43 protein-coding genes and 2 tRNA genes (1 of these 45 cut by a window edge) are annotated in these 41,564 nt (G+C 71.7%); 31 read left to right on the top strand and 14 right to left on the bottom strand.

What is annotated here, in order from left to right; all coding sequences use genetic code 11:
* Positions 1 to 200 (top strand): HNH endonuclease signature motif containing protein (locus tag LVO85_RS11980; RefSeq protein WP_232747701.1); only part of this gene is annotated, 200 nt, incomplete at its 5' end.
* A gap of 109 nt (positions 201 to 309) precedes the next feature.
* Here the strand turns inward: LVO85_RS11980 and LVO85_RS11975 are convergent.
* From LVO85_RS11975 to LVO85_RS11965, 3 genes are all read right to left on the bottom strand, one after another.
* On the bottom strand, positions 310 to 2,163 hold the full coding sequence (locus LVO85_RS11975) for an acyl-CoA dehydrogenase (RefSeq protein ID WP_232747700.1): 1,854 nt from the start codon (positions 2,161 to 2,163) through the stop codon (positions 310 to 312).
* A 110-nt stretch (positions 2,164 to 2,273) separates the two neighbouring features.
* Positions 2,274 to 2,942 (bottom strand): response regulator transcription factor, encoded by a 669-nt coding sequence (locus tag LVO85_RS11970; RefSeq protein WP_232747699.1) that lies wholly within the window; start codon positions 2,940 to 2,942, stop codon positions 2,274 to 2,276.
* Between the two features lie 47 nt (positions 2,943 to 2,989).
* The gene (locus tag LVO85_RS11965) at positions 2,990 to 4,174 is read right to left on the bottom strand and encodes a sensor histidine kinase (RefSeq protein ID WP_232747698.1); all 1,185 of its coding nucleotides are present in this window, start codon (positions 4,172 to 4,174) and stop codon (positions 2,990 to 2,992) included.
* Between the two features lie 140 nt (positions 4,175 to 4,314).
* On the opposite strand from LVO85_RS11965, the gene LVO85_RS11960 reads away from it, so the two are divergent.
* Together LVO85_RS11960 and LVO85_RS11955 are read left to right on the top strand one after the other, a co-directional pair.
* Positions 4,315 to 5,214 (top strand): ABC transporter ATP-binding protein, encoded by a 900-nt coding sequence (locus tag LVO85_RS11960; RefSeq protein ID WP_232747697.1) that lies wholly within the window; start codon positions 4,315 to 4,317, stop codon positions 5,212 to 5,214.
* On the top strand, positions 5,211 to 6,026 hold the full coding sequence (locus tag LVO85_RS11955) for an ABC transporter permease (RefSeq protein WP_232747696.1): 816 nt from the start codon (positions 5,211 to 5,213) through the stop codon (positions 6,024 to 6,026). The genes LVO85_RS11960 and LVO85_RS11955 overlap by 4 nt, the downstream gene beginning before the upstream one ends.
* A 150-nt stretch (positions 6,027 to 6,176) precedes the next feature.
* Here the strand turns inward: LVO85_RS11955 and LVO85_RS11950 are convergent, their stop codons facing one another.
* Positions 6,177 to 7,208, bottom strand: a complete 1,032-nt coding sequence (locus tag LVO85_RS11950) for a glycerate kinase family protein (protein ID WP_232747695.1) — start codon at positions 7,206 to 7,208, stop codon at positions 6,177 to 6,179.
* A gap of 187 nt (positions 7,209 to 7,395) precedes the next feature.
* Here LVO85_RS11950 and LVO85_RS11945 point away from each other — a divergent pair, with 187 nt between their 5' ends.
* The 6 genes from LVO85_RS11945 (at position 7,396) to LVO85_RS11920 (ending at position 13,793) form a co-directional block, all read left to right on the top strand.
* Positions 7,396 to 8,916: an ABC transporter substrate-binding protein gene (locus tag LVO85_RS11945; protein WP_232747694.1), complete on the top strand. Its 1,521-nt coding sequence runs from the start codon at positions 7,396 to 7,398 to the stop codon at positions 8,914 to 8,916.
* 36 nt (positions 8,917 to 8,952) lie between these two features.
* A complete protein-coding gene (locus LVO85_RS11940; RefSeq protein ID WP_232747693.1) occupies positions 8,953 to 9,900 on the top strand; it encodes an ABC transporter permease in 948 nt (315 codons plus the stop codon).
* A complete protein-coding gene (locus LVO85_RS11935; protein ID WP_232747692.1) occupies positions 9,897 to 10,772 on the top strand; it encodes an ABC transporter permease in 876 nt (291 codons plus the stop codon). The genes LVO85_RS11940 and LVO85_RS11935 overlap by 4 nt, the downstream gene beginning before the upstream one ends.
* Positions 10,769 to 11,812: an ABC transporter ATP-binding protein gene (locus LVO85_RS11930; RefSeq protein ID WP_332875432.1), complete on the top strand. Its 1,044-nt coding sequence runs from the start codon at positions 10,769 to 10,771 to the stop codon at positions 11,810 to 11,812. Before LVO85_RS11935 ends, LVO85_RS11930 begins: the two co-directional genes overlap by 4 nt.
* A 38-nt stretch (positions 11,813 to 11,850) precedes the next feature.
* Complete coding sequence (locus tag LVO85_RS11925; RefSeq protein ID WP_232747691.1) at positions 11,851 to 12,714, top strand: ATP-binding cassette domain-containing protein; 864 nt, start codon at positions 11,851 to 11,853, stop codon at positions 12,712 to 12,714.
* 95 nt (positions 12,715 to 12,809) lie between these two features.
* Positions 12,810 to 13,793, top strand: a complete 984-nt coding sequence (locus LVO85_RS11920; protein ID WP_232747690.1) for a YihY/virulence factor BrkB family protein — start codon at positions 12,810 to 12,812, stop codon at positions 13,791 to 13,793.
* A 112-nt stretch (positions 13,794 to 13,905) separates the two neighbouring features.
* Here LVO85_RS11920 and LVO85_RS11915 read toward each other — a convergent pair whose 3' ends face one another.
* Together LVO85_RS11915 and LVO85_RS11910 are read right to left on the bottom strand one after the other, a co-directional pair.
* The gene (locus LVO85_RS11915) at positions 13,906 to 14,070 is read right to left on the bottom strand and encodes a hypothetical protein (protein ID WP_232747689.1); all 165 of its coding nucleotides are present in this window, start codon (positions 14,068 to 14,070) and stop codon (positions 13,906 to 13,908) included.
* Positions 14,037 to 14,369 (bottom strand): DUF2200 domain-containing protein, encoded by a 333-nt coding sequence (locus LVO85_RS11910; protein WP_232747688.1) that lies wholly within the window; start codon positions 14,367 to 14,369, stop codon positions 14,037 to 14,039. Before LVO85_RS11910 ends, LVO85_RS11915 begins: the two co-directional genes overlap by 34 nt.
* A gap of 83 nt (positions 14,370 to 14,452) precedes the next feature.
* Here LVO85_RS11910 and LVO85_RS11905 point away from each other — a divergent pair, with 83 nt between their 5' ends.
* Positions 14,453 to 15,736 carry a M20 family metallopeptidase gene (locus tag LVO85_RS11905; RefSeq protein ID WP_232747687.1) on the top strand — a complete coding sequence of 428 codons (1,284 nt, stop codon included), beginning with the start codon at positions 14,453 to 14,455 and terminating at the stop codon, positions 15,734 to 15,736.
* Entirely contained in the window at positions 15,736 to 16,815 is a 1,080-nt protein-coding gene (locus LVO85_RS11900; protein ID WP_232747686.1) for a P1 family peptidase, read from the top strand. Before LVO85_RS11905 ends, LVO85_RS11900 begins: the two co-directional genes overlap by 1 nt.
* Before the next feature lie 32 nt (positions 16,816 to 16,847).
* Here the strand turns inward: LVO85_RS11900 and LVO85_RS11895 are convergent, their stop codons facing one another.
* Entirely contained in the window at positions 16,848 to 17,240 is a 393-nt protein-coding gene (locus tag LVO85_RS11895) for a DUF2237 family protein (RefSeq protein ID WP_232747685.1), read from the bottom strand.
* Between the two features lie 62 nt (positions 17,241 to 17,302).
* Between LVO85_RS11895 and LVO85_RS11890 the strand changes: the two genes are divergently transcribed.
* Together LVO85_RS11890 and LVO85_RS11885 are read left to right on the top strand one after the other, a co-directional pair.
* Positions 17,303 to 17,698: an ACT domain-containing protein gene (locus LVO85_RS11890; protein WP_232747684.1), complete on the top strand. Its 396-nt coding sequence runs from the start codon at positions 17,303 to 17,305 to the stop codon at positions 17,696 to 17,698.
* Positions 17,695 to 18,153, top strand: coding sequence for an AAA family ATPase (locus tag LVO85_RS11885; protein ID WP_232747683.1), 459 nt, complete (start codon positions 17,695 to 17,697; stop codon positions 18,151 to 18,153). Before LVO85_RS11890 ends, LVO85_RS11885 begins: the two co-directional genes overlap by 4 nt.
* Before the next feature lie 60 nt (positions 18,154 to 18,213).
* Here the strand turns inward: LVO85_RS11885 and LVO85_RS11880 are convergent, their stop codons facing one another.
* Positions 18,214 to 19,383 carry a M14 family zinc carboxypeptidase gene (locus LVO85_RS11880; protein WP_232747682.1) on the bottom strand — a complete coding sequence of 390 codons (1,170 nt, stop codon included), beginning with the start codon at positions 19,381 to 19,383 and terminating at the stop codon, positions 18,214 to 18,216.
* A gap of 165 nt (positions 19,384 to 19,548) precedes the next feature.
* Complete coding sequence (gene map / locus LVO85_RS11875; protein ID WP_232747681.1) at positions 19,549 to 20,316, bottom strand: type I methionyl aminopeptidase; 768 nt, start codon at positions 20,314 to 20,316, stop codon at positions 19,549 to 19,551.
* 47 nt (positions 20,317 to 20,363) lie between these two features.
* On the opposite strand from map, the gene LVO85_RS11870 reads away from it, so the two are divergent.
* The 4 genes from LVO85_RS11870 (at position 20,364) to purU (ending at position 23,423) form a co-directional block, all read left to right on the top strand.
* Positions 20,364 to 20,786 (top strand): hypothetical protein, encoded by a 423-nt coding sequence (locus tag LVO85_RS11870; protein ID WP_232747680.1) that lies wholly within the window; start codon positions 20,364 to 20,366, stop codon positions 20,784 to 20,786.
* 129 nt (positions 20,787 to 20,915) lie between these two features.
* The gene (locus tag LVO85_RS11865; RefSeq protein ID WP_232747679.1) at positions 20,916 to 21,773 is read left to right on the top strand and encodes a DUF2382 domain-containing protein; all 858 of its coding nucleotides are present in this window, start codon (positions 20,916 to 20,918) and stop codon (positions 21,771 to 21,773) included.
* A complete protein-coding gene (locus LVO85_RS11860; RefSeq protein ID WP_232747678.1) occupies positions 21,770 to 22,486 on the top strand; it encodes a hypothetical protein in 717 nt (238 codons plus the stop codon). The genes LVO85_RS11865 and LVO85_RS11860 overlap by 4 nt, the downstream gene beginning before the upstream one ends.
* Before the next feature lie 49 nt (positions 22,487 to 22,535).
* Positions 22,536 to 23,423: a formyltetrahydrofolate deformylase gene (purU, locus tag LVO85_RS11855; RefSeq protein ID WP_232747677.1), complete on the top strand. Its 888-nt coding sequence runs from the start codon at positions 22,536 to 22,538 to the stop codon at positions 23,421 to 23,423.
* Positions 23,424 to 23,443: 20 nt separating this feature from the next.
* Here purU and LVO85_RS11850 read toward each other — a convergent pair whose 3' ends face one another.
* Positions 23,444 to 23,965, bottom strand: a complete 522-nt coding sequence (locus tag LVO85_RS11850) for a hypothetical protein (protein ID WP_232747676.1) — start codon at positions 23,963 to 23,965, stop codon at positions 23,444 to 23,446.
* Positions 23,966 to 24,093: 128 nt separating this feature from the next.
* Here LVO85_RS11850 and LVO85_RS11845 point away from each other — a divergent pair, with 128 nt between their 5' ends.
* Genes LVO85_RS11845 through cutA form a run of 3 tightly spaced genes read left to right on the top strand, consistent with a single transcriptional unit; the run spans position 24,094 to position 26,640 of the window.
* Entirely contained in the window at positions 24,094 to 24,954 is an 861-nt protein-coding gene (locus LVO85_RS11845) for an SDR family oxidoreductase (protein WP_332875431.1), read from the top strand.
* 31 nt (positions 24,955 to 24,985) lie between these two features.
* Positions 24,986 to 26,314 (top strand): aspartate aminotransferase family protein, encoded by a 1,329-nt coding sequence (locus LVO85_RS11840; protein ID WP_232747675.1) that lies wholly within the window; start codon positions 24,986 to 24,988, stop codon positions 26,312 to 26,314.
* Entirely contained in the window at positions 26,314 to 26,640 is a 327-nt protein-coding gene (gene cutA / locus LVO85_RS11835; RefSeq protein ID WP_232747674.1) for a divalent-cation tolerance protein CutA, read from the top strand. The genes LVO85_RS11840 and cutA overlap by 1 nt, the downstream gene beginning before the upstream one ends.
* Before the next feature lie 18 nt (positions 26,641 to 26,658).
* On the opposite strand, the gene LVO85_RS11830 is transcribed toward cutA, so the two are convergent.
* Positions 26,659 to 26,732: transfer RNA gene (locus LVO85_RS11830), tRNA-Gly, on the bottom strand.
* 66 nt (positions 26,733 to 26,798) lie between these two features.
* Between LVO85_RS11830 and dcd the strand changes: the two genes are divergently transcribed.
* From dcd to LVO85_RS11805, 5 genes are all read left to right on the top strand, one after another.
* A complete protein-coding gene (dcd, locus tag LVO85_RS11825) occupies positions 26,799 to 27,374 on the top strand; it encodes a dCTP deaminase (RefSeq protein WP_232747673.1) in 576 nt (191 codons plus the stop codon).
* Positions 27,375 to 27,449: 75 nt separating this feature from the next.
* On the top strand, positions 27,450 to 28,556 hold the full coding sequence (locus LVO85_RS11820) for an ABC transporter ATP-binding protein (RefSeq protein WP_232747672.1): 1,107 nt from the start codon (positions 27,450 to 27,452) through the stop codon (positions 28,554 to 28,556).
* Positions 28,553 to 29,197, top strand: a complete 645-nt coding sequence (locus LVO85_RS11815) for an ABC transporter permease (protein ID WP_232747671.1) — start codon at positions 28,553 to 28,555, stop codon at positions 29,195 to 29,197. The genes LVO85_RS11820 and LVO85_RS11815 overlap by 4 nt, the downstream gene beginning before the upstream one ends.
* Positions 29,194 to 29,877 (top strand): ABC transporter permease, encoded by a 684-nt coding sequence (locus tag LVO85_RS11810; RefSeq protein WP_232747670.1) that lies wholly within the window; start codon positions 29,194 to 29,196, stop codon positions 29,875 to 29,877. The genes LVO85_RS11815 and LVO85_RS11810 overlap by 4 nt, the downstream gene beginning before the upstream one ends.
* Positions 29,878 to 29,909: 32 nt before the next feature.
* Positions 29,910 to 30,830 carry an ABC transporter substrate-binding protein gene (locus tag LVO85_RS11805; protein ID WP_232747669.1) on the top strand — a complete coding sequence of 307 codons (921 nt, stop codon included), beginning with the start codon at positions 29,910 to 29,912 and terminating at the stop codon, positions 30,828 to 30,830.
* Positions 30,831 to 31,173: 343 nt separating this feature from the next.
* Here LVO85_RS11805 and LVO85_RS11800 read toward each other — a convergent pair whose 3' ends face one another.
* Positions 31,174 to 33,405, bottom strand: a complete 2,232-nt coding sequence (locus LVO85_RS11800; protein WP_232747668.1) for a (Fe-S)-binding protein — start codon at positions 33,403 to 33,405, stop codon at positions 31,174 to 31,176.
* Between the two features lie 150 nt (positions 33,406 to 33,555).
* Here LVO85_RS11800 and cysK point away from each other — a divergent pair, with 150 nt between their 5' ends.
* Both cysK and epsC read left to right on the top strand, forming a co-directional pair.
* On the top strand, positions 33,556 to 34,485 hold the full coding sequence (gene cysK / locus LVO85_RS11795) for a cysteine synthase A (protein WP_232747667.1): 930 nt from the start codon (positions 33,556 to 33,558) through the stop codon (positions 34,483 to 34,485).
* Positions 34,485 to 35,072 carry a serine O-acetyltransferase EpsC gene (gene epsC, locus LVO85_RS11790; RefSeq protein ID WP_232747666.1) on the top strand — a complete coding sequence of 196 codons (588 nt, stop codon included), beginning with the start codon at positions 34,485 to 34,487 and terminating at the stop codon, positions 35,070 to 35,072. The genes cysK and epsC overlap by 1 nt, the downstream gene beginning before the upstream one ends.
* A gap of 70 nt (positions 35,073 to 35,142) precedes the next feature.
* Here the strand turns inward: epsC and LVO85_RS11785 are convergent, their stop codons facing one another.
* Entirely contained in the window at positions 35,143 to 35,487 is a 345-nt protein-coding gene (locus LVO85_RS11785; RefSeq protein ID WP_232747665.1) for a YtxH domain-containing protein, read from the bottom strand.
* Between the two features lie 215 nt (positions 35,488 to 35,702).
* On the opposite strand from LVO85_RS11785, the gene LVO85_RS11780 reads away from it, so the two are divergent.
* The 3 genes from LVO85_RS11780 (at position 35,703) to LVO85_RS11770 (ending at position 40,975) form a co-directional block, all read left to right on the top strand.
* On the top strand, positions 35,703 to 37,160 hold the full coding sequence (locus tag LVO85_RS11780) for a hemolysin family protein (protein WP_232747664.1): 1,458 nt from the start codon (positions 35,703 to 35,705) through the stop codon (positions 37,158 to 37,160).
* The gene (locus tag LVO85_RS11775) at positions 37,157 to 38,185 is read left to right on the top strand and encodes a CNNM domain-containing protein (protein ID WP_232747663.1); all 1,029 of its coding nucleotides are present in this window, start codon (positions 37,157 to 37,159) and stop codon (positions 38,183 to 38,185) included. Before LVO85_RS11780 ends, LVO85_RS11775 begins: the two co-directional genes overlap by 4 nt.
* A 156-nt stretch (positions 38,186 to 38,341) precedes the next feature.
* A complete protein-coding gene (locus LVO85_RS11770; RefSeq protein WP_232747662.1) occupies positions 38,342 to 40,975 on the top strand; it encodes a cation-translocating P-type ATPase in 2,634 nt (877 codons plus the stop codon).
* A 76-nt stretch (positions 40,976 to 41,051) separates the two neighbouring features.
* On the opposite strand, the gene LVO85_RS11765 is transcribed toward LVO85_RS11770, so the two are convergent.
* A tRNA-Ser gene (locus LVO85_RS11765) sits at positions 41,052 to 41,134 on the bottom strand.
* A 246-nt stretch (positions 41,135 to 41,380) separates the two neighbouring features.
* Here LVO85_RS11765 and LVO85_RS11760 point away from each other — a divergent pair.
* Positions 41,381 to 41,564: the 5' portion of a cold-shock protein gene (locus tag LVO85_RS11760; RefSeq protein ID WP_232747661.1), read on the top strand. 20 nt of this gene lie beyond the right edge of the window; 184 of the gene's 204 nt are visible here — the first part of the coding sequence; its start codon is at positions 41,381 to 41,383; its stop codon lies off the right edge, out of view.

Raw genomic sequence — 41,564 nt, 5'->3', positions numbered from 1 at the left:
GCGACCGAGGGTGCACGATCCCGGGATGCACGGTGCCCGCGACCTGGTGCGATGCCCACCACGTGGTGCCGTGGGCGCAGGGAGGGTGTTCTGACCTGTTCAACTACGCCCTGCTGTGCCCGCGACACCACACCTGGGTCCACGACCGGGGCCGCGACGCGACGGTCACCGCCCTCGGCGTCACCTGGCACCTGCGATGACCTCGCCCCGCACCCGGCCCCACCGGCCGGGCCACAGGCAGGGCCCAGGGCCAGCAGACAGCGCGTGCCGGCTGCCCTCAGGGAAGAAACAGCCAGGGTCGCGGAGCAGTCAGAAGGCCGACTCCGGGACCTCCATGAGGGAGTTGTCGGTCTGGGTGACGATGACACGGTCGGAGGCCAGGCGGGGCAGCACGGTGCGGGCGAAGAACGAGGCCGCCGCGACCTTGCCGGTGTAGAAGTCTGCGTCGGCCCCGGTTGCACCGTTGTCCAGGGCCGCCTGGGCCACCTCGGCCTGGCGCAGCAGCAGCCAGCCGATGACGACGTCCCCCGCGGCGAGCAGCAGCCGGGTCGACTGCTGGCCCACGGCATACACCGCACTCGGGTCGGACTGCGCGGCCATCGTCCTGCCGACCATGAACTCGACCATGCCCTGGAAGTCCTGGAGGGCTGCACCCAGGAACGAGCGCTCGGTCGCCAGCCTGTCGTTGCTCTCGCCGCCCTTGACGAGCGTCATCATCTCCTGGGCGAGGTAGCCCAGCGCCTCGCCGCGGTCGCGGACGATCTTGCGGAAGAAGAAGTCGAGGCCCTGGATCGCGGTGGTGCCCTCGTAGAGGCTGTCGATCTTGGCGTCACGGACGTACTGCTCGACGGGGTAGTCCTCCAGGAAGCCCGACCCACCGAAGGTCTGCAGCGACTCGGTGCCCAGCAGCACCCAGGCACGCTCGGAGCCGCATCCCTTGACCAGCGGCAGCAGCAGGTCGTTGACCCGCTGCGCCAGGTAGGCCTCACTGCCCGGCTCCAGGCCCTCGGAGCCGGAGGCGGTCTGCGCCGCGTGCACCGTGTCCTGGAACGTCGCGGTGTAGAGCACCAGCGCCCGCAGCCCCTCGGCATACGCCTTCTGCAGCATGAGTGAGCGGCGCACGTCCGGGTGGTGGGTGATCGTGACCCGGGGCGCGGTCTTGTCGGCCATCCGGGTGAGGTCTGCGCCCTGGACGCGCTCCTTGGCATAGGCGAGGGCGTTGAGGTAGCCCGTGGAGAGGGTCGCGATGGCCTTGGTGCCGACGAGCATCCGGGCGTACTCGATGATCCGGAACATCTGCGCGATGCCGTCGTGCACGTCCCCGAGCAAGGTGCCCACCGCGGGCTCCTGCTCACCGAAGCGCACCTCACAGGTCGTGGAGATCTTCAGGCCCATCTTGTGCTCGAGGTTGGTGATCTCGACACCGTTGCGCTCCCCCAGCGTGCCGTCCTCGTCGACGTGGAACTTCGGGACGACGAACAGGGACAGCCCCTTGGTGCCGGGGCCGGCGCCCTCGGGGCGGGCCAGCACGAAGTGGATGACGTTGTCGTAGAAGGGCGCCACGCCCGAGGTGATGAAGCGCTTGACGCCGGAGATGTGCCAGCTGCCGTCCTCGGCCTGCACCGCCTTGGCCCGCCCTGCTCCCACGTCGGAGCCGGCATCGGGCTCGGTGAGCACCATGGTGGCGCCCCAGCCCTGCTCGACCATGTGCCTGGCGAGCTCCTGCTGCCCGCGCGTGCCCAGACGGTGCATGACCTCGGCGAAGGTGTAGCCGGAGGAGTACATCTTCACCGCGGGGTTGGCGCCCAGCACCATCTCGAAGGCCGCCCAGCTCAAGGAGGGCGGGGCCGCCGAGCCGCCGAGCTCGGGGGACAGCTCCAGACGCCACCACTCGGAGTCGACGTAGTCGCGGTAGGACCGCACGAACGACTCCGGCATCGTCACCTCGCCGGTGGCAGGGTCGAACACCGGCGGCGTGCGGTCCGACTCCAGCAGGCTGCTGCCGATGCGCTCCTCGGCCAGCTGCGCGACCTGGTGCAGGATCTCGCGCGCGGTCTCCTCGTCGATGTCCTCGAACGGCGGCTTGCCCAGCACCGCGTCCCGGCCCAGCACCTCGAACAGGTTGAACTCGAGGTCGCGCACGTTGGCTGTGTAGTGGCTCATCAAGACTCCGATGTGTCCGATACCTGCAGTACCTACTGTCGAGTAACAGTGTCCGCCACCAGTGCCATCTCTGGCAAGAGCGAGCCGCCTACCAGCGGCCCCTGTGCTCCTCAGGTGAGGCCGGCGTCGTGCACGAGCAGAGCCACCTGCGTGCGGTTGTCGAGCCCGAGCTTGGTCAGCACACGGGACACGTGCGTCTTGACCGTCGGCAGGCCCATGTAGAGGGAGCGGGCGATCTCGGCGTTGCTCGCGCCCCGGCCGATCGCCACCGCCACCTCACGCTCGCGGTCGGTCAGGGCCGCGAGCCGCGCCAGGGCCTTCTCCCGTGCGCGCTGCGCCGTGGACCCCGGCGTCTCTGAGGTGACCCGGGAGATCAGCTGCGCCGTCACGCTCGGGGAGAGCATGGGCTCCCCGGCCGCCACCGACCGGATGCCCTCGACGAGCCGCTCCGGCCGGGTCGACTTGAGCAGGAAGCCACTGGCCCCCGCACGCAGTGCGCCCAGCACCATCTCGTCGGTGTCGAAGGTGGTGAGCACGATGACGCGCGGGGCAGGGTCCAGCGCCCGCACCCGCCGGGTCGCCTCGATGCCGTCGAGCCGCGGCATACGGATGTCCATGAGCACCACGTCCGGGCGGTGCTCCGCCACGGCCGACACCGCCTCGACACCGTCGGACGCCTCGCCGACGACGTCGATGTCGGGGGACCCGCCCAGGATCAGCCGGAGCCCGGTGCGCACGAGCGCGTCGTCGTCGACGAGCACCACCCGGATCGTGCCCACACCTGCACCTCGCTCCTCCCGCGGTCGGCTGCCGTGCGCGACCTCGCTCACTCCTGCCACGGCAGGCTGCCGTGCACGACGAACCGACCGGCCCGGTCGGGGCCGTAGGCCAGCTGGCCGCCGGCGAGGGTCACCCGCTCGCGCAGCCCGATCAGGCCCACCCCGGACGACTCCGGGGCCGGCACCACCCCACCGTAGGGGGCCGGTTCGTTCATGACCAGGAACCGCAGGCCCTGCTCGGGGTCGCCGACCAGCTCCACGGTGACCGGCACGCCCGGCGCGTGCTTGCGTGCGTTGGTCAGCGCCTCCTGCACGACCCGGTAGGCGTGCCGTGACATCCGTGCCGGCACGCCGCCCAGGCCGGCAGGGTCCGGGAGGTCGATCGTGAGGTCGACCTCGGTGCCGTTGTCGCGGACCTCCTCGACCAGGGACGGGAGGGCGGCCAGGTCGGGCTGCGGGCCGCTCGGCTGCTCGGGCTCGCCCTCCCCGCGGAGCACACCAAGGATCTCCCGCAGCTCGGAGACAGCCAGGTCCGCGTTGTCGCGCAGCAGCTCGGCCGTCTGCCGCACCTGCTGACGGGGCAGGTCCTCACGGTAGGCGAGGGCCCCGGCGTGCATCGCGATCATCGAGATGCGATGCGCCAGCACGTCGTGCATCTCGCGGGCGATCCGGGCGCGCTCGGCGGACTGGGCCTGCGCGATGCGACCGGCCTGCTCCCGCTCCGCCGTCTCGGCACGCTGGCGGAGCGCGACCAGGGTGTCGCGCTGGGCGCCGATGGCCGCGCCGAGACCGGTGAGCCCCACGAAGGTCGCCACCTGGGTGGTCAACGCCGCGAGGAGGCTCGGCTCGGTGCCGTCCGGGATGAACCACTCGGACGGCACCGAGGCCACCAGCCACACGGGCAGCACCAGGGCGAGCTCCCGCCACCGCCGACGCGTGGCGAGCGAGATCAGCGCCAGCGCCGCTGCCGGCGCCGCGGACAGGGAGACCATCGTGCAGAGGGTGGCGGCAAGGACGACGGGCACCGGCCGGCGTCGCCGCCACAGCAGGAGCGTCACGGCCAGGACCCCGGCGAGGGGGTCGACCCAGGGCCACCAGGCCGGGAAGTCCCCCAGCTCGTCATAGCTCGCCAGGGCCAGCACGACGACGAAGGACACGGCGCCGAGCAGTGCCGCCAGCCCGAGCCGCCAGGTCTCTCCCCAGGCGGTGGTGGCGGGGACGGAACGGCTCACGACCCCGACTGTATGCCGGGGGTGCGCGGCCGGCGTCCGCCGAAAGTAGCGGTGAGGCGGGCGGGGTCGAGACGGAAGGATGACCCGGGTCGGGACCCGCGGCCGATGTGCGCGCGGGAGGTGTCGGCCAGGCTGGAGCCATGATCACCACGACCAACCTGGTGCGTCGCTACGGCGACTTCACCGCCGTCGACGACGTGACCTTCAGCGCCCGACCGGGCAGGGTCACCGGCTTCCTGGGCCCCAACGGCGCCGGCAAGTCGACCACCATGCGTGTCCTGACCGGTCTCACGCCGGCGACCTCCGGCACGGCGCACGTCCTCGACCGGCCCTTCGCGGAGCTGACCAACCCGGGGCGTCACGTCGGCGTCCTGCTCGACGCCTCCGCCCAGCACAGCGGCCGGACGGGCCGTGAGGTGCTGACCGTCAGCGCCCTCACCATGGGTCTGGACACCCGGCGCGTCGACCGCATGCTGGACGTCGTCGGGCTCTCGGCGAAGGAGGCCCGCCGTCGCGTGGGCAACTACTCCCTGGGGATGCGGCAGCGTCTGGGCATCGCCAACGCGCTGCTCGGGGAACCTCAGGTCCTCGTTCTCGACGAGCCCGCCAACGGCCTGGACCCGGCGGGCATCCGCTGGATGCGCGACCTGCTGGGGGGCTTCGCCGACGAGGGGGGCACCGTGCTGCTGTCCTCCCACCTGCTCAACGAGATCGAGCGGATCGCCGACGACATCGTCGTCATCGGTCACGGGCGCATCGTGGCGCAGGGCACGACCGAGGATCTGCTGCGGCCCTCGGGCACGCTGGTGCGCAGCGCCGACGACGCTGCACTGGCCTGGGCGCTGGGCGAGGAGGGGCTCGAGCACGCCGCTGCCGACGGGGGTGGTGTGCGGGTGCAGGCCGAGCCGGTGCAGGTCGGCGCGGTCGCCGCGAGCCGCGGGATCGCCCTCGTCGAGCTCCGGCCGGCGGACAACCGCGGCCTGGAAGAGATGTTCCTGACCCTGACGGCCGACACGGCACGAGAGGAGAGCGCAGCATGAGCACACAGACGGTCGACACCTCCCGTCCGGGGACGGACCCGGGCCGGACGGCCCGGGAGGACCTGGGCCCTGTCCGTGCGGTCCCCTTCACCCGGCTGCTGCGGGTGGAGCTGCGCAAGCAGGCCGACACCCGGGCGGGCAGGTGGTTCCTGGTCCTCATCGCCGTGGTCACCGTGGCGATCCTGGTGACGCTGCTGGCCACCGGGGACGGGAGCCGCACCTTCCAGGACTACTTCGAGGGCACGGTCACGCCGCTGCAGATCTTCCTGCCGGTGCTCGCCATCATGGCGGCCACCTCCGAGTGGTCGCAGCGCACGGCGATGAGCACCTTCACGCTCGAGCCACGTCGCGGCCGGGTAGTGGCGGCCAAGGTCCTGGCCAGCCTGGTGCTGGGCGCGACGCTGCTCGTCGTCGCCGCGGCGCTCGCGGCGCTGACCCAGCTCGCCGCCGTGCTCGTCCGGGGTGCGGAGGCCGACTGGACCGTGACGGGGTGGGTCGTCGGCGGGGCGGTCATCGCCCTGACGGTCTTCCTGCTCCAGGGGTCGGCGTTCGGCCTGGCGCTGCTCAACACCCCCGCCGCGATCGTCGCGTTCTTCGCGCTGCCGACCGCCTTGAGCGTCGTCAGCGCGCTGATCGAGTCGTGGCGTGACACGATGTCCTGGATCGACATCAACCAGACCACCGTGCCGTTCTTCACGGGGTCGGCGCCCACGGGTGAGCAGTGGGCGCAGTTTGCTGTCTCGATGGCCGTGTGGGTTGTGCTGCCCATGGCCATCGGGGTGTGGCGGGTGCTGCACCGCGAGGTGAAGTAGCCGCCCGTCCGGGTCTCCACCGCGCCGCCGACAGGGGTTTGCGGTGTGTGTGGAGGCCTCAGGGAGCGTCAGCGGGACCGTCGGTCGACGACTGGTCCCGCTGACGTGTCTGTCCCCCCTCCCCCCGGCGGGTGCGCCCGCAGGCGCGTGTCAGCCCGTCCCGAGCCGGGACAGGTGTGCGGTGACGGCGTGCTGCACGACCTCGGCCGTATGCCGCCAGGACGCGCCGGCGCCGTAGGCGCGGCTGAGGTCGACGACGGTGAGCCCTCTCACCCGGTCCGGCGGCACGTCGTCGCGCACGGTGCCGGCCAGCACCAGGACGGGCGTGCCGTGGCGGCGGGCCCGCTCGACGACACCACCGACGACCTTGCCGCGGAAGCTCTGGCCGTCCAGGGCGCCCTCGCCGGTCACGGCCAGCCGGGCCCCCACCAGCGCGCCGTCGACACCCGCCTGGTCGGCGACCAGGTCGAAGCCCGGCAGCAGCCGGCCACCGAGCACCACCAGCCCCCCGCCCAGACCACCCGCCGCCCCGGCGCCGGCGACACCGTCGAGGTCGACGCCCCAGCGCTCGCGGTAGTGGTCGCGCAGCAGCTCCAGCCGGGTGCTGAGCTCGGCGACCTGCTGCGGGTCGGCGCCCTTCTGCGGCGCGAAGACCCGGGCGGCGTCGGTGAACTGCGTCTCCACGTCACAGGCCCCCATGAGGTCGACCCCGAGCTCGGCCGGGCGGGTCCCCAGTGCCCCGAGCACCGCCTCGACGGCCCCGGCCCCGCCGTCGGACATCGCCGACCCGCCCAGACCCACCAGCACCCGCCGTGCACCGCCCTGGACGGCCTGCACCACGAGCTCGCCGGTGCCTGCGCTCGTGGCGGCCATGGGGTCGTTGCGCTCGGCGCCGCCGGCCAGTGCCAGGCCCGAGGCCGCGGCGCTCTCGATGACCGCCGTGCCGGTGTCGTCCAGCCGCCAGGCCGCCTCGACGGGGCGCCCGAGGGGTCCGGTCACGAGGGTGCTGCGGTTCGCGCCGCCGAAGGCGTCGAGCATGCCCTCCCCACCGTCCGCCAGGGGCACCGTCCGGCACCTCCAGCCGTGCCGCTCCGCTGCGACGCGCACCGCCTCCGCGACCTGTGGCGCCGACAGGCTCCCGCGGAACTTGTCCGGGCAGGCGACGACGAGCGGCCGGCTCATGCGTGCATGTCCATGTCCGTGTCCTTGTCCGGGGCCTTCCGCAAGGTCGAGAGGCCCAGCATGGCAGCCCGTCGTCACCACCGCGCGGCACGGGAAGGGCCGGGGCGCGTGTGGGGGCGTGCTCCGGCGTGGACGCACGGCATACGCTGTGGCGAGCACGACCGGACCACAACGGAGGCACACGACGATGGTGACCACACGCAGCACCCTGGCCCTGGCGCTGGGCGGCACGCTCGTGCTGACGGCCTGCAACGCCGGATCGGGGACCGACGACGGGGAGTCGACGGGCGAGGGCGGGGAGACCACCGAGGCGGTCACCATCGGCCTGGTGGCCGAGCCCTCGAGCCTCGACTTCACCACGGCCGACGGCGCCGCGATCCCGCAGGCCATGCTCTACAACGTCTACGAGACGCTGGTGAAGCTGGACCAGGACGGTGAGATCGTGCCGGCCCTGGCCTCGGAGTGGGAGGTCAGCGAGGACAACACGACCTACACCTTCACCCTGGTCGAGGACGCCACCTTCACCAACGGCGACCCGTTCACCGCCGACGACGTGGTCTTCTCCATCGAGCGGGTGCAGTCCGACGCGTGGACCACCTCGCTCGCCGCGCAGATGGACATCGTGGAGTCGGTCGAGGCCACCGGCGAGCACGAGGTCACGGTGACCCTGTCGCAGCCCAGCAACTCCTGGCTCTACTCCATGACCAGCCGCATCGGCGCGATGTTCGACGAGGACGGCGTCGACGACCTCGCCAACGACCCGGTCGGCACCGGTCCCTACGCGTTCGCCGACTGGCAGCGCGGCACCTCCCTCACGCTGGAGGCCAACCCGGACTACCACGGGGACGAGCCGTTCTTCGAGGAGGTGACCCTGCAGTACTTCACCGACCCCAACGCGCTCAACAACGCGCTGCTCACCGAGGCCATCGACGTCATCGGCACGGTGCAGGCCCCGGAGTCGCTGGGCGAGTTCGAGGACGGTGACTACGAGATCATCGAGGGCACCACCAACGGCGAGGTCGTGCTGTCGTTCAACAACGGCCGGCCGCCGTTCGACGACCTGCAGGTGCGCCAGGCCGCACGCCACGCGATCGACCACGAGACCCTCCTGGACACCTGCTGGGCGGGCCGCGGCACCCTCATCGGCTCCATGGTGCCGCCGACCGACCCGTGGTTCGAGGACCGCACCGGCGACTACGAGTTCGACGTCGAGCGCGCACAGGAGCTGCTCGCCGAGGCGGACGCGGAGGGCGTCGAGGTGGCGCTGCGCATCCCGACCCTGCCGTATGCCGTGGCCTGCGGGACGGTGGTGGAGTCGATGCTCGAGGACGCCGGCTTCGAGGTGACGGTCGACGAGCTGGAGTTCCCCGCGACCTGGCTGGAGGACGTGTTCACCGCCAAGGACTACGACATGTCCATCGTGGCGCACGTCGAGCCGCGCGACCTCGGCAACGTCTTCGGCAACCCCGACTACTACACGAGCTACGGCACCTCCGAGCTGATGGACCTGCTCGAGGCGGCCGACACGGGCAGCGCGGACGAGCAGGTCAGCAACATGCAGGCGGCGGCCGCCCTCGTCTCCGAGGACGCCGCGGCCGACTTCCTCTTCCTGCTGCCCAACCTCATCGTGGCCGAGGAGGGCATCACCGGCCTGCCGGAGAACGCCATCAGCGAGTCCTTCGAGCTGGCCCGGCTCGCGCGCGAGTGACCCGGCCCGGCTGAGCTCGAGGATCGGGAGGACGTCGTGCTGCTGCGCCTGGCGCACCGCTTCGGCGTCCTCGTGGCCAGTCTGGTCGCCAGCTCGCTGGTGGTCTTCGGCTTCATGCAGGTGCTCCCGGGCAACCCGGCCCGGGTCGCGCTCGGCGTCAACGCCTCCGAGGCGGCGGTCGCGCAGATGACGGCCGAGTACGGCCTGGACCGTCCCCTGGTGGTGCAGTACCTCGACTGGGTCGGCGGGATGCTGACCCTGGACCCCGGCATCGAGTACGTCTCCAAGGCGCCCATCGGCCCTCAGGTCGCCGACCGTCTCGGGGTGACGCTCTGGCTGGTGGTCGCCGCCATGCTGCTGGCCTTCGTGGTCGCGGTGCCGGTGGGTGTCTGGATGGCCGTGCGGCACCGGCACGCCGACGGCGTCGTGCTCTCCGGTGTCTCGCAGGTCGGGGTCGCGGTCCCGGCCTTCCTCGCCGGCATCCTGCTCATCTCCGTCTTCGCGGTGCGCCTCGGCTGGGTGCCCTCCGGCGGCTGGGTGCCCCCCGCGCAGGACCCCGTGGAGTTCCTGCGGCGCCTCGTGCTGCCCGCGGTCTCGCTTGCGCTCGTGCAGGGCTCGGTGCTGGCCCGCTACGTCCGCTCCGCAGTGCTCGACGTGCTGCGGGAGGACTACCTGCGCACGGCGCGGGCCAAGGGGCTGCGGCCGATGGAGGCGCTGTGGAAGCACGGGCTGCGCAACGCCGCCGTGCCCGTCGTCACGGTGCTCGGCCTGCAGCTGGCCACCCTGCTGGTGGGCGCCGTCGTGGTGGAGCGGGTCTTCGTCATCCCCGGCCTCGGGTCGCTGCTGATCGACTCGGTGGCCGGCCGTGAGCTGCTCACTGTGCAGACCGTCGTCATGGTGCTGGTGGTGGCCGTGCTCGTGATCAACTTCGTCGTCGACGCGCTCTACCTCGCGATCGACCCGCGGCTGCGGACCGCCCGATGAGCGAGGCAGGCAGCCCCGCCGGCATGATGCCGTCCACTCCGGTGGTCGGCACCGGGCGGCGGCACCTCAACCCCTCGCTGTTCGTCGGCGGCGGCCTCGTGCTGCTCGTCGTCGCGATGGCGCTGGTGTCCTACGTGTGGACGCCCTACCCGCCGATGCGCGTGCTCGGGACCGAGGCCTACCAGACGCCCAACGCCGACTTCTGGCTCGGCACCGACCGCTTCCGCCGGGACGTGCTCAGCCAGATCCTCGTCGGCGCACGCACCACCCTGTATGTCGGGGTCGTGGCGGTCGGGGTCGCTGCCCTCGTCGGCGTGCCACTGGGCATCCTCGCCGCGATGTCCGGGGGGTGGCTGGGACAGACGGTGATGCGCGCCAACGACATCCTGCTCGCCTTCCCCGCGCTGCTGCTGGCCATCATGTTCGCGGCGCTCTACGGCGGCTCCACCCAGGTGGCGATGATCGCCATCGGCATCGCCACCATCCCCTCCTTCGCGCGCATCACCAGGTCGGGCGCCCTCGGGGTGATGAGCACCGACTACGTCACCGCCGCGAGGGCGGCAGGGCACGGTCCCTTCGCGATCGCCCTGCGGCACGTGCTGCCCAACGTGGCCGGCCTGGTCATCGTGCAGGCCTCGGTGGCCTTCGCGATCGCGATCCTCGCCGAGGCGGCCCTGGCCTACCTCGGGCTGGGCACACCGACGGGCCAGGCGTCCTGGGGTCGGATGCTCTACGAGGCGCAGTCGACGCTGCGCAGCGCCCCGCATCTGGTGCTGGTCCCCGGCGCGGCGATCGCGCTGGCGGTGCTCGGCTTCAACCTCTTCGGGGACGGCCTGCGCGACTACCTCGACCCCAAGCTGGAGCGCCGGTGAGCACGGCCGCGACGGGCGCAGCCGGAGCCGGCCGGCGTGCCGGCGACGAGCCCGTGCTCGACGTGCGAGGGCTGCACGTGCGCACCCGGCACACCGAGCTGCTGTCGGACGTCGACCTGACCATCCGGCGCGGCGAGCGGGTCGGCCTGATCGGCGAGTCGGGCTCGGGCAAGTCGCTGACGGCCCTGGCGGTGCTCGGCCTGCTGGGAGAGGGGCTGACCGCCACCGGTGGGGTGCACCTGGCCGGGCACGAGGGCAACCTGCTGGAGCGCTCAGAGGGCGGGCTGGCGCGCATCCGTGGCGACGACATGGCCATGGTCTTCCAGGAGCCGATGACCGCCCTCAACCCGACCATGCGGGTCGGCGCCCAGGTGGCCGAGGCGATGACGGTGCACGGCAGCGCCTCGCGCTCGCAGGCCCGGCGACGGGCGGTCGACCTGCTGGACCAGGTGGGGCTGCCCGACCCCGAGCACGCCGCCCGGGCCTACCCGCACCAGCTCTCCGGCGGCCAGCGGCAACGGGTCGTCGCCGCCATCGCGCTGGCCAACGACCCGGTGCTGCTGGTGTGCGACGAGCCGACGACGGCGCTCGACGTCACGGTGCAGGCGCTCGTGCTCGACCTCATCGTCACCGGGGTGCAGTCGCGCGACGCCGCGCTGCTCTTCATCACCCACGACCTCGCCGTGGTGGCGACGGTGTGCGAGCGGGTGCTGGTCATGTACGGCGGCCGGATCGTGGAGGCCGGCCCGGTCGGGCAGGTGTTCACCGACCCCCGGCACCAGTACACCGCGGGGCTCCTCGCCGCCTCCGACCTGACCGCGGCGGGTGCTCGCCGGGAGCGCAGCGCGCTGCCCACGATCCCCGGCACGGTGCCTCCCGCCGGACGCTTCCCGGACGGCTGCGTCTTCCGCAACAGATGTCCCGCGGCCACCGGGCAGTGCGCCACGCGGCCGCCGTGGACGCCACGGGGCGACCACGGCGCCGGCGAGACCGCCTCCGGCTACGCGTGCTTCTACCCCGCCGGGGGTGAGCTGCGATGAGTGAGGTCGCATCGGGTGAGGTCGTGAGGAGTGAGGCCGTGAGCAGTGAGGTCCCGGCGATCCGGCTCCAGGATGTGGGCCGTGACTTCCGGCGGCCGCGTCGCTCCCTGACCCAGGCGCCCCCGGTGGTGCACGCGGTGCGCGGGGTGACCCTCGACATCGAGCGGGGCGAGCGCTTCGGCATCGTGGGGGAGTCGGGGTCCGGCAAGTCGACCCTGCTGCGGATGATCTGCGGGCTCGACCGGCCCACCAGCGGCAGCATCGAGGTCGAGGGCCGTCCGATCCACAACCAGCCGGCAGCGCGGCTGGGGTGGCTGCGGCACACCCTGCAGCTGGTGTTCCAGGACCCGATGAGCTCCTTGGACCCGCGCATGCGCGTGCGCGACATCGTGGCCGAGCCGTTGGTGGCCCAGGGGCAGGGGTCCGGTGCCGCCCGGCGAGCGCGGGTGGTCGAGCTGCTCGAGGCGGTCGGGCTGTCGGCGGATTCGGCCGACCGCTACCCGCACCAGTTCTCGGGCGGGCAGCGTCAGCGGATCTCCGTCGCGCGGGCCCTGGCGCCCGGACCGGACATCCTGGTCGCCGACGAGCCGGTCAGCGCGCTCGACGTGTCGGTGCGTGCCCAGGTGCTCAACCTCATCGACGACGTGGTCGACGGCTTCGACCTGACCCTGGTCTTCGTGAGCCACGACCTGTCGGTCGTGCGCCATGTCTGCGACCGCGTGGCGGTCATGCGACAGGGTGAGTTCGTCGAGGTCGCGCCGACCGAGCAGCTCTACGCCGACCCGCGGCATCCCTACACCCAGCAGCTCGTCTCGGCCATCCCCGACCTGCACGCAGCGCTGGACGGCCGGGCCGCCGCCGACCTGGCGCGGGCCGTGCGGGAGCGCTCACCGGACGCCTGACGGCATACCCCTCGGGCCGTGCCGGGCCCGTGGACGACGGGTCGCCGCCCGGTCCTGGGAGTGCGGCGTGCCCGGGGTCCGGTGACACTGGGCGCATGGCGACCGTCCCCCAGCGCGAGCCGACGCCTGCACCGCAGGGTGACGGCGCAGTCGGTCCACGCCAGATCCCGCTGCGGGGGTGGGTCCACATCCTGCGCCGCGTGGCCGGTCGGGTGATGGCCGACAGGTTCACGCTCTACAGCGCAGCCGTGGCCTTCTTCGCGGTGCTCTCCGTGGCGCCGGTGCTGCTCACCGCCCTGTCCGTGTACGGCGCGGTCAACACCCCGACGCAGGCGCTGGAGCACCTCTCCGGGGTCGTGACGGTCCTGCCGCCGGCGCTCGGGGACGTCCTGGCCGACCAGCTGGTCTCGATCACGGCAGCATCCACGCAGCTGCTGACCTTCAGAGGCCTGTTCTCCCTGGCCGTGGCCCTCGGCACCGCGATGGCGGCGATGACCTTCCTCATCGACGCGCTCACCGTCGCCTACCGCGAGGAGGAGACCCGGGGGATGCTGCGCCGCACCCTCCTGGCCCTCATGTTCGTGCTGGGCGGTGCGGTGGCGCTCGGTGCGGTGATCGCCGGCAGCGCCCTGGTCTCCCGCACCCTCGCCGAGGCGCCCGGGTGGGTCCGGCTCCCGGTGCTCACCGCGGTCTGGGTCGGCCTGGCCGCGCTGATGGCACTGGGCCTGGCCGTCCTCTACCGGTTCGCCCCCGACCGACGGGGCAAGGCGAGATGGCGCTGGATCAGTGGTGGGTCCGTCGCGTCGACCGTCCTGTGGCTGGCCGCCTCCGCGGGGCTCTTCGTCTACGTGCAGAACCTGGGCACGTACGAGCGCACCTACGGCTCCCTCGCCGGGGTGGCGATCAGCATGTTCTGGCTCTGGCTCACCGTCCTCCTCGTCATCCTCGGCGCGGCGGCCAACGCCGAGGCCGAGCGGCAGACGGTCCGGGACTCGACCGTCGGGGTGGAACGTCCCCCGGGCGGGCGCGGCGCCGTCGTCGCGGACGACATCCCGCCACACCCCGACGACCCGAGCTGACGCTCGACGGTGCGCAGCCGTCCGCAGAGCGCGTCACCGCCTGGAGCACCTCCTCGCGCAGGGTCCTCGAGGCCTTCTCCGGCTCCTCGAGGACGGCCTGTGCGCACGGCGGCTACTCGTCCGCGGAGAGCAGCCGTCGTCGCTGGTGTCCCGCGGCCAGCGCCAGGGCGACGAACGCAGCCCCCAGCGCCGCGGTGGTCCGGACCTGGGACCCGTCCTGCGGCCCGAAGAGCGCGGGGACCGTCAGGATCGTCGCGGCGCCCGTGACCGCCGCCATGACGACCAGGACGGCGACCACCCACGTGCGTCGGGGTCCTCGGTCTCCTCCACCCGGTGGCCGCAGACCACACCGGTGATGAGGGCGGCGTCCGGGTTCATCTCAGGAGCCTCGGCGAAGAAGGTCTCCAGGTCGACCTCGCTGGTGATGGCCTCCTCGAGGCCCGCGGTGTCGTAGCCCGTCAGCCAGCAGACCACCTGGTCCACCTCGTCCCTGCTGCGGCCCTTCCGCTCCGCCTTGCGCACGTAGTGGGGATAGATGCTGGCGAAGCTGGTGGTGAAGATCCGGTGGCCCGGCATGTGTCTCCTCCGTCGTCGTCCGGACAAGCACCGGCCGTCATGGCCGCGACGGTCAGCCCAGGCTTCGAGCGTAGGAGACGTCCGTGCCGTGGTCCACCGTCACCGGGACCCGGCGGGCCCCGCGCGGCCGCATCTGCGACGATCGGCCGGTGCACGGTCACAACCCCGAGACGAGTGAGCCGCAGGTCGACACCGCCGCCGCGGTGGCCTTCACCCAGGAGCTGGTGCGCATCCGGTCGGTGCACGAGCCCGGGACGGGCGGCACCGAGGCCGAGGCCGCGGCCCTCGTCGAGCAGCGGATGCGCGAGTTCGGCTGGGACCCGCGCGTCGAGGAGGTCGCACCCGGCCGGCCGAACGTCGTCGCCGTGGTCGACGGCGGTGGAGGACCGGGCCCCACCCTGATGCTGGAGGGCCACACCGACGTGGTCACCGAGGGGGACCTCGACGCGTGGTCGTTCGACCCCTACGCCGGGGACGTCGTCGACGGGTGGCTGCGCGGCCGGGGCAGTGCCGACATGAAGTCGGGCGTCGCCGCGATGCTGTATGCCGCCAAGGCCGTCGTCGACGACGGTCCGTTCCCGGGACGGCTGGTGGTGGCCGCCCTGGTCGACGAGGAGGGACTGATGCTGGGCGCCAAGCACTTCTCCGCCTCCGCGCTCGCCCGGGAGGTCGACGGCGCCATCTGCTGCGAGCCGGAGGCCGGCGAGGTCTGCGCGGTCTCCAAGGGTGCCGTCCGGCTCGCTGTCACGTTCACCGGCGCCATGGCCCACGGCGCCATGCCGCAGCATGCCCGCAACCCGCTGCCCGTGGCGGCGCGCTACCTGCTCGCCGTGGAGGCGGTGGAGGCCGACCTGCTGGCGCGGCACGGGGTGCACGCACATCTGGGCGAGCCCTACGTGACGCCGACCGTGGTCACCGGCGGCGACCCCGACCAGGTCAACGTCATCCCCGCCCGGGCCGTCGTGTGCCTCGACATCCGGACGGTGCCGGGCCTCGACCACGCTCTGCTGCTCCAGCGGCTCACCGACCTGGCTGTCACGACGGGAGCCGACGCGGGCGTCTCCGCAGCGGTCGAGGTGCTCGACGACCGGCCACCGGTCGACACCTCTGTCGACCATCCGATGGTCCGGGCCCTGGTCGCGGCGCACGAGGACGTCACCGGCGCGCGTCCCGCCTACGGCGGAGTCCCCGGCGCCACCGACGGCACGATCCTGACCGCGCGGGCCGGCATCCCGACCGTCGTGTACGGCCCCGGTGGCAAGTGGATCGCCCACCAGGCCGACGAGCGCGTCGAGGTCGCCGAGATCGCACGGGCTGCGCGGGTCTACGCGCGTGCCGCGTACCGCTACCTGCACGGGGAGTGCTGATGCCCACCGGACCGACCAACAGCATCGTCGACGTCCCCGGCCTGCGGGTCGGGCACCACCAGCGCGTGGGCGAGGGCTGGCTGACCGGCACGACGGTCGTGCAGGCACCCGACGAGGGGGCGGTTGGCGGCGTCGACGTCCGCGGCGGTGGGCCGGGCACCCGGGAGACCGACCTGCTCGACCCTCGCAACCTCGTCGAGCGTGTGCACGCGGTCACCCTGTCCGGGGGCAGCGCCTTCGGGCTCGCTGCGGCCGACGGTGTCCTGCGTGACCTCTACCGCCGGGGCGTCGGCTTCCCGATGGGGGCACCCGGTGAGGTGGTGCCGATCGTGCCCGGCGCGGTGGTCTTCGACCTCGGGCGGGGTGGTGACTTCTCGGCGACCCCCGACGCGAGCTTCGGTGCCCGTGCGCTCGCGGCCGCCACGTCCGACCCCCCGGCTCTGGGTGTCGTGGGGGCCGGGACCGGTGCCCAGGCGGGCGGGCTCAAGGGGGGCGTCGGGTCGGCCAGCACCGTGCTGCCGGACGGCAGCACGGTGGCGGCTCTCGTCGTCGTCAACGCCGTCGGGTCCACCGTGGACCCGGTGACCGGCGAGCTCTGGGCGGGGCCTCACCTCGTGGCGGAGGACCTGAGAGGGCTCGGCCTGCCCGCCGCCCTCGAGCTGCCGCTGCCGGCCCCGTCGAGGGCGGAGCTGCGCCGGGCGCAGGAGGAGGCGCAGCGCTCCGGGGCCACGGGCGGGATGCCGAGGACCCTGGCCACGACGGTCGGGGTGGTGGCCACCGACGCCGGGCTCACCAAGGCCGAGTGCGCCCGCGTCGCCGGCAGCGGTCACGACGGCATGGCCCGCGCGATCCACCCGATCCACACCATGTATGACGGGGACACGCTCTTCGCCCTGGCCACGGGCACCCGCGGGCGCCCCTCGCCCGAGACCTTCCACCTGACCCTGACGGCAGCCGCCGAGGTGGTGACCCGCGCGATCGGGCGTGCCATGCTCGCGGCGCGCACGGTCAGCACGCCGTCCGGCACCTGGCGGGGGTATGTCGACGCCTTCGGCTCGGTGCTGCAGCCGGACCGGTGAGGGGCGGGTCGACCGAGCCGGTGAGCGCCTCGTCAGTCCTCGAGCGAGCCCGGGTCGGCAGGGACGTCGACGGCGTGCTGCTGCAGCGCCTGCAGCGGCACGATGGCGAGCACGGACTCGTGGGTGGAGGCCAGCACCACCGGCGCCGCCGCCCCGTCGTTGTAGGCCCGCGCCCAGTTCGGTGCCGTCACGCACCAGCGGTCCCCAGGGACCAGGCCGGGGAAGTGGAACTGCGGCATCGGCGTCGACAGGTCGTTGCCGATGCTGCGCTGGTGCTCCAGGAACTCCGCCGTGACGACGGCACAGATCGTGTGGCTGCCGAGGTCCTCCGGGCCGGTGCTGCAGCAGCCGTCACGGAAGAAGCCGGTCATCGGGTCCGTGCCGCACAGCTCCAGCTCGCCGCCGAGGACGTTGCGCTCAGTCATGGCTCCAGCATGGCGCACGCGCGCCGGCGCCAGGGCGCGGCCACTCCGCATACCCTGAAGGGATGAGCGGTGAGACCGACCTGAGCGCCCTGGTCGCAGGCCTGGAGCCGCAGCTGAGGCCGGGCCGCTACGTCTACTGCACGACCCAGCACCTGCCCGACGGGATCCGTCCCGTGGTTCTGGTGCGTGAGGAGGAGGGCCTGACGCTCGTGCTCGAGCAGGCCGAGGCCGACCGCTGGGGCCTGGCATACGACTTCGTCGCCGCCATGGTCACCCTGCGGGTGCACTCCGCGCTCGAGGCCGTCGGGCTCACCGCGGCGGTCTCGACCGCGCTCACCCGTGCAGGCATCAGCTGCAACGTCGTGGCCGGCTACTTCCACGACCACCTCTTCGTGCCTGCCGGCGCGGGCGAGCACGCCGTGCGCGTGCTGCGGGACCTGGCGGGAGCCCAGGCGTGAGGAGGGTCCTGCTCACCGGGATGTCGGCAACCGGGAAGTCGACCGTGGTCCGCGAGCTCACCGCACGGGGGCACAAGGCGGTCGACACCGACGACGGCTGGTGCGAGCCCACCGCCGACGGACGGCAGAGGTGGCGGGAGGACGCGGTCGAGGAGCTGCTCGCCACCGAGGACGCCGACGTCCTCTTCGTGGCCGGGTGCGAGGAGAACCAGGTGCGCTTCCACCCGCGCTTCGACCGCATCGTCCTGCTCAGCGCACCGCGTGAGGTGCTGACCCGGCGCCTGGCGACCCGCAGCACCAACCGCTTCGGGAGGTCCCCCCAGGAGCTGGCCCGGGTCCTGGCCGACCTGGAGTCCGTCGAGCCTCTGCTGCGGCGGGTCGCCGACCACGAGGTCGACACCTCGGCGCCCCTGCCGGACGTGGTCGAGGAGGTCCTGCGCGTCGCGGCCCGGTGACCGGACGCACCGGCCCGCGCCCGGCAGGTGCCGGACGCGGGCCGGGGGCTGAAGCCGTGGTCAGTCGGCGGGCAGGAACACCCGGTTCGGGATCTCCTCGTAGGCCTCCGGGTCCAGGCCGTCGACCGTGCCGTCGGCGATCGCGGTGACGAGACCCTCCAGGCCGGTCTCGACCTGCTTGGTCAGCATGCCGTTGCGCTTCTGCCCGTCGGACTGGGTGTTGCTCGAGGTCTCGAAGAGCACGGTGGCGCTGCCGCGCAGGGCGAACGAGCCCAGGGCCGTGCCGGGCAGGTTGATGCTCTGCGGGTAGAGCGTGACGTCACCGAAGCCGGAGCTGCCCTGGCCCTGCAGCGCGTCGTACACCGCGACGTTGGCGCGCCGCGAGGCGTCGTAGTCGAACTTCGGCCAGTCGCCGAACTCCGTCGGGTCGGCGATGAAGCGCGCCGAGATCGACAGCGGCGACATGGCCTCCAGGTCCTCGTCGGCATAGCAGGGCCACTGGTTGTGCAGGTCGACGAAGTAGTCGACGGTGCCGAACTCGTCCTCGAGGCCGGCGTAGACGTTGCGCAGGGTCTGTGCCTCCGGCGTGAGGTACCACCCGGTGTCGGCGCTGTTGCCGGGGAAGTCCTCCGGCTGCGGCACGTAGCCGAGGTCGGGGTTGAAGTCCCGGTTGACGTCGTAGCCGCCGACCCGGGAGTTGTAGTTCCACGCGGGGTCGACGCCTGCCAGCTGCGGGAAGGCCTCGACGGTGTCATCCCAGGTCATGTCGTTCTGCCGGGTGTCGTTCTCCGCGCCGTCCACGTTGAGCCGGGGCACGGCGACGATCGTGATGTTGTCGCGGATCGCCTGCGCCTCCGGAGAGGTGCCGCCGAACTGGTGCAGGAGGTTGAGCAGTGCCTCGGTGCCGTGGTTCTCGTTGCCGTGGATCTGCGACTGGACCAGCATCACCGTGTCTCCGGTGCCCACCCGGGCCGTGTAGATCTCACGGCCCTGGTTGCTGTAGCCGGCGACCTCCACGTCGACCTCGCCCTTGCTCGTGCGCTCGATGCGCTGCAGCTGGCTGGTCAGCTGGTCGTGGCTGACGAAGGCGGACGTGGAGGTGCCACCCGTCTCCGTGCCGCAGTGGGAGTTGACCGGCACCGCCTGGGCGCTCACGGTCATCGCGGCTCCTGAGCCGATCACCAGAGCGGCTCCTGATGCCGCTGCCATCCATCGCTGTCGTGCCGTCATCGCGTCTCCTCGTGTCGTGGTGGTGTCGGCGACGTTACGAACCGAGCGCGGGCAGGGCCAGGGGCGAGACACAGAAATGGGCAACCCTTGACCGAGTCTTGACCGGTGCTGTGACAGGTCCCGACCTGTCGCGGGTCTGTGGGCGCGACCCGAGTGGCGACAGCGTCAGCGAGCCGTGAGGACGAGCGGCCCGTCCGCGGTCACCGCCACGGTGTGCTCGCTGTGGGCCGTCCGACGGCCGTTGGCACTGCGCAACGTCCACCCGTCGGGGTCGACGACCAGCCGCGCGGTGCCCGCCATCACCCACGGCTCGATCGCGATCACCAGACCGGGTCGCAGCGGCAGGCCACGGTGCGGACTGCCGTCGTTGGGCACGTGCGGCTCCTCGTGCATCGTGCGCCCTACCCCGTGTCCACCGAAGTCGGTGTTGGCCTCGAAGCCCGCCTCCCGGACCACCGCGCCGATGGTGGCGGAGACGTCACCGAGACGGTTGCCGACGACGGCCACCTCGATGGCGGCGTCCAGGGCACGTGTCGTGGTGGCGATGAGGTGCTGGTCCTCTTCGGTCCCGTCCCCGCCGACGACGAAGGTCACGGCCGAGTCGGCGACCCAGCCCTGGACACTCACGGCGAAGTCAAGCGTGAGGAGGTCGCCCGCGGCGAGCGGGTAGTCGTGCGGCAGCCCGTGCAGGACGGCGTCGTTCACGGAGGTGCAGATGACCCGGCCGAAGGGACCGCGCCCGAAGGCGGGCGCGTAGTCGACGTAGCAGCTGGTCGCCCCTGCGTCCCGGATCATCTGCCGGGCGCGGGCGTCGATGTCGAGCAGGTTGGTGCCGGGTGCCACCTCATCCTCAAGGGTGCGCAGCACGTCGGCCACGAACCGGCCCGCCGGCCGCATCTGCTCGATCTCGGCCGGGGTCCGCAGCTCGGTCATGCCGCCATGCTAGGCCCGCGAGCAGCGGCGACGCGCACACTGGAGACGTGGATCAACGGCAGCGCAGAGCCCAGTGGTTCCCGGGGCGCCACCTGACCTGGATCGCCAACGCCGTCCTGGGCGTGACCTGGGGCGTGGTGTCGGTCGGCGTCGCCCTGACGACGGGCACCTGGCTGTGGGGGCTCCTGGGTCTCGTGGTCGCCGGCCTCTTCCTGGTCGTGTTCGTCGTCACCGGGCGCCAGCGCTACATCGCTGGCCCCGAGGGTCTGGTCCTGCTGAGCACGCTGCCGGGGCGGCCGCGACGCGTGCCCTGGAGCCGCGTCGCGTGGATCGAGCCGGGCACGCCGGGGCGCTCGGCGCCTCGTCTGGTGGTGGCACTCACCGACGGCGAGCTGCTCGAGCTGGTGGCCTTCCGTGGCGCCGAGCAGGACCTGCGACGGTGGCACGAGCAGGCCGACGCGGGGCCCTGACCTGCGCAGAGGTCATTCGGCTTGCAGGCCGGTATGCCGCGTGGTGCCGTGGAGAAGAACGAGGGAGGCACGGCGGACACCCTGTCTGGAGGCCGTGCCGACCCATGCACCTACGACGTGAGGAGCACCATGATCACCAAGGAGAACATCGCGACCCTGATGGACGACGGCGTCGTCCTGGACGAGTCCGGCGACAAGATCGGCAAGGTGGGCCAGGTCTACCTCGACGACAACAGCGGTGAGCCCGAGTGGGTCACCGTGAACACCGGCTGGTTCGGCACGTCCGAGTCCTTCGTGCCGCTGCAGCAGGCGTCCGTGCAGGGCAGCGAGGTCCGCGTGCCGTTCAGCAAGGACAAGGTCAAGGATGCGCCCCGGCTGGACGCCGACGAGCACATCTCGCCGCAGCAGGAGCAGGAGCTCTACCGCTACTACGGCGTCTCCTACGGCGGCACCCGGGGTCATGGCAACGTGGACTCCGACCACGAGACGACGGCCGGTTCCCCGGTGCACGACGACGTGATCCACCCCTACCCGGAGACCGACGACGACGACCTCGGGCGCGACCGCTCCCGTGGCACCGTCGGGCACGACACCTCCGGCCCGGAGACCGACGACGCGATGACCCGCTCCGAGGAGCAGCTGCACGTCGGCACCGAGAAGGTCGACACCGGCAAGGCCCGTCTGCGCAAGCACGTGGTCACCGACCACGTCACCAAGACGGTGCCGGTGCAGCGCGAGGAGGTCCACGTCGAGCGCGAGCCGATCACGGACGCCAACCGTGACCAGGCCACGAGGGGTGGCGACCTCACCGACGAGGACCACGAGGTGACCCTCAGCGAGGAGCGCGTGGTCGTCGACAAGGAGACCGTGCCGGTCGAGCGTGTCCGCATGGACAAGGACACCGTGACCGAGCAGCAGGAGGTCAGCGAGGACGTCCGCAAGGAGGAGATCGAGGCGGACGTGCCGGACAGCGACCGCCGGCGATGAGCACCGGCGCCGGACGGGACGAGGGCGTGCGAGGCGGTAGCCCGCACGACGGCCCTGCGGACCGGCCGGTGCCACCGGCACGCCACGACGACCGGGACGAGCCTCGTCCCGGTCGTCGTGGCGTCGACGAGCCCGCGGACCGCCGGTACGAGACGGCGGTCGACCGAGATGCGGTGGTCGCTCGCGAGAAGGAGGCCTACGGCGGCATCAAGCTCGGCTCGGCCTTCTTCGGCTGGCTCACCGCGACCGGGATGGCAGTGCTGCTGACGGCAGTGCTGACCGCGGCAGGCACGGCCGTGAGCCTGGCCACCGACACCACCGTCGAGGAGGCCACGGCTGACCCGGAGACCGTGGGCCTGGTCGGTGGGGCCGTGCTGCTGGTGATCGTCTTCGTGGCCTACTTCAGCGGGGGCTATGTCGCCGGGCGGATGGCGCGGTTCAACGGGGCTCTGCAAGGCGTGGCGGTCTGGGTCTGGGCCGTCCTTGTCGCGGTGCTCGTCGTTGTGCTCGGCGCCGTGGCCGGAGACAGCTACAACGTGCTCGTCGACCTCAACGCCTTCCCGAGGATCCCCGTCAACGAGGGAGACCTGAGCACGGCGGGCATCGTCGTCGCAGTCGCGGTGGCGGTCGTGAGCCTGCTCGGTGCTGTCCTCGGCGGTGTGACCGGTATGCGGTACCACCGGAAGGTGGACGAGGCAGGCCTCGGGCGATGAGCTGACGACGGGGAGCACGGGTTCTGCGCCGGGCTATGCTGTCGCGGCTATGAGCGAGCACATGCCCAGCAACCGCCCTGCCGGTCGCGACTTCGTCCTCACGGTCTCGTGTCCCGACCGGGTCGGCATCGTGCACGCGGTGTCCGGGGCGATGCTGCAGCAGCACCTGACCATCCTGGACAGCCAGCAGTTCGGAGACCCCGTCTCCGGCGAGTTCCATCTGCGGATGCACCTGTTGCGCGAAGGGGACACGGCCCTGGACGTCGAGGCGCTGCGCGCGGCCTTTGCTCCCGTGGCCGAGGCGTTCTCGATGCAGTGGCAGGTGCACGACATGGCCCGGCCGCACCGCGTGCTGGTCATGGTCAGCCGGATGGGGCACTGCCTCAACGACCTGCTGTTCCGGGTGCGGACCGGACAGCTGCCGATCCAGATCCCGGTCATCGTGTCCAACCACGACGACTTCCGCGCCCTCGCGGAGTGGCACGGTGTGGAGTTCCACCACATCCCCGTCACTGCTGGGACCAAGCCCGAGGCCGAGGCACGCCTCAGCGCGCTCCTCGCCGAGTGTGCCATCGACACGGTGGTCCTGGCCCGCTACATGCAGGTGCTCTCCGAGCGGATGTGCGCGGAGATGCCGGGGCGCATCATCAACATCCACCACTCCCTGCTGCCGAGCTTCAAGGGCGCCAAGCCCTACACCCAGGCGCACGACCGGGGGGTCAAGGTCATCGGCGCGACCGCGCACTACGTGACGGCGGACCTGGACGAGGGGCCGATCATCGAGCAGGACTTCCGTCGTGTGAACCACCGGATGGCGCCGGGGGAGCTGGCCAGGGTGGGCCAGGAGCTCGAGGCGATGGCCCTGTCGCGTGCTGTGCGATGGCATGCCGAGCACCGCATCATCCTGCGCGGGTCGCGGACCGTCGTCTTCGACTAGCAGCGCGTGCGTGCCGGTGCTCAGCCGGACTGGGCGACCCCGGAGTAGGTGCCGCCCACCGCGACCTGGGCATCGGCTCTGAGCACCGCGCGGGCCGCGTCGGCGTCGAGGAGGACGGTGGCGTCGATGCCGCCACCGACCCGGGTGACGCCCGCGTAGCTCAGCTCGCCGGCGGCGGGGGTGCCGTCGACCGCACCGACGAAGGTGCCCTCGAAGCCGAAGACGTCGAAGAAGGCCCCTGGGGGAAGGCTCAGTGCCTCGGCGCAGGGGGCGAAGACCACCGCCGTGGTCGTGCCGGTGGCCGTGCCCTCGACCGTGCCGGTGAAGGTCAGGACGCCCGCGACCGTGAGCTCGCACTTGTTGCCCCGGACCTCCTGCGCCACGAGCGAGGTGAAGTCGACCGTGGCGTCGAAGGAGCCGGCGGCCCTCTGTGCGGGGCCGGGCGGGGCCGGGTCGGCGTGGGCGACCGCACCGCCGCCGCCGAGCACACCGGCCAGCACCAGCGCGGCCACGGCACCAGGACGGGCCAGGGAAACGGACATGGTGGGTCTCCTCTCGGGCCCGACAGCCCCCGGCGCCGTCCGCCGCCGGCCTCGGGTCGTCCACATCCGAGTGTGGCAGCCTCCGGCGGTCCACAACAGGGCCCGCAGTGACCGTGGAGGCACCGTCGGTGCGACAGTGGGTCCAGCAGGACCGGGGTCACGGCGCTGAGCCCGGCACGGTCGACGACGAGGAGGTCCCTATGGACTACGCGCAGCTGTTCCGTCTCGACGGCAGGCATGCCGTCGTCCTGGGGTGTGGGGGCATCGGCCACGAGATCGTCGCCGGGCTGGCCGCCCAGGGCGCCCGCGTGTCCTGCCTGGACAAGGACCCTGCGGTCGCCCGAGGCGCCGCCGACCACGCGCAGGCCGTGCGGCCCGGCGCGCACACGGCCCACGAGGCGGACGTGCTGGACGCCGTGGCCCTCGCGGACCGGGCGAAGGAGCTCGGCGACGTCGACGTCCTCGTGGTCACCGTCGGGCGCAACGTGCGCAAGAGGCTGCTCGACTACTCCCTGGAGGAGTTCGCGGCCGTGACCGGTCTCAACCTGGGCGGCACGTTCAACGCGATGCAGGCGTTCGCGCCGCGCATGGCAGAGCGTGGGCAGGGGTCGGTCATCGCGCTCGGCTCCATCCGGTCGGTCACGGTCGAGCCCGGCCAGGGTGTGTATGCCGCCACGAAGGCCGGGATGCTGCAGATGGTACGCACCCTGGCTGCCGAGCTGGGCCCTCAGGGCGTGCGGGTCAACACGGTGGCACCGGGAGTCGTCGAGACACCGCTCACCGCGCAGATCAAGCAGGACGCGGCCTGGGCCGAGGCCTACGCGAGCAAGAGCGCCCTGGGTCGGTGGGCGCAACCGTCGGAGATGGTCGGGGCGGTCCTCTACCTGGCCTCCGACGCCGCGAGCTTCGTCACCGGGTCCCAGGTCGTGGTCGACGGTGGCTGGACGGCCGTCGACGGGCGGTTCACCCCGCCGACTCCCACGTCGTGACGAGCGACGAGACCGGCATACGCTCTGCACCATGACCCATCGTTCCGCAGCCCCGGAGGACCGGGACGCCCGGATCCGTCGCCTCACGCGCGAGCACGTGTTCACCTCGTGGTCGGCCCAGCGAGGTCTCGACCCGCTCCCCCTGGCCGGGGGCGAGGGGGCCTGGTTCTGGGACCACCACGGCACCCGCTACCTCGACTTCTGCTCGCAGCTGGTCAACGTCAACATCGGCTACCAGCACCCGGAGCTGACCGCCGCCGTGGTCGAGGCGGCGCAGGGACTGGTGATGGTCGCGCCCTCCTTCGCCCACGAGGCACGGGCGGAGGCTGCCCAGCGCATCGCCGCGTTGGCACCGGAGGGCATGGACAAGGTCTTCTTCACCAACGGCGGCGCCGAGGGCATCGAGAACGCCGTCCGGCTGGCACGCGGGCACACCGGTCGGCACAAGGTCCTGGCCGCCTACCGCAGCTACCACGGCGGGACGGCCGGGGCGATCACCGTGACCGGTGAGCAGCGCCGATGGGGCAGCGAGCCCGGCATACCCGGCGTCGTGCACTTCTGGGGCCCCTACCTCTACCGCACCGAGTTCTGGGCCGAGACACCTGAGCAGGAGTGCGAGCGGGCTCTCGAGCACCTGCGGCACACCATCACCGCCGAGGGGCCGCAGCACGTGGCTGCCGTCGTCCTCGAGTCGGTCGTCGGGTCCAACGGGGTGCTGGTGCCGCCGGAGGGCTACCTCGCCGGGGTGCGCGAGATCTGTGACGAGCACGGCATCGTCATGGTCTGCGACGAGGTCATGGCCGGCTTCGGCCGCTGCGGGGAGTGGTTCGCCTTCCAGCGTTGGGGCGTCACCCCCGACCTGGTCGTCTTCGCCAAGGGGGTCAACTCCGGCTACCTGCCGCTGGGAGGCGTCGTCATGAGCAACGCGGTCGCCGCGAGCTTCGACGACACATCCTTCACCGGTGGGCTGACCTACTCCGGTCACCCACTGGCCTGCGCGTCGGCGGTCGCGGCCATCGACATCATGCAGTCCGAGGGCATCGTCGACCACGCGCGTGAGCTGGGGGAGACGGTGCTCGGCCCGGCGCTGCGGGAGGTCGGTGCACGGCATACCGACGTGGGTGAGGTGCGCGGGCTGGGCGTGATGTGGGCCGTGGAGATGGTGACCGACCCGCAGACACGGCAGCCGTGGCCGGCCGACCGGATCAGGGCCCTGCACGCCGCCTGCCGGACCGAGGGCATCTGGCCGCTGGCCATGGGCAACCGGATCCACATGGTGCCTCCGTGCGTCATCACCGCCGCCGAGGCACGGCAGGGTGCGGAGGCGCTGGACCGGGCGCTCACGGCGGTGGGGGCGTGATGGACACCCTGCTGGAGGTGCGGGTCAGCGTCCCCGACGAGGAGACCGGGCTGCGCCTGGCCAGGGCCGCGGTCGCAGCCCGGGCCGCTGCCTGTGTGCAGTGCCTGGGACCGATGACCTCGGTCTTCACCTGGGCCGGGGAGGTGCAGGCGGAGCAGGAGTGGCTGCTGCTGGCCAAGACCACGACAGACGCCCTGCCCCGGCTCCATGAGCTCGTGCTGCGCGAGCATCCCTACGACGTGCCGGAGCTGCTGGCCGTGCCGGTGGCGCAGGCACTCGACGCGTATGCGGAGTGGGTGCGGGACCAGGTCTCTGACCTGGGATGATGCGGGCCGCAGGGCCGGTGGAGCGGGCGACGAGAATCGAACTCGCGTATTCAGCTTGGGAAGCTGATGTTCTACCATTGAACTACGCCCGCGAAGCGTGCCACGGCAGTGTAACCGACGCGCTGCGCCGTCCTGAAGTCGACCGTTAGTCTGTCCCGGTGCTGCTCTCCGACCGTGACATCCGGGCCCAGATCACCAGCGGGCGCGTGCGCCTGGAGCCCTGGGACGCCGAGATGGTCCAGCCTTCCAGCGTCGACGTGCGGCTCGACCGCTACTTCCGCCTCTTCGACAACCACAAGTACCCGGTGATCGACCCGGCACAGGACCAGCCCGACCTGACCCGCCTCGTCGAGGTGGACCCGGCCGAGAGCTTCGTCCTGCACCCGGGTGAGTTCGTGCTGGGGTCGACCTACGAGCAGGTCACCCTGCCCGACGACGTGGCGGCGCGGGTGGAGGGCAAGTCCTCCCTCGGCCGGCTGGGTCTGCTCACCCATGCGACCGCCGGCTTCGTGGACCCCGGCTTCACCGGTCACGTCACGCTGGAGCTGAGCAACGTCGCCACCCTGCCGATCGTGCTGCACCCGGGGATGAAGATCGGCCAGCTGTGCTTCTTCCAGCTCTCCTCGGCCAGCGAGCACCCCTACGGCTCCCAGGCGAAGGGCTCGCACTACCAGGGCCAGCGCGGCCCGACGGCGAGCCGCTCCTGGTCCAACTTCCACCGCACCCGCATCTGAGGGCATCCGTGCTGGTCCGCCCGGTGTGCACCTGACCAGGCGCGTCGTCGGGGGTGCAGGCTAGGGTCTTGCTGCATGATCCGGTTCGACGGCGTGACCAAGCGCTTCGAGGACGGCACGGTCGCGGTCGACGACCTGTCCTTCGAGGCGCCCGCGGGCAAGATCACCGTGCTGGTGGGTCCGTCGGGCTGTGGCAAGACCACCTCCCTGCGGATGATCAACCGGATGATCGAGCCGTCGGAGGGGAGCATCCTCATCGACGGCACGGACACCGGGTCGCTGGCCCCGGCCGAGCTGCGCCGCGGCATCGGCTACGTCATCCAGCACGCCGGGCTCTTCCCGCACCGCACGGTCCTGTCCAACGTCATGACGGTGCCCTCCCTGCTGAAGTGGGACAAGAAGCGCGCCCGCGACCGCGCGCTGGAGGTGCTCGAGCTCGTCGGCCTCGGAGGTGACTACGCGAAGCGCTACCCCGGGCAGCTCTCCGGCGGCCAGCAGCAGCGGGTCGGGGTGGCCCGGGCGCTGGCCGGCGACCCCTCGGTGATGCTCATGGACGAGCCCTTCAGCGCGATCGACCCGGTGGTGCGCGAGGGCCTGCAGGACGAGTTCCTGAAGCTTCAGGAGGCCCTGGGCACGACCATCGTCATGGTGACGCACGACATCGACGAGGCCATCAAGCTGGGAGACCGCATCGCGGTTCTGCGCCAGGGTGGCCGGCTCGCGCAGTTCTCCTCGCCGGACGACCTCCTCGCGCATCCGGCGGACGACTTCGTGGCCTCGTTCGTGGGCCGTGACCGTGGCTACCGCGCGCTGAGCTTCAAGACGGCCGAGGTGCCGATCCACCACGAGGCGCCGGTGCGGCTCGGCGACCGCCTCGGCCCGGGGGAGGAGTGGCGGCTGGTCGTGGACGACGCCGGAGCACCCTTGGGCTGGGTGCACGCCGACGAGGTCACCGGCCCCCTGTCCGCGACGGACCTCCAGCTGGGCGGCACCCTCGCCACGCTGGGCGGGTCGCTGCGGGGCTACCTGGACGCGGCGCTGTCGTCCCCCAGCGGTCGCGGGGTCGTCGTCGAGGGCGCGGAGCTGGCCGGCACGGTGCGGCCCGACGAGGTGCTGCACGTCATACAGGCTGCTCCTCGGGCCACCGGCGAGACGATCCTGTCGCCCGAGGAGCCTGCATGAGTGTGTGGGGTGTGCCGTTGGGTGAGGTCTGGAGCCTGACGCTCGACCACATCTACCTGGCCGGGCTGCCCCTCCTGATCGGTCTCCTCCTGGCCATCCCGCTGGGCTGGGCGGCGCTGACGCGGCGCTGGCTCTACGGCCCGCTGATCGCCGGGACGGGTCTGCTCTACACGATCCCCTCGCTCGCCCTGTTCATCCTCCTGCCGGGCATCCTGGGCACCCAGATCCTCGACCCCGTCAACGTGCTGGTCGCGATGACCCTCTACACGGTCGCGCTGCTCACCCGCACGGTCGCCGACGGGCTGTCCTCGGTGCCCAACCACGTGCGCCAGGCCGCCACGGCCATGGGCTACTCCCCGCTGCGCAGGCTGGTCGCCGTGGAGCTGCCACTGGCGGTGCCGGTGATCTCGGCCGGGCTCCGCGTCGCGGCCGTGAGCAACGTGTCCATCGTCTCGGTCGCGGCCCTGGTGGGCGTGTCCCAGCTGGGCACGCTGTTCACCGACGGGTTCAACCGCAACGCGATGGGGCCGATCGTGCTGGGCGTCATCGCGAGCGTGACGCTGGCAGTCCTCTTCGACGTGCTCATCCTGGGCGTGACCAAGGTGCTCACCCCGTGGCAGACGGCAGGGAGGAGCGCATGATCTCCCTTGTCGGCGAGTGGCTCACCGACCCTGCCAACTGGTCGGGCGCCCGCGGCATCTGGGCGCAGCTGGTCACGCACCTGCAGCTGTCCTTCCTCGCGCTGTTCCTGGCAGCGCTGATCGCCGTGCCCCTCGGGCTCTACATCGGCCACACCGGCCGCGGCCGCGTGGTCGTGGTCAACCTGGCCGGTGGCTTCCGGGCGGTCCCCTCGCTGGGGGTGCTCTTCATCGCGGTGCTGCTCCTGCTGCCGCGGCTCTCCGGAGAGGCGGCGTTCGTCGTCCCCAGCGTCATCGTGCTCGTCGTCCTGGCGATCCCGCCCGTCCTGTCGGGGGTGTATGCCGGGGTGCAGCAGGTGGACCCCGCCGCACGGGACGCTGCGCGGGGGATGGGGATGACGGGCGGGCAGGTGCTGACCCAGGTGGAGATCCCGTGCGCGCTGCCGCTGATCTTCTCCGGCCTGCGCTCGGCGATGCTGCAGATCATCGCCACCGCCACCATTGCGGCCGTGGTCGGCCTGGGCGGGCTGGGTCGCTTCCTCATCGACGGGCAGGCGACCCGTGACTACGCCGAGATGGCCGGCGGTGCGCTGTTGGTCGCTGGGCTCGCACTGACTGTCGACTTCGTGTTTGGCTTGGCCCAGCGACTCGTCGTGTCGCCAGGCCTGGCACGTGCAGAATAGGACCTCATCCCATCTCCCTTCGGAGGACTCCCATGACCCGTTCGACCGTCCTGGCACTCGCCCTCGTCACCGGCCTCACACTGTCCGCCTGCGGCAGTGACGACCCGCTGGACACCACCGACGCAGGGTCCGAGGACACCGCTGCCACGGGTGGGGAGGCCGGCGCCGTCACCGTCGGCTCGGCCAACTTCCCGGGCAACGCGCTGCTTGCGGAGATGTACGCCGCCGTGCTCGACGACGCGGGCGTCGACGTCAGCACCCGGCTCAACATCGGCAACCGGGAGACCTACATCGCCGGCATCGAGGACGGCTCGATCGACCTCATCCCGGAGTACACCGGCGCTCTCACGCTGTACTTCAACCCCGAGGCCGAGTCCACCGACCCCGAGGGGGTCTACTCCGAGCTCCAGGAGGCGCTGCCGGAGGGCCTGACCGTCCTGGAGCCCTCCGACGCGGAGGACAAGGACGCCGTGGTCGTCACCCGGGAGACCGCGGACGAGTACGACCTGACCTCGATCGCCGACCTCGAGCCGGTCGCCGGCGACCTGGTCCTCGGCGGGCCCCCCGAGTGGGAGGAGCGCTACACCGGGGTCCCCGGGCTGCGTGAGGTCTACGGCCTGGAGTTCTCGGCGTTCCGGCCGCTGGCGGCAGGCTCCAACCTCACCGCGCAGTCGCTGGTCAACGGCCAGATCGACGCCGCCAACATCTTCACGACCGACCCGGCCATCCCGGAGAACGACTTCGTCGTCCTGGAGGACCCCGAGAGCCTCTTCGTGGCCCAGAACATCGTGCCTCTGGTCAACGAGGACGCTCTCAACGACACGATCGCCGAGGCGCTCAACGAGTTCTCCTCGCAGCTCACGACCGAGGAGATGACCGACGCGCTCTCGCGGGTCGTCGTCGACGGAGAGTCGCCGGCGGACGTGGCCCGGGAGTTCGTCGACAACCTCTGACCCGACCCGACCCGACCCGACCCCACCCGACCCCGCGGTGCGAGGGGTTTTGCACCCCCGCGACGCCGGTTGCTAGGGGGTTGTGCACCCCGGCGACCTGCGTGCCAGGGGTTCCACCCCGGCGCCCCCTGCCTGATCCAGAGGTAGGGGGCGCCGTTCGGTCCGTGCGGTCGGGTGTGGCCCGCACGGGCGCCAGGGATGCAGGACCCCTGGCAAGGTGACTGCGAGAGCGGAATATCCCTGGCAACGCGAGCGCGAGGACGGAACACCCCTAGCAACTGGCGTGGTGGGGCGGAATCTCCCTCGCAACGCGAGTGGGAGGGTGGGATCTCCCTGGCAACGGTCAGCGACGCACGGCGGCGAGCAGCATCTGAGCGACGTCGACCACCTCGACCTCCTCGCGGGCCCCGGCGCCGTCGGTGCCGTCACCCTCACCCTGCTTCTGCGCCAGACCGTCGGAGAGCATGACACGGCAGAACGGACAGCCGATGGCGATCCGGTCGGCGCCGGTGGCCAGGGCCTCCTCGGTGCGGTTCAGGTTGATCCGCGTGCCGAGCTTCTCCTCCATCCACATGCGTGCGCCACCGGCGCCGCAGCAGAACGACGTCTGCCCGTGCCGCGGCATCTCGCGCATCTCGACCCCCGGCAGTGCGCCGAGCAGCTCCCGCGGCGGGGCGTAGACGCCGTTGTGCCGGCCGAGGTAGCACGGGTCGTGGTAGGTCACCGACTCCGCCGTGGAGGCAGCGCCGGTGGTCTGCGCCTCGTCGGGACGGGCCACCGGGGTGAGCCGCTTCTCGCGCACCAGCCGGTTGAGCAGCTGGGTGTGGTGGACGACCTCGTAGCGGCCGCCGAGCTGGGGGTACTCGTTCTTGATGGTGTTGAAGCAGTGGGCGCAGGTGACCACGATCTTGGTGGCCTTCAGCTCGTTGAGCACCTCGACGTTCTGCTGAGCCAGCATCTGGAAGAGGAACTCGTTGCCGGCTCGCCGTGCCGGGTCGCCCGTGCAGGTCTCACCGTCACCGAGCACCGCGAACTTCACGTCGGCCATGTGCAGCAGCTCGGCCACCGCGCGGGTGGTCTTCTTCGCGCGGTCCTCGAAGGCCCCCGCACAGCCGACCCAGAAGAGGTAGTCCATCTCGTCCAGGTCCTCGACGTCGGCACCGGCCAGGGGCACCTCGAAGTCGAGGTCCTTGGCCCAGTCCATGCGCGCCCGGGCCGACATGCCCCACGGGTTCTGCTTGTTCTCCAGGTTCTTGAACAGCCCGCCCAGCTCGCTGGGGAAGGCCGACTCGATGAGCGTCTGGTAGCGCCTCATGTCCACGATCGCGTCGACGTGCTCGATGTCGACCGGGCACTGCTCGACACAGGCGCCGCAGGTCGTGCAGGACCACAGCACCTCGGGGTCGATGACGGCGCCGCCGGTGGGCACCGTGGGGTCGCCCTCGGTGGCGCCGACCAGGGCCCGCTGTGCCTCGGCCACCGCCTCTGCGGGTATGCCGTCGCCGGCCCGTGCGTCCTCGCTCGCCAGCAGCCACGGGGCCTTGGCGTGGTGGTGGTTGCGCAGGTTGACGACCAGCATCTTGGGCGACAGCGGCTTGTCGGTGTGCCAGGCGGGGCACTGCTCCTGGCAGCGCCCGCACTCGGTGCAGGTGGAGAAGTCGAGCAGGCCCTTCCAGGTGAAGTCCTCCACCTTGCCGACGCCCAGGGCGGCGTCCTCGTCGAGCTCCTCGATCTCCTCGAAGTCGATCGGCGCACCACCGACCATGATCGGCTGGGCCTCGCCCAGGGAGGTCCGACCGTCCGGGTGGCGCTTGAGCCAGATGTTGGGGAAGGCCAGGAAACGGTGCCAGGCGACGCCCATCGTCGGCGTGACCGCGATCGTCACCAGCCAGGCCATCGAGATGAGGATCTTCAGCAGGGCGACGAGGACGATCGCCGTCTCCAGGGCGCCGACCGAGAGCCCGTCGAGCATGCCGCCGAGCCAGGCGGTGAGCGGGAAGCTGCCCGGCGTCGCCCAGGACGCACCCTCGAGGACCCCCAGCGCGTACTCCAGCGCTCGCAGCGCCACGATGCACAGGCCGACGCCGAGGATGACCGCCTCCACGACATACGCCTGCCAGAAGGTGGACCCCCAGAAGCGGCTGCGCCGGCCCTGCCCGCGGGGGTGCTCCCGCTGGCGCACCACGATGAGCACGATGATGCCGATGACCGCGCCCCAGCCGAGGATCTCGAACGACCAGGCCAGGGGCGCGAAGTGCGCCAGACCCCAGAGGTCGAAGCGCGGGTCGAAGAGCTGGCCGTAGGCGTTGACGAGCGTCAGGAAGAGGACGGCGAAGGACACCATGACGACCCAGTGGGCGACGGCCACCCCGGGCTTGCGCGCCATCCGGTTGTGGCCCAGCACCTCACGCACCAGCGTCAGGGTGCGCGGCCCCGGGTCGCCGGTGCGCCCGGGAGCGGGCTGGCCGGCACGGAAGCGCGCGAGGAACGCGGCGACGGTCCGCACGAACAGGGCGACCGCCACGAGCGTGACGCCCAGGCCGACGACGATGGCGGCGACGTTCAGGGGTGACATGCTCGAATCCTACGGACCCCCTCCGCTCCCGTCATGAGAGGCGTATGCCGGGTGGTGGGCGGAGCGGCGTCGCGGTCGCGTGTGGAATAACCAGGCGTTGGGTGATGTATTAGTGCCTAGCGTCCCTGACCCCCAAACGAAGGAGCACCCGTGCCCGTCCTCGACGACATCACCCAGGTGATCGGCAAGACCCCGCTCGTCCGGCTCAACCGCCTCACGGAGGGCATCGACGCCGAGGTCATCGTCAAGCTGGAGTCGCAGAACCCGGCCGCCTCGGTGAAGGACCGCATCGGCAACGCGATCATCGACGCGGCCGTCGACTCCGGGGCGCTCCAGCCCGGCGGCACGATCGTCGAGGGCACCTCGGGCAACACCGGCATCGCGCTGGCCATGGTCGGGGCCGCCCGCGGCTTCAAGGTCGTGCTGGCCATGCCCGAGACGATGAGCCTCGAGCGTCGAGCCCTGCTGCGGGCCTACGGTGCGGAGCTGGTGCTCACACCCGGCCCCGAGGGCATGAAGGGCGCCGTGGCCAGGGCCGAGGAGATCGCCGAGCAGACCGGGGCCGTGCGGGCCCGCCAGTTCGCCAACCCGGCCAACGTCGCGGTGCACCGGGCCACCACGGGCCCCGAGATCTGGGAGGACACCGACGGCACGGTCGACATCTTCGTCGCCGGCGTGGGCACCGGCGGCACCATCACGGGGGCCGGCGGCTTCCTCAAGGAGCAGAACCCCGACATCCGCCTGGTCGTCGTGGAGCCCGCGGACAGCCCCATCCTCAGCGGTGGGCAGCCAGGCCCGCACAAGATCCAGGGCCTGGGCGCCAACTTCGTGCCCGACATCCTCGACACCGAGCTCTACGACGAGGTCGTCGACGTCGAGCTGGAGGACGCCCTGCGCACCGCGAAGGACCTGGCGACCCAGGAGGGCATCCTGTCGGGCATCTCCACCGGCGCCAACGTCTGGGCCGCTCTCCAGGTGGCCCGGCGCCCGGAGAACGCCGGCAAGAAGATCGTCGTCATCGTGTGCGACTTCGGCGAGCGCTACCTGTCGACGGTGCTGTTCCAGGGCCTGACCGACTGATGCTCGACTCCTTCCGCCGGGGCTGGGCCGGGGTCCGTGAGGACGTCGACGCAGCCCTGGACCGCGACCCCGCGACGACGAGCCGTCTGGAGATGGTGCTCGCCTCGCCCGGTCTGCACGCCGTGTGGGCGCACCGGGTCTCGCACGCCCTGTGGCGTCGTGGAGCCAGGCTGCCCGCGCGAGTGCTCTCGCAGGTGACCCGCTCGGTCACCGGCATCGAGATCCACCCTGGTGCGCGGATCGGACGCCGCTTCTTCATCGACCACGGCATGGGCGTGGTGATCGGTGAGACCGCCGAGGTCGGCGACGACGTCATGCTCTACCACGGCGTCACGCTCGGCGGCCGCTCGATGGCGCGGGTCAAGCGTCACCCCACAGTGGGTGACGGCGTGACGATGGGAGCCGGCGCCCGGGTGCTGGGCCCCGTGGTCGTCGGGAACGGCGCCCAGGTGGGTGCCAACGCGGTGGTGGTCAAGGACGTGCCTGCCCACGCTATCGCCACGGGGGTGCCCGCCCGCATCCGGCTGCCCCAGCGGCAGGAGGACCCCCTCGAGGCGCTCTACGCCGAGCCGGCGCTCTGGATCTGAGCCGTACGGCGGACGAGCAGCGGCCCGCACCTCCGTCACAGGAGGTGCGGGCCGCTCGTGGTGCAGCGGGTCAGGGCAGCTTCTCGCCGCCCGGGCCGAAGCCGGTCTCGTCGACCGTGACCTGGCCCTCAGGGTCGACCGAGCCCGTCGCGTTCTCGTAGCTGCCGTCCTGGTCCGTGATCTCGTGGCCCGAGACCTTCGAGCGGGCGGTGTCGGCGGCGTGGCTCGCCTGCTCCTTGGCCTTGCCGGCCAGGACGGGGGCCTGCTCCTTGACCTCCTCGACCTTGCTCTGCACCCGCGGGTCGGACCAGACCTTCCCGGCCTGGTCGGCGAGCTGCTCGTACCGCTCGCGGCCTGCCTTGGCGCCGAGGATGTAGCCGATGCCGACCCCGATCAGCAATGTCAGCTTGCGCATGGTGACTCCTTCCGTCGTCCATCGGTATTCACAGGCAGCCTAACCAGACCAGCGGGTATGGGCACACCGAGACGTCCGGCGGGTGGGCAGCCGGCGTGCAGCAGTCTGCTCCTCACGACCCTGCTGGCTAGTGTGGGTGGCATGTCCCAGTCCTTGCGGTGCCCTGTCGGTGCGCCACGGCTCCGGTGCGGTGCCCGCACAACAGGTGGGTGGCGATGATCGGCGCGGTCCTGCTGCTGCTGGCCGGGATCCTGGTGATCCTGGTGATCATCGCCGCGAACGGGTACTTCGTGGCGCAGGAGTTCGCCTACATGTCGGTGGACCGCAACCGGCTGGAGGCGCGGGCCTCTGCCGGTGACGCGGCTGCTGAGCGGGCACTGAAGGTGACCCGGCGCACCTCGTTCATGCTTTCGGGGGCCCAGCTCGGCATCACCGTCACCGGGCTGATGGTCGGCTATGTGGCCGAGCCCCTGGTGGGGGAGGCCCTGGGGACCCTGCTCGGCGGCGTGGGGGTGCCGACGGCGCTGAGCATCTCGGTGGGGACGGTGGCTGCACTGGCTGTCGCCACCGTGGTGCAGATGGTGTTCGGCGAGCTCTACCCGAAGAACCTGGCGATCGCCAACGCCGAGCCGATGGCGCGGTGGATGGCCCGGTCCACCCTGGTCTACCTGGCCGTCTTCGGCTGGCTGATCAGCATCTTCGACAAGGCGGCCAACCTCCTGCTGCGGCTGGTGGGGATCGAGCCGATCCACGACCTGGACACCACGGCGACCGCGCAGGACCTGGAGCGCATCGTGGCCGACTCCCGCGACAGCGGTGACCTGCCGCAGGAGCTGTCGATGCTGCTGGACCGCATCCTCGACTTCCCGGACCGGGACGTGGAGCACGCGATGATCCCCCGCGCCCGGGTCGACGCCGTGAGGCCGGACACGGAGATCGGTGAGGTGCGGGTCCTGATGGCCCAGGCCCACACGCGCTACCCCGTCGTGGACGAGATCGGGGAACCGGTCGGGGTCGTGCAGCTCGCCGACATCCTTCGGGAGCCTGTGGACGCGAAGGCCCCGGTCAGCTCGATGATGCAACCACCGGTGATCGTGCCCACCCTCATGTCCCTGCCGGCCGCCGCGGAGGAGCTCGCCCAGGCGGACCAGGAGCTGGCCTGTGTGATCGACGAGTACGGCGGGTTCGCCGGCATCCTCACGATGGAGGACCTCGCCGAGGAGCTCGTCGGGGAGATCACCGACGAGCACGACGAGGGCACGGCCGAGGGGATCGTGGCGCGTGCGGATCACGAGTGGCACATGGAGGGGGACGTCCACCTCGACGAGGTCGGCCGTGCCGTCGGACACCGCCTCCCGGAGGGCGACTACGAGACGGTGGCCGGCCTGGTGATCGCGGAGTTCGGTGAGCTGCCGGAGGTGGGCCGGGTGATCACGGTGGACCTGCCGCAGGACCCGGGCGAGCTCGTGTCGGACGCCCCGGTCGACCACGCGCTGGAGATCGAGGTGCTCGAGGTGGCCCGGCACGTGCCGAGCGAGCTGAGGGTGCGGCTCGTGGCTCACGACCGCGAGGAGACAGCGGACGACCGGTCCACACCGGACGCCGACAGTGCAGGCTCCGACGACGGTGACGGTCTCGGAGCAGAGGCCGAGCATGGAGGGGAGGACCGATGAGCAACCCCCTGGTCGTCGTCCTGGTGACGGTGCTCCTCATCGTCCTGAGTGGTTTCTTCGTCGTCATCGAGTTCGCTCTGCTGGGCGCCCGCCGCCACCGGCTGGAGGTCGACGCGGCCACGTCGCGGTCTGCGCGGGCGGCGCTGCGTGGGGTCAACGAGCTGACCCTCATGCTCGCCGGGGCGCAGCTGGGCATCACCGCCGCGACCTTCGCCCTGGGCGCAGTGACCAAGCCTGCTGTCGACCGCTGGCTGGGGCCTGTGCTGGAGACGGTCGGGGTGCCCGGATGGCTGGCCGGCGGGACGTCCTTCGCGCTGTCGCTCCTCTTCGTGACGTTCCTTCACCTCGTGGTGGGTGAGATGGCTCCGAAGTCGTGGGCCATCGCGCACCCGGAGACGGCCGCCAAGCTGGTGGGCATCCCCGCCCGCGGCTTCGTCACGGTGGTCCGTCCTCTGCTCGTGGGTGTCAACGGCGTGGCCAACAGGCTGGTCGCCGCCAGCGGTGTGACGCCGGTGGACCGGGCCGCCGTCGGCGGCCGGGACGCGGAGACCATCCGGCAGCTCGTCGAACAGTCCGCTGCCAAGGGTGCGCTCGACACCCATGCCCAGGCCCAGATCTCCGAGGTCATCGAGCTGGAGCGGCTGACGGTGGGCGACCTGATGCCTGAGGATCCCGACCCTGTCGCCGTCGACGTGGGCGCCACGGTCGGCGATGTCCATGACGCCGCCGCACGCAGCGGGCATCTGCGCATCCTGCTGTCCACCTCCACCGGAGGCCTGCCCGGGGTGGTGCACGTCCGGGACACCCTCACCGAGGACCGGGGCCGTCCGGTGCGTGAGCTGGCTCGGCGCGCGTTCGACCTGGCCTCGGACATGCCGGTGTACGAGGCGCTGGCCCGGATGCGGGAGGAGGGTGAACAGCTGGCCGTCGTCACCACCGGAGACCGCGTGGTGGGCGTGCTGAGCGTGACCGACATCCTGCGCCGCGTCCTGCCCACCACCGAGAGGCTCCAGGCCAGGAGCTGAGCGGGGTGCGCAGCCCCACCTGCGGTTTCGCCGAGGATGCTGCGGTAGCGTGGTGGCACGTTCAGGCAGTGAGGATGAGATGCGCCGCCCGCTGGTAGGACCAGTGCCAGGGCCGTGTCGTGCGTCCGGAGACCCGCGTCCTCGAAGGGCCTGCGTGTGAACCCCTCGCACAGCCGGTCCCTCCTGGTGCCCGACCCTCACGCCACCGTCGCTGACGACGTCCTGGCCGCACTGTCCGTCGATGCCCGCACAGGGCTGTCCTCACCCGAGGCGCAGCGGCGGCTGGAACGGCACGGCAGGAACGTGCTGCACAGACGTCAGTCGACCTCCTCCGTGAGCATCCTCGTCGACCAGTTCCGCAGCACGGTCGTCCTGCTGCTGGTCGCGGCGGTCGTGGCGGGGGTGTTGATCGGCGAGTATGTCGAGGCCGTCGCGGTTGCGCTGGTGCTGGTGGTCAACACCGTCGTGGGCTTCCTCACCGAGCTGCGCGCGGTCCGGTCCGTCGAGAGTCTGCGCAAGCTCGCATCCGCGGTCGCGGACGTCGAGCGGGACGACCGGCGCGACGAGCTCGACGCGCGGCACCTCGTGCCCGGCGACATCGTGAGCGTCGAGGCCGGCGACCGTGTGCCGGCAGACATCCGGCTCATCGAGGCCTTCGAGCTGACGACCGTGGAGGCCGCCCTCACCGGTGAGAGCGAGCCCGCCGAGAAGTCCGTGCGGACGGTCGGCGCGGATGTCTCCATCGGTGACCGGACGAACATGCTGTACCTGGGCACGACGGTCCTCTCGGGGCGGGGCCGCGGCGTGGTCGTGGCGACGGGGCTGGGCACCGAGGTCGGACGGGTGGCTCAGCTGGTGGACCAGGCACAGCTGGTGCAGGCGCCCCTCCAGCGTGGGCTGCAGCGTCTGGGCCGGTCCTTGTCCTTGGCGGTGGTGGGCCTGACCGTGGGGCTGCTCCTCATCGGGCTCGCACGTGGGCTGGACCTGCGCGAGGTGCTCGAGGTCTCGATCGCACTGGCGGTGGCGGTGGTGCCCGAGGGGCTGCCGGCTGTGGCCACGCTGACCCTGGCGGTGGGGATGCGCAGGATGGCCAAGCGCAACGCTCTGGTGCGTCGCCTCGCGACAGTGGAGACCCTGGGGTCGGCCACCGTCATCGCCTCGGACAAGACCGGCACCCTGACCACGAGCGTGATGGAGGTCGTCGACCTCGTCCTGGCCGACGGCGTGGACGAGGAGGAGCTGTGGCGCAGTGCGGTCCTGGCCAACGACGCGGACATCGGTGAGGACGGTGACGGCATCGGAGACCCGACCGAGGTCGCCCTGCTGAACGCCGCGCAGCGCCACGGCCTGGACTGGCGGGAGCTCCGGTCGGCCTCCCCCCGGCTGGCGGAGGACCCTTTCGACTCGGCCAGCATGCGCATGGCCGTCCTGACCGGTGGCCTGGTCCATGCCAAGGGAGCCCCGGAGGTCCTTCTCCCGGGCGCTGAGGACCCGTCGCTGGAGCACGCCGCCGAGGACATGGGCCACCGCGCACTGCGCACGCTCGCGATCGCCCGTCGGGCCGCCGAGGGCCTCGGGCCCACGCACGGCACCGAGCTCGGGGAGCAGGCCTACCGCGGCCTTCAGGTCCTCGGGGTCGTCGGAATCCAGGACCCGCCGCGGGAGTCCGCCGTGCGCGCGGTCACGGCGGTGCAGGACGCCGGCATCCGGGTGGTGATGGTCACCGGGGACCAGCCGCGCACCGCGCAGTCGGTCGCCGGCCAGGTCGGGCTGCGCAGTGACCGCGTCCTGTCCGGCGAGCAGCTGGCCAGGCTCGACGACCCGTCGTTCACGGCCGCGGTCGAGGACATCGACGTCTACGCCCGCGTCGCCCCCGAGCAGAAGCTGCGCCTGGTGCGCACCCTGCAGGCGCGCGGGGAGATCGTCGCTGTCACCGGCGACGGTGTGAACGACGCTCCAGCACTTCGTCAGGCCGACGTGGGCGTCGCGATGGGAAGGGCCGGCACCGATGTCGCGCGAGAGGCAGCCGACATCGTGCTGACCGACGACAACTTCGCCTCCATCGAGGCCGCGGTCGAGGAGGGCCGGCGCATCGTGGCCAACATCCGCCACTTCGCGCAGTTCCTGTTCAGCTGGCATCTGGGCATCGTGGTGATCGTCGCCACGGCCTTCGCCGCCGGGTTCACCGCTCCGCTGGGTGCCCTGATGATCCTGTGGAACAACCTCATCATCGACGTGCTGCCCTCGTTCGCCCTGGCGCTGGAGCCCGGGCGCGAGGATGCCATGCGACGGCCGCCGCGCGGCAAGGACGAGCCGATCCTGGGCCACGGCACCCTGCGCAGGATCATCACCCAGGGGCTGCTCATCGCGACAGTCGGGCTGGCCGCCTACTTCGTGGCACTGGGTCCTCTCGCCATGACCACCGCGCAGGCGCAGACCACCACCTTCGTGACGGTGACAGCCGCCCAGCTCCTCGCGGTCTTCAACGCCCGCTCGGAGACCGGCTCCGGCTTCGTCGGCGCCACCCGCAACCCCTACCTGTGGACCGCCCTGGCCATCACCGTCTCCCTTCAGACGCTCGCCCTGGGGTTCGCCCCCCTGCGTGAGGTGCTGCAGCTCACCGTGCTGCCCGCGCCCGCCTGGTGGACCGCTGCGCTCCTGGCGCCGCTGCCGCTCCTGCTGACCCAAGCCGTCCGTCTGTGGCGCCTACGCACCCGGCAGGCCGTTGCACCGGCTCAGGATCACCGGCACGGTGGTGTGGACCGGCCGCGGTCCCCCGGTCAGACCTGACCCCCGGGACGCCCCACAGCCGGACCCACACGACGTAGGTCCGGCCCATCCCGATGTCCTGCGACATCACACACGGCGGAGGGTGTGGGATTCGAACCCACGGACGTTTCCGTCGGGCGCTTTCAAGGCGCCTGCACTCGGCCACTATGCGAACCCTCCTGGCCCGGCCCCTGGGCGCTGGGACGTGGCCCATCATCGCACCCGGAACGCCCCTGGTGCGAAGGGACATTCCTGCTACGGTTGTCCTGGTTGTCGTTGCAGTTCCTCGCAAGTGAAGTACAGTCCCGGCTCCGGCCGGGCACGTCAGCACCAACCGGGCATGCCCCGGCGAGTGGGGGGTTTCACCTCAGCCCACCTCCCACGCCCTGTGGGGGGAAGCATTCGCACAGCAGAAAGAGATCTCCCATGGCACAGGGAACCGTGAAGTGGTTCAACGCGGAGAAGGGCTTCGGCTTCATCGCGCAGGATGGCGGAGGCCCGGACGTGTTCGTCCACTACTCGGCGATCGAGACCAACGGCTACAAGTCCCTCGACGAGGCGCAGCGCGTCGAGTTCGAGGTCACGCAGTCCCCCAAGGGGCCGCAGGCTG

This window comes from Ornithinimicrobium sediminis, from assembly GCF_021272345.1.
Taxonomy (GTDB): Bacteria; Actinomycetota; Actinomycetes; order Actinomycetales; family Dermatophilaceae; genus Ornithinicoccus; species Ornithinicoccus sediminis_B.
Note: the sequence above shows the minus strand (reverse complement) of the source record. Positions and strands in the feature narration are given on the sequence as shown.

Coding starts and splice junctions, on each gene's coding strand:
- LVO85_RS11800 (WP_232747668.1), bottom strand. CDS start 33,405: ATGTCACCCCTGAACGTCGCCGCCATCGTCGTCGGCCTGGGCGTCACG.
- LVO85_RS11895 (WP_232747685.1), bottom strand. CDS start 17,240: ATGACTGAGCGCAACGTCCTCGGCGGCGAGCTGGAGCTGTGCGGCACG.
- LVO85_RS11785 (WP_232747665.1), bottom strand. CDS start 35,487: ATGCGCAAGCTGACATTGCTGATCGGGGTCGGCATCGGCTACATCCTC.
- map (WP_232747681.1), bottom strand. CDS start 20,316: ATGACCGAGCTGCGGACCCCGGCCGAGATCGAGCAGATGCGGCCGGCG.
- LVO85_RS11915 (WP_232747689.1), bottom strand. CDS start 14,070: ATGGCGGCGGTCACGGGCGCCGCGACGATCCTGACGGTCCCCGCGCTC.
- LVO85_RS11850 (WP_232747676.1), bottom strand. CDS start 23,965: ATGTCCGTTTCCCTGGCCCGTCCTGGTGCCGTGGCCGCGCTGGTGCTG.
- LVO85_RS11820 (WP_232747672.1), top strand. CDS start 27,450: ATGATCCGGTTCGACGGCGTGACCAAGCGCTTCGAGGACGGCACGGTC.
- LVO85_RS11840 (WP_232747675.1), top strand. CDS start 24,986: ATGACCCATCGTTCCGCAGCCCCGGAGGACCGGGACGCCCGGATCCGT.
- LVO85_RS11860 (WP_232747678.1), top strand. CDS start 21,770: ATGAGCACCGGCGCCGGACGGGACGAGGGCGTGCGAGGCGGTAGCCCG.
- LVO85_RS11975 (WP_232747700.1), bottom strand. CDS start 2,163: ATGAGCCACTACACAGCCAACGTGCGCGACCTCGAGTTCAACCTGTTC.
- LVO85_RS11935 (WP_232747692.1), top strand. CDS start 9,897: ATGAGCGAGGCAGGCAGCCCCGCCGGCATGATGCCGTCCACTCCGGTG.
- LVO85_RS11865 (WP_232747679.1), top strand. CDS start 20,916: ATGATCACCAAGGAGAACATCGCGACCCTGATGGACGACGGCGTCGTC.
- LVO85_RS11960 (WP_232747697.1), top strand. CDS start 4,315: ATGATCACCACGACCAACCTGGTGCGTCGCTACGGCGACTTCACCGCC.
- LVO85_RS11955 (WP_232747696.1), top strand. CDS start 5,211: ATGAGCACACAGACGGTCGACACCTCCCGTCCGGGGACGGACCCGGGC.
- LVO85_RS11900 (WP_232747686.1), top strand. CDS start 15,736: ATGCCCACCGGACCGACCAACAGCATCGTCGACGTCCCCGGCCTGCGG.
- cutA (WP_232747674.1), top strand. CDS start 26,314: ATGGACACCCTGCTGGAGGTGCGGGTCAGCGTCCCCGACGAGGAGACC.
- LVO85_RS11950 (WP_232747695.1), bottom strand. CDS start 7,208: ATGAGCCGGCCGCTCGTCGTCGCCTGCCCGGACAAGTTCCGCGGGAGC.
- purU (WP_232747677.1), top strand. CDS start 22,536: ATGAGCGAGCACATGCCCAGCAACCGCCCTGCCGGTCGCGACTTCGTC.
- LVO85_RS11920 (WP_232747690.1), top strand. CDS start 12,810: ATGGCGACCGTCCCCCAGCGCGAGCCGACGCCTGCACCGCAGGGTGAC.
- LVO85_RS11945 (WP_232747694.1), top strand. CDS start 7,396: ATGGTGACCACACGCAGCACCCTGGCCCTGGCGCTGGGCGGCACGCTC.
- LVO85_RS11805 (WP_232747669.1), top strand. CDS start 29,910: ATGACCCGTTCGACCGTCCTGGCACTCGCCCTCGTCACCGGCCTCACA.
- LVO85_RS11880 (WP_232747682.1), bottom strand. CDS start 19,383: ATGACGGCACGACAGCGATGGATGGCAGCGGCATCAGGAGCCGCTCTG.
- LVO85_RS11810 (WP_232747670.1), top strand. CDS start 29,194: ATGATCTCCCTTGTCGGCGAGTGGCTCACCGACCCTGCCAACTGGTCG.
- LVO85_RS11815 (WP_232747671.1), top strand. CDS start 28,553: ATGAGTGTGTGGGGTGTGCCGTTGGGTGAGGTCTGGAGCCTGACGCTC.
- LVO85_RS11775 (WP_232747663.1), top strand. CDS start 37,157: ATGAGCAACCCCCTGGTCGTCGTCCTGGTGACGGTGCTCCTCATCGTC.
- LVO85_RS11780 (WP_232747664.1), top strand. CDS start 35,703: ATGATCGGCGCGGTCCTGCTGCTGCTGGCCGGGATCCTGGTGATCCTG.
- epsC (WP_232747666.1), top strand. CDS start 34,485: ATGCTCGACTCCTTCCGCCGGGGCTGGGCCGGGGTCCGTGAGGACGTC.
- LVO85_RS11890 (WP_232747684.1), top strand. CDS start 17,303: ATGAGCGGTGAGACCGACCTGAGCGCCCTGGTCGCAGGCCTGGAGCCG.
- LVO85_RS11910 (WP_232747688.1), bottom strand. CDS start 14,369: ATGCCGGGCCACCGGATCTTCACCACCAGCTTCGCCAGCATCTATCCC.